The organism is Cellulomonas sp. C5510 (genome assembly GCF_019797765.1).
Lineage (GTDB): Bacteria > Actinomycetota > Actinomycetes > Actinomycetales > Cellulomonadaceae > Cellulomonas.
In genome coordinates this window covers 172,665-230,335 of sequence record NZ_CP081862.1, presented here as the reverse complement: position 1 = coordinate 230,335, position 57,671 = coordinate 172,665, and the positions used below count along the sequence as shown (strand labels likewise).

General features: G+C 75.5%; 49 protein-coding genes, 1 tRNA gene and 1 other RNA gene (2 of these 51 cut by a window edge). 17 read left to right on the top strand and 34 right to left on the bottom strand.

Annotation, left to right across the window (positions count from 1 at the left end):
* Together K5O09_RS01000 and K5O09_RS00995 are read left to right on the top strand one after the other, a co-directional pair.
* Nucleotides 1-685: the 3' portion of a methionine ABC transporter ATP-binding protein gene (locus tag K5O09_RS01000; protein WP_222171051.1), read on the top strand. The gene continues 386 nt to the left of window position 1, outside the view; only the last 685 of its 1,071 coding nucleotides appear in the window; the start codon falls outside the window, past its left edge; the stop codon is at nt 683-685.
* Nucleotides 682-1,347 (top strand): methionine ABC transporter permease, encoded by a 666-nt coding sequence (locus K5O09_RS00995; RefSeq protein WP_222171050.1) that lies wholly within the window; start codon nt 682-684, stop codon nt 1,345-1,347. Before K5O09_RS01000 ends, K5O09_RS00995 begins: the two co-directional genes overlap by 4 nt.
* Before the next feature lie 9 nt (nt 1,348-1,356).
* Here K5O09_RS00995 and K5O09_RS00990 read toward each other — a convergent pair whose 3' ends face one another.
* Nucleotides 1,357-1,995 carry a LysE family transporter gene (locus K5O09_RS00990; RefSeq protein WP_222171049.1) on the bottom strand — a complete coding sequence of 213 codons (639 nt, stop codon included), beginning with the start codon at nt 1,993-1,995 and terminating at the stop codon, nt 1,357-1,359.
* A 70-nt stretch (nt 1,996-2,065) separates the two neighbouring features.
* Between K5O09_RS00990 and K5O09_RS00985 the strand changes: the two genes are divergently transcribed.
* On the top strand, nt 2,066-2,497 hold the full coding sequence (locus K5O09_RS00985; RefSeq protein WP_222171048.1) for an Lrp/AsnC family transcriptional regulator: 432 nt from the start codon (nt 2,066-2,068) through the stop codon (nt 2,495-2,497).
* A 51-nt stretch (nt 2,498-2,548) separates the two neighbouring features.
* Here K5O09_RS00985 and K5O09_RS00980 read toward each other — a convergent pair whose 3' ends face one another.
* The 5 genes from K5O09_RS00980 to K5O09_RS00960 form a co-directional block, all read right to left on the bottom strand.
* Complete coding sequence (locus K5O09_RS00980; protein WP_222171047.1) at nt 2,549-4,198, bottom strand: serine/threonine-protein kinase; 1,650 nt, start codon at nt 4,196-4,198, stop codon at nt 2,549-2,551.
* A 124-nt stretch (nt 4,199-4,322) separates the two neighbouring features.
* Nucleotides 4,323-5,699 carry an FtsX-like permease family protein gene (locus tag K5O09_RS00975; RefSeq protein ID WP_222171046.1) on the bottom strand — a complete coding sequence of 459 codons (1,377 nt, stop codon included), beginning with the start codon at nt 5,697-5,699 and terminating at the stop codon, nt 4,323-4,325.
* Nucleotides 5,696-6,550 (bottom strand): ABC transporter ATP-binding protein, encoded by an 855-nt coding sequence (locus tag K5O09_RS00970; protein WP_222171045.1) that lies wholly within the window; start codon nt 6,548-6,550, stop codon nt 5,696-5,698. Before K5O09_RS00970 ends, K5O09_RS00975 begins: the two co-directional genes overlap by 4 nt.
* Before the next feature lie 149 nt (nt 6,551-6,699).
* Nucleotides 6,700-6,796, bottom strand: an RNA gene (gene ffs / locus K5O09_RS00965) — signal recognition particle sRNA small type.
* Nucleotides 6,797-6,819: 23 nt separating this feature from the next.
* Nucleotides 6,820-7,512, bottom strand: a complete 693-nt coding sequence (locus K5O09_RS00960; RefSeq protein ID WP_255595952.1) for an AAA family ATPase — start codon at nt 7,510-7,512, stop codon at nt 6,820-6,822.
* A 130-nt stretch (nt 7,513-7,642) separates the two neighbouring features.
* Here K5O09_RS00960 and K5O09_RS00955 point away from each other — a divergent pair.
* Nucleotides 7,643-7,727 (top strand) — tRNA-Ser (locus K5O09_RS00955).
* A 272-nt stretch (nt 7,728-7,999) separates the two neighbouring features.
* On the opposite strand, the gene K5O09_RS00950 is transcribed toward K5O09_RS00955, so the two are convergent.
* The 4 genes from K5O09_RS00950 to K5O09_RS00935 all read right to left on the bottom strand — a co-directional run bounded on the left by K5O09_RS00950 (nt 8,000) and on the right by K5O09_RS00935 (nt 11,612).
* Complete coding sequence (locus K5O09_RS00950; protein ID WP_222171043.1) at nt 8,000-8,830, bottom strand: hypothetical protein; 831 nt, start codon at nt 8,828-8,830, stop codon at nt 8,000-8,002.
* Between the two features lie 253 nt (nt 8,831-9,083).
* On the bottom strand, nt 9,084-9,461 hold the full coding sequence (locus tag K5O09_RS00945; RefSeq protein WP_222171042.1) for a VOC family protein: 378 nt from the start codon (nt 9,459-9,461) through the stop codon (nt 9,084-9,086).
* Between the two features lie 93 nt (nt 9,462-9,554).
* Nucleotides 9,555-10,337, bottom strand: a complete 783-nt coding sequence (locus K5O09_RS00940) for a glycosyltransferase family 2 protein (protein WP_255596273.1) — start codon at nt 10,335-10,337, stop codon at nt 9,555-9,557.
* A 447-nt stretch (nt 10,338-10,784) separates the two neighbouring features.
* Nucleotides 10,785-11,612 carry a DUF5926 family protein gene (locus K5O09_RS00935; RefSeq protein WP_222171041.1) on the bottom strand — a complete coding sequence of 276 codons (828 nt, stop codon included), beginning with the start codon at nt 11,610-11,612 and terminating at the stop codon, nt 10,785-10,787.
* Between the two features lie 95 nt (nt 11,613-11,707).
* On the opposite strand from K5O09_RS00935, the gene pgm reads away from it, so the two are divergent.
* The 3 genes from pgm to K5O09_RS00920 all read left to right on the top strand — a co-directional run bounded on the left by pgm (nt 11,708) and on the right by K5O09_RS00920 (nt 14,427).
* Nucleotides 11,708-13,378, top strand: coding sequence for a phosphoglucomutase (alpha-D-glucose-1,6-bisphosphate-dependent) (gene pgm, locus K5O09_RS00930; RefSeq protein WP_222171040.1), 1,671 nt, complete (start codon nt 11,708-11,710; stop codon nt 13,376-13,378).
* 151 nt (nt 13,379-13,529) lie between these two features.
* Nucleotides 13,530-13,694, top strand: a complete 165-nt coding sequence (locus tag K5O09_RS00925; RefSeq protein WP_222171039.1) for a hypothetical protein — start codon at nt 13,530-13,532, stop codon at nt 13,692-13,694.
* Between the two features lie 55 nt (nt 13,695-13,749).
* Complete coding sequence (locus K5O09_RS00920) at nt 13,750-14,427, top strand: HAD family hydrolase (RefSeq protein WP_222171038.1); 678 nt, start codon at nt 13,750-13,752, stop codon at nt 14,425-14,427.
* 10 nt (nt 14,428-14,437) lie between these two features.
* Here the strand turns inward: K5O09_RS00920 and K5O09_RS00915 are convergent, their stop codons facing one another.
* The gene (locus K5O09_RS00915; protein WP_222171037.1) at nt 14,438-14,734 is read right to left on the bottom strand and encodes a GNAT family N-acetyltransferase; all 297 of its coding nucleotides are present in this window, start codon (nt 14,732-14,734) and stop codon (nt 14,438-14,440) included.
* A gap of 73 nt (nt 14,735-14,807) precedes the next feature.
* Between K5O09_RS00915 and K5O09_RS00910 the strand changes: the two genes are divergently transcribed.
* Nucleotides 14,808-16,280, top strand: coding sequence for an MFS transporter (locus K5O09_RS00910; protein ID WP_255595951.1), 1,473 nt, complete (start codon nt 14,808-14,810; stop codon nt 16,278-16,280).
* A gap of 93 nt (nt 16,281-16,373) precedes the next feature.
* On the opposite strand, the gene K5O09_RS00905 is transcribed toward K5O09_RS00910, so the two are convergent.
* A complete protein-coding gene (locus tag K5O09_RS00905; protein WP_222171036.1) occupies nt 16,374-20,072 on the bottom strand; it encodes an SCO7613 C-terminal domain-containing membrane protein in 3,699 nt (1,232 codons plus the stop codon).
* A gap of 578 nt (nt 20,073-20,650) precedes the next feature.
* Between K5O09_RS00905 and K5O09_RS00900 the strand changes: the two genes are divergently transcribed.
* A complete protein-coding gene (locus K5O09_RS00900) occupies nt 20,651-22,423 on the top strand; it encodes a pyruvate dehydrogenase (RefSeq protein WP_222171035.1) in 1,773 nt (590 codons plus the stop codon).
* Nucleotides 22,424-22,477: 54 nt separating this feature from the next.
* Here the strand turns inward: K5O09_RS00900 and K5O09_RS00895 are convergent, their stop codons facing one another.
* The 3 genes from K5O09_RS00895 to K5O09_RS00885 form a co-directional block, all read right to left on the bottom strand.
* Nucleotides 22,478-23,224, bottom strand: coding sequence for a cyclopropane-fatty-acyl-phospholipid synthase family protein (locus K5O09_RS00895; RefSeq protein WP_222171034.1), 747 nt, complete (start codon nt 23,222-23,224; stop codon nt 22,478-22,480).
* 216 nt (nt 23,225-23,440) lie between these two features.
* Complete coding sequence (locus K5O09_RS00890; RefSeq protein WP_222171033.1) at nt 23,441-24,823, bottom strand: GntP family permease; 1,383 nt, start codon at nt 24,821-24,823, stop codon at nt 23,441-23,443.
* A gap of 50 nt (nt 24,824-24,873) precedes the next feature.
* A complete protein-coding gene (locus K5O09_RS00885) occupies nt 24,874-25,350 on the bottom strand; it encodes a gluconokinase (RefSeq protein WP_255596272.1) in 477 nt (158 codons plus the stop codon).
* Between the two features lie 175 nt (nt 25,351-25,525).
* Between K5O09_RS00885 and K5O09_RS00880 the strand changes: the two genes are divergently transcribed.
* Nucleotides 25,526-26,239 carry a FadR/GntR family transcriptional regulator gene (locus K5O09_RS00880; protein ID WP_255595949.1) on the top strand — a complete coding sequence of 238 codons (714 nt, stop codon included), beginning with the start codon at nt 25,526-25,528 and terminating at the stop codon, nt 26,237-26,239.
* Nucleotides 26,240-26,277: 38 nt separating this feature from the next.
* Here K5O09_RS00880 and K5O09_RS00875 read toward each other — a convergent pair whose 3' ends face one another.
* Entirely contained in the window at nt 26,278-26,577 is a 300-nt protein-coding gene (locus tag K5O09_RS00875) for a YtxH domain-containing protein (RefSeq protein WP_222171030.1), read from the bottom strand.
* A 145-nt stretch (nt 26,578-26,722) separates the two neighbouring features.
* Here K5O09_RS00875 and K5O09_RS00870 point away from each other — a divergent pair, with 145 nt between their 5' ends.
* Nucleotides 26,723-28,129 (top strand): APC family permease, encoded by a 1,407-nt coding sequence (locus K5O09_RS00870; protein ID WP_222171029.1) that lies wholly within the window; start codon nt 26,723-26,725, stop codon nt 28,127-28,129.
* Between the two features lie 51 nt (nt 28,130-28,180).
* Here K5O09_RS00870 and K5O09_RS00865 read toward each other — a convergent pair whose 3' ends face one another.
* From K5O09_RS00865 to K5O09_RS00850, 4 genes are read right to left on the bottom strand one after another with little or no spacing between them, the layout of a single operon-like run.
* Entirely contained in the window at nt 28,181-28,606 is a 426-nt protein-coding gene (locus tag K5O09_RS00865; RefSeq protein ID WP_222171028.1) for a hypothetical protein, read from the bottom strand.
* Entirely contained in the window at nt 28,603-29,052 is a 450-nt protein-coding gene (locus tag K5O09_RS00860; protein ID WP_222171027.1) for a hypothetical protein, read from the bottom strand. Before K5O09_RS00860 ends, K5O09_RS00865 begins: the two co-directional genes overlap by 4 nt.
* Nucleotides 29,049-30,422 (bottom strand): restriction endonuclease fold toxin-2 domain-containing protein, encoded by a 1,374-nt coding sequence (locus K5O09_RS00855; RefSeq protein WP_222171026.1) that lies wholly within the window; start codon nt 30,420-30,422, stop codon nt 29,049-29,051. The genes K5O09_RS00860 and K5O09_RS00855 overlap by 4 nt, the downstream gene beginning before the upstream one ends.
* Nucleotides 30,419-30,727, bottom strand: a complete 309-nt coding sequence (locus tag K5O09_RS00850; protein WP_222171025.1) for a hypothetical protein — start codon at nt 30,725-30,727, stop codon at nt 30,419-30,421. Before K5O09_RS00850 ends, K5O09_RS00855 begins: the two co-directional genes overlap by 4 nt.
* A 108-nt stretch (nt 30,728-30,835) precedes the next feature.
* On the opposite strand from K5O09_RS00850, the gene ppk2 reads away from it, so the two are divergent.
* A complete protein-coding gene (gene ppk2, locus K5O09_RS00845) occupies nt 30,836-31,648 on the top strand; it encodes a polyphosphate kinase 2 (protein ID WP_222171024.1) in 813 nt (270 codons plus the stop codon).
* Between the two features lie 178 nt (nt 31,649-31,826).
* Complete coding sequence (locus K5O09_RS00840) at nt 31,827-32,294, top strand: ATP-binding protein (RefSeq protein ID WP_222171023.1); 468 nt, start codon at nt 31,827-31,829, stop codon at nt 32,292-32,294.
* 282 nt (nt 32,295-32,576) lie between these two features.
* Here the strand turns inward: K5O09_RS00840 and K5O09_RS00835 are convergent, their stop codons facing one another.
* The gene (locus tag K5O09_RS00835; protein ID WP_222171022.1) at nt 32,577-38,363 is read right to left on the bottom strand and encodes an SdrD B-like domain-containing protein; all 5,787 of its coding nucleotides are present in this window, start codon (nt 38,361-38,363) and stop codon (nt 32,577-32,579) included.
* 305 nt (nt 38,364-38,668) lie between these two features.
* On the opposite strand from K5O09_RS00835, the gene K5O09_RS00830 reads away from it, so the two are divergent.
* A complete protein-coding gene (locus tag K5O09_RS00830; protein ID WP_222171021.1) occupies nt 38,669-40,567 on the top strand; it encodes a sigma-70 family RNA polymerase sigma factor in 1,899 nt (632 codons plus the stop codon).
* Nucleotides 40,568-40,647: 80 nt separating this feature from the next.
* On the top strand, nt 40,648-42,348 hold the full coding sequence (locus K5O09_RS00825) for a hypothetical protein (protein ID WP_222171020.1): 1,701 nt from the start codon (nt 40,648-40,650) through the stop codon (nt 42,346-42,348).
* Between the two features lie 18 nt (nt 42,349-42,366).
* Here the strand turns inward: K5O09_RS00825 and K5O09_RS00820 are convergent, their stop codons facing one another.
* The 13 genes from K5O09_RS00820 to K5O09_RS00760 form a co-directional block, all read right to left on the bottom strand.
* On the bottom strand, nt 42,367-43,290 hold the full coding sequence (locus tag K5O09_RS00820; protein ID WP_222171019.1) for a pseudouridine synthase: 924 nt from the start codon (nt 43,288-43,290) through the stop codon (nt 42,367-42,369).
* 37 nt (nt 43,291-43,327) lie between these two features.
* Nucleotides 43,328-43,609 carry a DUF3892 domain-containing protein gene (locus K5O09_RS00815; RefSeq protein WP_222171018.1) on the bottom strand — a complete coding sequence of 94 codons (282 nt, stop codon included), beginning with the start codon at nt 43,607-43,609 and terminating at the stop codon, nt 43,328-43,330.
* Between the two features lie 86 nt (nt 43,610-43,695).
* Nucleotides 43,696-44,730, bottom strand: a complete 1,035-nt coding sequence (locus K5O09_RS00810) for a DUF4432 family protein (protein WP_222171017.1) — start codon at nt 44,728-44,730, stop codon at nt 43,696-43,698.
* Nucleotides 44,730-45,761: an ABC transporter permease gene (locus K5O09_RS00805; RefSeq protein WP_222171016.1), complete on the bottom strand. Its 1,032-nt coding sequence runs from the start codon at nt 45,759-45,761 to the stop codon at nt 44,730-44,732. The genes K5O09_RS00810 and K5O09_RS00805 overlap by 1 nt, the downstream gene beginning before the upstream one ends.
* Nucleotides 45,758-46,804 (bottom strand): ABC transporter permease, encoded by a 1,047-nt coding sequence (locus K5O09_RS00800; protein ID WP_222171015.1) that lies wholly within the window; start codon nt 46,802-46,804, stop codon nt 45,758-45,760. The genes K5O09_RS00805 and K5O09_RS00800 overlap by 4 nt, the downstream gene beginning before the upstream one ends.
* Nucleotides 46,797-48,314 (bottom strand): sugar ABC transporter ATP-binding protein, encoded by a 1,518-nt coding sequence (locus K5O09_RS00795; RefSeq protein ID WP_222171014.1) that lies wholly within the window; start codon nt 48,312-48,314, stop codon nt 46,797-46,799. The genes K5O09_RS00800 and K5O09_RS00795 overlap by 8 nt, the downstream gene beginning before the upstream one ends.
* Nucleotides 48,315-48,375: 61 nt before the next feature.
* Nucleotides 48,376-49,407 (bottom strand): substrate-binding domain-containing protein, encoded by a 1,032-nt coding sequence (locus tag K5O09_RS00790; RefSeq protein WP_222171013.1) that lies wholly within the window; start codon nt 49,405-49,407, stop codon nt 48,376-48,378.
* 68 nt (nt 49,408-49,475) lie between these two features.
* A complete protein-coding gene (locus K5O09_RS00785; protein ID WP_222171012.1) occupies nt 49,476-50,225 on the bottom strand; it encodes a hypothetical protein in 750 nt (249 codons plus the stop codon).
* Between the two features lie 117 nt (nt 50,226-50,342).
* The gene (locus K5O09_RS00780) at nt 50,343-51,371 is read right to left on the bottom strand and encodes a LacI family DNA-binding transcriptional regulator (protein WP_222171011.1); all 1,029 of its coding nucleotides are present in this window, start codon (nt 51,369-51,371) and stop codon (nt 50,343-50,345) included.
* Between the two features lie 289 nt (nt 51,372-51,660).
* Nucleotides 51,661-52,758 (bottom strand): glycoside hydrolase family 172 protein, encoded by a 1,098-nt coding sequence (locus K5O09_RS00775; RefSeq protein WP_222171010.1) that lies wholly within the window; start codon nt 52,756-52,758, stop codon nt 51,661-51,663.
* A gap of 38 nt (nt 52,759-52,796) precedes the next feature.
* Nucleotides 52,797-53,717, bottom strand: a complete 921-nt coding sequence (locus tag K5O09_RS00770; protein ID WP_222171009.1) for a carbohydrate ABC transporter permease — start codon at nt 53,715-53,717, stop codon at nt 52,797-52,799.
* On the bottom strand, nt 53,714-54,658 hold the full coding sequence (locus K5O09_RS00765) for a carbohydrate ABC transporter permease (RefSeq protein ID WP_255595947.1): 945 nt from the start codon (nt 54,656-54,658) through the stop codon (nt 53,714-53,716). The genes K5O09_RS00770 and K5O09_RS00765 overlap by 4 nt, the downstream gene beginning before the upstream one ends.
* A gap of 77 nt (nt 54,659-54,735) precedes the next feature.
* Nucleotides 54,736-56,001, bottom strand: coding sequence for an ABC transporter substrate-binding protein (locus K5O09_RS00760; RefSeq protein WP_255595946.1), 1,266 nt, complete (start codon nt 55,999-56,001; stop codon nt 54,736-54,738).
* 190 nt (nt 56,002-56,191) lie between these two features.
* On the opposite strand from K5O09_RS00760, the gene K5O09_RS00755 reads away from it, so the two are divergent.
* Nucleotides 56,192-57,193 carry a LacI family DNA-binding transcriptional regulator gene (locus K5O09_RS00755; protein WP_222171007.1) on the top strand — a complete coding sequence of 334 codons (1,002 nt, stop codon included), beginning with the start codon at nt 56,192-56,194 and terminating at the stop codon, nt 57,191-57,193.
* A gap of 241 nt (nt 57,194-57,434) precedes the next feature.
* A protein-coding gene (locus tag K5O09_RS00750; protein ID WP_255595945.1) for a methyl-accepting chemotaxis protein crosses the window boundary here: on the top strand, nt 57,435-57,671 show its start. The gene runs 831 nt beyond the window's last position; only the first 237 of its 1,068 coding nucleotides appear in the window; it begins with the start codon at nt 57,435-57,437; its stop codon lies beyond the right edge, outside the window.

Here is a 57,671-nt window from a genome sequence, read left to right as displayed (position 1 = left end):
GTTCGTGGGCCTGGCCGACAAGGCGAAGCAGTACCCCGACCAGCTCTCCGGCGGGCAGAAGCAGCGCGTCGGCATCGCCCGCGCGCTCGCGGCCTCACCGGCCCTGCTGCTCGCGGACGAGGCGACGAGCGCGCTGGACCCCGAGACCACCAAGGACGTCCTGGACCTGCTCCGGCGCGCCAACCGCGAGCTCGGCGTGACGATCGTCGTGATCACGCACGAGATGTCCGTCGTGTCCTACCTGTGCAACCGCGTCGCGGTCATGGAGCACGGGCGCGTCGTGGAGTCCGGCGACGTGTACGACGTGTTCGCCCACCCGCAGGCCGCCATCACGCGCCGGTTCATCGGAGCCGCACTGCACGACCGGCCGCGGCCCGACGTCATCGCCCGCCTGCGGGAACGGCACCCCGGCCGGATCGTCACCGTGGCCGTGCGGGAGACGGAGGGCCGGCCGGGCGTCTCGATCACCGAGCGGCTGCGCGCCCACCACGTCGACGGCTCCGTGGTGTTCGGCGGGATCACCGAGGTGGGCTCGCGGCCGCTCGGCTCGCTGACGTTCGCGCTGACCGGCGCGGACCAGGACGTCGACGCCCTGGTCGCCGACCTGCGGGAGCACACCGAGGTGGTCGAGCACGACGCCGACGGGGACCATGCCGGCCCCGAGGCCGAGGGGGTGACGGCATGACCACGCCCAACGGGACCTCGCTGTGGCCCGCGCTGTGGGCGGCGCTCGGCCAGACGATGCAGATGGCGGTCGCCGCGCTGGCGATCGGCGGGCTGTGCGGGCTGGCGCTCGGCATCGCGCTCTACGTCACCCGCCGCGGGAACATCCTGCAGAACCGTGCGGTGTTCACGGTGCTGAACGTGCTGGTCAACATCGTCCGGCCCATCCCGTTCATCATCTTCATCACCGCCGTCCGGCCGCTGACCCAGACGCTCACCGGCGCGTCGTTCGGCGTCGGGGCCGCCATCCCGGCGCTGGCGATCATGGCGACGTTCGCCACCTCCCGGATCGTCGAGCAGAACCTCGTCGCGCTCGACCCGGGCGTCGTGGAGGCGGCACGGGCCATGGGCGCCGGCCCGCTGCGCATCATCGCGACCGTGATCGTGCCCGAGACGCTCGGCCCGCTGATCCTCGGCTTCACGTTCCTGTTCGTGGGCATCGTCGACATGACCGCGGTCGCCGGGGCGATCGGAGCGGGCGGGCTCGGCGACTTCGCGATCGTCTACGGCTACCAGCGGTACAACGACGTCGCGACGTGGACGGCCGTGGCGGTCATCGTCGTGATGGTGCAGCTGGCGCAGATGCTCGGGAACGTCCTGGCGCGGCGGGTGCTGCGGCGCTGACCGCTGCGGTCAGACCGCCCGCACGAGGGCGACGGCGGCGGCGACCAGCACGGCGCCGGCTCCCACCACGCCCGTGAGCCGGCGCCCGCCCGCACCCACCCGCCTCCCCAGGGCGGCGCCCGCCCCGGCGAGCGCCGTCTGCCACGCGGCCGACGCGGCTGCGACCCCGGTGACGAACCACACCCCTGCCGGCCGTCCGGGGAGCGACGCCGCGACGGCCGCGAACGTCACCAGGGTCAGCGGGTTCACGGCCGTGAGCAGGACGAAGCGCAGCGCGACGCGGAGTGCCGCAGCCGGTCGCTGCGGTTCGCCGTCGTCCGCCGGGGCCGCGGGCCGGGCCACCGCCAGGGCCCCGCGCAGCAGCGCGCCGCCGACCACGACGAGCACCAGGGCGGCGACGAGCGCCACGGCGCGCTCCCTCCCTGCCAGCACCCGCGACAGCGCCGCGCCGGCGGTCGCCGCGAGGGCGGCGTACCCGCAGTCGACCGCCGCGACGCCGGCGGCTGCGGCGAGACCGCGACGCAGCCCGTCCAGCGCGGACGTCCGGACGACCAGGACCCCCACCGGGCCGAGCGGGACCGCCACGCCGAGGCCGGCGAGCACACCGGAGGCGAGCGCGGCGACGGGGCCGTCGGGGAGCGGTGTCACGCGGGCGAGCCTGGCGCGAGCCCCCGTCCATGTTCGGCGGATGACGCAGCCGGGCTGCGACAATCGCGGCATGGACCCGATCGACGAGGCGATCCTCCGTGAGCTGACGGCCGATGCGCGGCTGCCCTACCGGGAGCTCGGCGCGCGCGTCGGCCTCTCGGCGAACGCCGCCGCGGCACGCGTCCGGCGGATGCTCGACGACGGGCGCATCGGCGGCTTCACGGTGCGGGCGACCGCCGGCGCCGGACCCGCGCGCGCCGGCCTCGAGGTCTTCGTGGACGTCCGGCTCGCCGCGGACGCCGACTCCGAGACGTTCCGGCGCGCCACCGTCGCCCGGCCGGAGGTGCTCGACGCCGTCCACGTGACCGGCGGGTACGACTACCTCGTGCACGCCGTCGTGCCGGACGCCGCCGGCCTGGACCGCCTGGTGCGCACCATGAAGCGGGACGACGGCGCGGTGCAGACGCTGTCGCGCGTAGCGCTGCGCAACCCCGGCTCCTGACCGGTCCGGGACGTACCTGCCGTGCCGCGGCAGGTACGTCCCCGGCGCGGGTCAGCCCGGACCCCGGCCCCCCGCCCGCGCCTTCGCCCGCTCAGCCGCAGGGCCCGCGGGTCCCGGCCCGCCCGGACCGGTGACGCCCTCCGTGGCCGGCTCCCCGGCACCGGGCCCGTCGGCACCGGTCCCGGCCGGGTCGGTGCCGGGTGCGGCCCCGCCCGGCGCGGTGGCCCCGCCCGGCGCGGTGGCCCCGCCGCCGCCCTCGGCCGGGTCCGCGCCGTCCGCGGGGTCGGCCTGCTCGCTGCCGGCGGCGGCGTCGACCAGCACGGCGTCGCCGGGGGACTCCGCTGCGGGGTCCTCGGGCGCGCCCGCCCCGCCGTCCGCGGGCTCGTCGACGGGCGACACCGTGGGCTCCTCGGAGCGCTCAGCCACCGCGGTGACGGAGGGTTCGGGGTCCGCGAGCGGGGGCCGCTCGCCCAGCGCCCGCGCCCCGAGCAGCGCCGCCGTCACGCCCACTGCGGCGACCGAGACCGCCGCCACGCGCAGACCGGCTCGGCGCGGCGCCGGCGGGCGGCGGCGGGCGCGGGTGCCGCGCGCGCCGGCCAGGTCGACGACGGGCGCGGGCCCGCCGGGCACCGTCCGCGTCCGCTCGCCCTCGTCGTGACCGCCCACCGCGACCAGGGGTGAGGACGACGGCGCCCCGCCCGCCGCCGCCTGCGGCACGACGGTCCCGAGCGCCACGGTGACCGCGCCGGCGTCTCCGTCGACCGGGCCGAGCCCCGTCGCGCCCGGGCGCAGCAGGGCGCGCAGCTCCTCGGCGACGGCGACGGCACCCGGACGCTCCGTGGGTTCCAGCGCGGTCATCGCGGTGAGCAGACCCGCCCAGCGGGGCCCCAGGTGACGGGGGATCGGCGGTGCGTGGTGCAGGCGTGCGACAGCGCTCGCGATCGGCGTGCCGGGGAACGCCCGCTCGCCGGTCAGGCACTCCACGAGCACGAGCCCGAGGGCGTACACGTCGGACGCCGGGGTCAGCGCCCCGCCGGTCGCCTGCTCCGGGCTGAGGTAGGACGGCGTGCCCAGCAGCTCGCCGGTGGTCGTGAGGTGCTCGTCCGAGGGCGCGCGGGCGATCCCGAAGTCCGCGAGCTTCGTCCAGGGCGCCGTGGCACCCGACCGCTCCTCCGCGGGCAGCAGGATGTTGGCGGGCTTCACGTCGCGGTGCACGACGCCCTCGTCGTGGATGTACGCCAGCGCCTCGGCGACGTGCGCGCCGACCACCGCCGTCTCGTCGGCGGGCATCGGCCCGGCCGCCACCCGCGTGGCCAGTGACGGCCCGCGCACGAGCTCCATGACGAGGTAGGCCTGACGCTCGCCCCCCGCCAGGACGGCGGTGCCCGCGTCGAACACGGTGACGAGGCCCGGGTGGCTGAGGCGCGCGAGCAGCTGCATCTCGGCGCGGTGCCGCTCGTCCGCGACCGGCCCGGCGGCCGACGGGTGGAACGCCTTGACGGCGACGTCGCGGCCCAGCACGTCGTCCCGGGCGGCGTACACCTCGGCCATGCCGCCGCGCCCCAGGCGGTCACCGAGGACGTAACGCCCCGACAGCACCGTGCCGCTGCCGAGCGCACGCTCGCGCGGCGGCGCGTCGGCAGCCGGCGCGGTGGCGCAGGGCTCCTCGGCGCGTGCACCCTCCGCACGCCTCTCGCTCACGCGGGACCTCCTCGACGGGAGGGACCAGGATCGCCGCCGATCGGCCCGCGCGCGCGCCGAGCGGGATCGGCGTCCCCCGTCCCGGTGACGCGCACGCCGGGGCCGGGGTGGCGTCAGCGCGGGCTCAGTCCGGTCTGACCTGCGTCTCCGCCAGGACGGCGCGCAGCAGGGGGCGGCTCGACTCGGTCGCCCCGAGCACGAGCAGGCAGCCGACGGTGAGGCACGTCACGAGCAGGAGCAGCCCGCGGGGGTCGCTGACCCCGGCCAGGCCGAGCAGCGGGGAGAACATCACGACCGCGGCGGCGGCGGAACCGACGCCGACGAGCAGCACCGGCACCAGCACCTCGCGCCGCCGCACCGAGTCGAGCAGCCCGACCGGCGTCCCCGCGAGCACCTGCAGCGCGTACTCGCGACGACGGTCCAGCACGCTCGCAGCCTGCGTGATCCCGGCGGAGGCCGCAGCGACCAGGAACGCGATCACGAGCGTCAGCAACCCGCCCCGGAGCAGGTCTCCGGACATGGTCGCGGCATCGGCCACCTCCGCGGCGCTCGCCCCGTCGCCCGCCCCGCCGGACACCATCAGGGGCAGGACCGCGAGCGAGCCTGCGACGAAGCCCGCGAGGCCGAGCCCGCCGACCACCCGCCACACCGCCCGCGGGTCGTCGACGAGACGACGCGCGGCGAGCAGCTGCGCCGGGGTCCGCGCCCACCGCACCCGCAGCCGCCCGACCAGTCCCAGCGTCCACGGACCCACCAGGTTCAGCGCCCCGAACCCCAGGGCGAGCGACCCGAGGCCGAACGCGGCCGCCGCCGCGCCGAGCTGCCCCGACGCCGCCGTGACGACCATGAAGACGCCCATCGCCGCGACGGCGAGCACCGCCCGCACGGCGCGCAGGCGGGGCGGGGTCTGCCTGCGCGCGACACCGAGCGGCGACACCACGACCCGGCGCAGCGACACCACACCGCTGACGACGGCCAGCACGGGCACCGCCACGCCCGCGGCCACGAGCAGCGGCCAGCCGACCCACAGCTCCGCCGCCGAGAACGTCGAGCCCTGGAACGGCACCCGCGTCCACACCGGCAGCAGCGCGACGTAGCCGACCACGCCCGCGACCGAGCCGACGAGCCCCTGCCAGGCCGTCTCGACCACCGTGAGCGCGACGACCTCCCGCGGCGTGACACCGAGCAGGCGCAGGGTCGAGAGCCGGGCGTCCCGCCGGGCGACACCGAGCCGGGCCGCCGACCCGCCGAGCGTCAGCAGCGGCACGACGAGCAGCACCAGGGCCGTCCAGGCGAGCACGACGTAGGACTCCGCGTTCTCGCGCTGGTACTCCCCGACCGGGTGCGCGGCCCGGCCCAGGAAGCCCATCAGCCCGCCGACCACGGACAGCGTGAGGGCCGTCATCACGGCGAACGCCGCGACCGCGAGCGCCGTCGTCACCCGGCCGTCGCGCCCACCCGCGGACCGCAGGCGCGGGGCCAGCGCGAGGACGGCGCTCACCGGGCACCGCCCGGGGTGGCCGGGGCGGTCGGCGCGGCCGGGCCCGGGACCGGGGCTGCGGTCGCGCGCGGCGGCTGCCGCACGTCGGCGACCACCCGCCCGTCCCGCACCTCGACGCGCCGGTCGCACCACGCGGCGACACCGGCGTCGTGCGTGACCAGCACCAGCGACGCCCCCGCGAGGCGCGTCGTCTCCGTCAGCACCCGCATGACGTCCTCACCGGTCGCCTGGTCCAGCGCCCCGGTCGGCTCGTCCGCGAACACGACCTCCGGGCCCGTGATCAGCGCGCGGGCCACGGCCACGCGCTGGGCCTGCCCGCCCGACAGCTCGCCGGGGCGCCTCGCCTCCATGCCACCCAGCCCGAGCGACGCGAGCCAGCGCACGGCCAGCGCCGTCGCCTCCTTGCGGGACGTGCCGAGCAGCATCGGGGCGAGCGCCACGTTCTCGACCGCCGGCAGCTCCGCGAGCAGGTGCCCGAACTGGAACACGAACCCGTAGTGCCGGCGCCGCACCAGGGAACGCCCGCGCTCGTCGAGGTCGTGCAGCGTCCGGCCGGACAACGCCACGCTGCCGGAGTCCGGCACGAGGATGCCCGCCAGGCAGTGCAGCAGCGTCGACTTCCCCGACCCGGACGGACCCATCACGGCGACCGACTCGCCCGGGGCGACGTCGAGGTCCACCCCGGCCAGCGCCGTCGTGGCACCGAAGCGCTTGACGAGCCCCCGGGCGGACAGGCGCGGGGGCGCGATCGGGACGCCGTGGGCGGCGGCCGGGGACGGAGCGGCTGCCGGTGGTGCGGCCGGCGGTGGGGCGGATGCGGTCGGGGCGGGGTGCGCGAGCGGCTCGGTCATGCCCCCAGCGTCGTCGCGGGCACCGGGCCACCGCGTCGTTCCGCGGTCGCGTCCTGCGGTCCGGGCCGGTGCGACCGCGGTCGGAGGTCCGGGGTCACGTCCGCCCGCAGTCGGAGGCCGCGTCATCCGTGCTGCCGACACCCCGGGCATGCGAGGACCCCCCGCACACCCGCCAGAGCTCACCTGCCCTTGCTGCCTTCCGGCCCTGGGGGGGTTCAGCGAGATGACGCCGCACGAGGGGTCTGCCCCCAGCCTAACGCAGCCGGGGATCAGTCCGTGTCGAGCCGTCGCAGGTAGCGTTCCGGCCCGGCGAGGAAGCCCTGCCACGACAGCACCAGGTCCGTCTCCTCCCACGGCGTCTCCCGCAGGCCCCACTCCCCGACCTCCCAGACGCGCGCGCCCGGCAAGGACGCCAGCACCGGTGAGTGCGTCGACAGCACCACCTGCGCACCTCCGGCCACCAGCCGGCGCAGGTGCGCGAGCAGCGCCAGCGAGCCGGTGCACGACAGCGCCGACTCCGGCTCGTCCAGCACGTACAGCCCGCGGCCACGCATGCGGTCCTCCGCGAGCGCCAGGAACGACTCGCCGTGGGACATCTCGTGGAACGCCAGGTCGGCCGGCGACGGGTTGTCCTCCAGGTAGGTGAAGAACCCGTGCATCGTCTCGGCCCGCAGGAAGAACCCCCGCTTCGAGCCGCCCGCGCCGCGCTCCAGCACCAGGTGCCGCCACAGCGTCGACTCCGACGCCCGCGTGACGCCCCGCGCGCCGGTCGACCCGCCCTCCGCGCCCATGCCGAACGCCATCGCCAGCGCCTCGACCAGCGTCGACTTGCCCGCGCCGTTCTCCCCGACCAGCACGGTCGCCGCCCCCAGGTCCCACCCGTCCCGCAGCACCTGCGCCACCGCGGGAACCCGGGCGAACCACGCCCCGGCGTCGACGGGCTCGCGCTCGTCCGCACGCACGCGTCGGACCGGCAGCGCGGGACCTGTCAGGGGCACGAGGACAGCCCACCACACCGGGCCGGCGCCCCGGGGGTGCTGCTCGGGTGCGGTTTCCGAGCACCCCCCGGGCTCGGGTACCCTCTACGGGCCGGGAGGATTCGCCTAGTGGCCTATGGCGCACGCTTGGAAAGCGTGTTGGGTGCAAGCCCTCGGGGGTTCGAATCCCCCATCCTCCGCCGGAAGAGGGGCCCGTTCCCGCAGCGATGCGGGAACGGGCCCTTCGTCGTCGGCGGTGCGGGTGGGCAGAGGGGTGCCGGTAGCAGCTCTGGCAGCAGTTCGCGTGTGGGCACCCGCCAGCGGCGCCGCACGTCAGGGCCCGGAGCCGGAGTGGCCGTGATGATGGGTGCCACCGAGCGGGACTCGGTCCTACTGGTTCGCAACCGGACGTTCCACAGAGGCGCGGAGATCCGGGTGCAAGTCCCGGCGGGCTGCCACATCGGCCCGTAGCTCAAGTAGTAGAGCCCCGCTTGTTCACATGTTGCGCGCGAACGTCGACCGCCGAAGCAATCTGCTCAGCCGAGGCGAGGCTTCCATCGATCGAGAGCAGCGACAGGAGCCTCAGCGGGCGCCCTGAGTCTGCGGCCGCGTGCATCTTGTGGTGCCCATCGAGCAGGAAGTGGGTGAGGCACCAGTGGCCGTAGTAGTCCACGCTCCAGGTGTCCGTCGCCGGCTGACATACGTCGAGCGTGGAGATGGCGACGGCCGTCGGTGTGTCGGAGACGAGAAGGCGCTCGACGTGCGCACGGACTGTCTCGGCGTCGTCCCACACGGGCGGGAGCATCGGCACGACGAACTCGAACAGATGGCAGCCGCGTCCGGCGACCGGGGTCTCGAACGTGCGGTAGTAGGCGGTGCGCGGGTACTCAGGCAAGCCCCAGAACGAGTCGACACCCCACGTGGCGAGCTGCTCCTCGCCGAAGTAGTCGCCCGGCTTGCCCGGCGTGACAAGCCGGGGCGCCACGGAGATGAGCATCGGCACGTACTGGCCCTCGGGCAGGAGCCCGCCGAACGCGTCGACCACGGACGGGTCGACGTCGTCCAGTCCGCTCGTGAGCCGATCCCGCATCTCGTCGAGCGACAGGGACTGGTTGGCCCCCTCCATCCGCTGGAACAAGAACTGGCACGTCCCGCACCAGAAGCTGAGCTCGAACGCGGGATCGTCGTCGAGTGTGAGCATGCGCCGTCCCGCCCACGCACCCTCTGGCTTCGGCTGTTCGTCGATTCGGATGCGCGGCGACGGGCTTCCCAGCTGGATCGCGGCGCCGACGTCGAGGATCACGCCACCACGGTAGTGCCGCTGACCTGGCCCGTCGTCAAGGGTCGTACGCGCTGCTTCTGCGCATCGTGAGGGGGCCGCGGATCCGTTACGTCGCGGGCGGCCCTGGCCCCTACAGTCGCTGCGTGAGCGTGGAGCGGACCCGTTCGTCGCCAGGGACGTCCTGGCTGCGATCGGCGGTGTACCGGCACCTGATGCTCCGCTCTCGTCGTGATCGTCGCGCGCTCCGCAGTCGAAGCCCCTCTGGGCTCGCGCGTCACGACCCGGCGTCGCCGCCGCCGGTCGAGCCCTCGTACAGGCCGACCTGGTTGCCCTCCGTGTCGACGAACGCGGCCCACCAGCTCGTCGCGTCGATCTCGCTGCGCGGCACGACGACCCGCCCACCGAGCTCGGTGACCCGGCGCAGCGTCTCGTCGATGGAGTCGACCTCGACGTAGGACCGCGGCTGGTCGAACCCCTCGCTGCGCGGCGCGAGGCCGCCGCCGCTGACCTTGTTCGGGGCCTGCCACATCGGGTAGCCCTCGAACCCGGGGTACTCCTGGATCTGCCAGCCGAACAGCGCGCCGTAGAAGCCCTTCGCCCGCTCCACGTCGTCGACCGGGATGTCGATGTGCGTGATGTCGCCGTGTGCCATGTCCGCTCCCCGGGCCCGTGACCCCGCGCCGTCGCGGGGTCGGCTGAGTCCAGCGTACGGACGGCCCCTGACACCGCGCCCCGGCGGCCGGCGTCAGCCCTTGGCGCGGCGGGGCGACGCGAACGTGCGCAGGCGACGGGCGGCGACGGCGAGCTGCACGTCGCGGTACTGCGCGGCGCGGTGCATCTGCCCGCGCAGGTCGGTGCCGGACGGCCGGTGCCGCAGGTCGCACGGCACCTCCACCGCGACGAAGCCCTTGCGGAGCAGGTCGATCGTCATGCCGGTCTCCACGCCCCAGCCGCGGGCGAGCGGCGTGGCGGCCTCGAACGCCTCCCGGGTGAGGCAGCGCATGCCGGAGAGCGGCTGAGTCGGCGTCCACCCGGTCATCGACTGGATGGCCCGGCGGGCGGCGCCGACCACGATGCCGCGGCCACCGGCACCGGGCTGCGGCGGCAGCAGCGCGATCGACACGTCGGCGGTGCCCTCGAGCACCGGCGGCACCAGCGGGGCGGTGTTCACGGCGGTGTCGCCCAGGTCGCCGTCGATGAAGAGCAGCAGGCGCGGCGGCCGGTCGGGGGCGTCCCGCATCGCGACCACGGCGGCGCCGGTCTCCATCGCGGACGCCTTGCCGCGGTTGTGCGAGTGCCGGACGACGACCGCGCCGGCCTCACGGGCGACGTGCTGCGTGTTGTCCTCGGAGCCGTCGTCGACGACGAGCACGAGGTCGACGTGCGGGATCGCGCGGGCCGAACGGACCGTCGCGGCGATCCGGCGGGACTCGTCCTTGGCCGGGATGACGACCGCGACGCGCTGGCGGGAGCGCCCGGTGCGGGTGGTGGTCGTCGGCGCGTCGAGCGGGGCGGTCTGCTGCGGCAGGTGACGGCGGGACTTGCGCACCGTCGGCGGGGTGCCGCCCGCGTCGGCGGGAGGCACCTCGGGAGCCGGGCCGGGCTCGGCGTCGGCGGGGGCGTCGGAGGCACCCGCGGGCTCAGGGGCAGGACCGTCGGCGACCGGTCGTCCCTCGGTCCTGTCCTGCGCCTCGCCCGTCACCCGAGACAGCCTAACGATCCGGCCCGGCCTCGACCCGCTCCGGGCCCCGGACACGCGGAGGATGCACACGACGGTCACACGGGGGGCCCGGAGTCGTCACCAGCGGCTGGGCCGGGCCGAGGCGCGCCGGGACGCCCAGCGGCGGGGGTGGGACGCGGACCGCGCGGGGAAGAGAGAGCGCGCGGGAGGCGTCGGCTGCCGGGCCCCCGGGACGGCGGGGGGCCGGGCCGGGACGTGCCCCGACCCGGCCCCCCCGGTACCGCAGGCTCCGCGTCAGCGGAGCGTGACCTGCCGGGCCACGATGCCGGCACGCGCGCGGCGGGCGTTCGCGTCGAGCGGCTCGGTGTCGGCGAGCGCCGCCTCGAACACGGGCGCGAAGGCAGCGAGCGGTGCCTCGACGTCCTCCGCCTCCGAGCCGCGCGCGAGCTCCCACACGGGGACGACGAGGCCGTTGGAGCGGAAGTACCCGATGAACTTCGCACCGTCGAAGCCGGACTCACGGCGGCCGTGCAGCCGGGCGAGGCCGTCCACGACCTGCTGCTCGTCGTGCGGCTGGGCCCAGCGCAGGTACTCGCGCGCGCCCATGCGGACCCAGTACGCGGCCTCGACGCCCGGCACCTTGTGCGTCTCGACCACTCCGGCGTCGGCCTCCTCGACGGCGGCCTTCAGCTCGGGCGTCATCTCGGTGTCCGGCGCGATCCAGTAGCCGAAGCCGTCCTCGACGGTGACCTCGAAGGGCACGGTCAGGTCCAGCACATCCTGGAGGCGCGGGCCGGGGCCGGGCAGGCCGGACTGCTGGACGGCGGTGTCGGGCTCGGCGTCGAGCGCCTCGAGCAGCGCGGCGGCGAGGTCGCGGCTGGCGTCGCCGGAGCTCCCGACGGTCTGGAGCGCGAGCAGGACCACGCCGTCGGCGCGGTGCAGCGCGGACCAGCCGGACGGCAGGACCGTGGTGACCACGATGTCGCGCGCCCCGTGCTCGGCGACGGTCCGGGCGGTGGCGGTCGCGGCGGGCACGAGCTCGCGCAGGGCGACCCAGTCGGGCTCCCCGGGGAGACCCTCGAACGGGCGCAGGACGAACTCGACGTCGGATGCTGAGGCCATGCCCCCAGGCTACCGGCCGGGACGCCCCCGTCAGGTTGTCCACAGGTTCCCGTCCGGCCCGCCGCGCGTCCCGCTTCGGTGGCAGGATCGACGGCATGGACCCCCGCGCCGGAACCCCCGCCCAGCCCTCCGACCTGGTCGACGTCGACGCGATGCTCGCGGCGTACCACGACCGCCGCCCCGACCTCGACGACCCCGCGCAGCGCGTGGTGTTCGGCACGAGCGGCCACCGGGGGTCCAGCCTCGACGGGGCGTTCAACGAGGCGCACATCGTCGCGATCACGGCCGCGATCGTCGAGTACCGCCGCGGGCAGGGGACGGACGGTCCGCTGTTCATCGGGCGGGACACGCACGGCCTGTCGCTGCCGGCCTGGCAGACCGCGCTCGAGGTGCTCGCGGCCGCAGGGGTCGAGGTCCGGGTGGACGCGCGCGACTCCTGGACACCGACCCCGGCGGTCTCCCACGCGATCCTGCTCCACAACGGCGCCGCCACCTCGGAGGGCGTGCGGGCGAGCGGCCCCGGCCTGGCCGACGGCATCGTGGTCACGCCCTCGCACAACCCGCCGCGCGACGGTGGTTTCAAGTACAACCCCCCGCACGGCGGGCCCGCGGGCTCGGAGGCGACGTCCTGGATCGCGGACCGCGCCAACGAGCTCCTCGCCCACGGCGTGGACCGGGTGCCCCGCGTCAGCGTCGACGCCGCGCTCGCGGCCGACACCACCCGCAAGCACGACTTCCTCGGCGCGTACGTCGACGACCTGGTGCACGTGATCGACCTGGACGCCATCCGGTCGGCGGGCGTGCGGATCGGCGCGGACCCGCTCGGCGGGGCCTCGGTCGAGTACTGGGGGGCGATCGCGGAGCGCTACGGCCTGGACCTCACGGTCGTGAACCCGCGCGTCGACCCGCAGTGGTCGTTCATGACGCTCGACTGGGACGGCAAGATCCGGATGGACTGCTCGTCGCCGTCCGCCATGGCCTCGCTCGTGACGGCGATGGGCGGCGACGCGCCGTTCGACATCGCCACCGGCAACGACGCCGACTCCGACCGCCACGGCATCGTCACGCCGGACGCCGGGCTCATGAACCCGAACCACTACCTCGCGGTCGCGATCCGCTACCTGTACTCCGGCGCCCGCCCCGGCTGGCCCGGCGACGCGGCGATCGGCAAGACCCTCGTGTCCTCCTCGCTCATCGACCGGGTGGCGGGCACCCTCGGGCGCCGGCTCCTCGAGGTGCCCGTCGGCTTCAAGTGGTTCGTGCCCGGGCTGCTCGACGGCTCCGTCGGCTTCGGCGGCGAGGAGTCGGCCGGTGCGTCGTTCCTGCGCACCGACGGCTCCGTGTGGACCACCGACAAGGACGGGATCATCCTCGCGCTGCTGGCCTCGGAGATCCTCGCGACGACGGGCCGGTCGCCGTCCCAGCACCACACCGAGCTCGTCGGGGAGTTCGGGCGGTCCTGGTACGCGCGCGTCGACGCCCCGGCCACGCTCGAGCAGAAGGCCACGCTCGGCAGGCTCTCGCCCGAGCAGGTGACCGCGACGACGCTCGCCGGCGAGGACATCACCGCGAAGCTCACCGAGGCCCCCGGGAACGGCGCGGCGATCGGCGGGCTCAAGGTGACCACCGAGAACGCGTGGTTCGCGGCCCGCCCCTCCGGGACCGAGAACGTCTACAAGATCTACGCGGAGTCGTTCGTCAGCCCGGAGCACCTCGCGCAGGTCCAGGAGGCCGCGAAGGACGTCGTCTCGGACGCGCTCGGCTGAGCGCGCGCCACGGCTCCGCCCGGCCTAGCGTGGGCCGCCCCGGCGGTGCCGGTGCCCGCGTCCGCGACGACGCAGGCGGGTCCGACCGGCGACAGTCGCCGTCAGCCCGCCACAGCCGGCACCGGGTCGCGACCGAGCGAAGGAGCACACGATGAGCGAGAGCAGCACCCCGGTCCCCGACGACGCACCGGACGCCGTCACCGACCCCGACGTGGACTCCGTCCGCGACGAGGAGATCAGCGACGACGAGGTCGCGCGGTCGATGCCGGACGCCGGCACCAGCGACGCGGACCCCGGCTCGTTCCTCAACCCCTGACCGCGGGCGGCGGCTCGGCGCGCGGGGACGCGCACCGGGCGGTAGACCGGAGGCCATGACGCAGACCTCCGGACCCGGCGCCGTCCTGTTCGACGTCGACGGCACGCTCGTCGACTCCAACTTCCTGCACGTGCACGCCTGGGTCGAGGCGTTCGCGGCTGTCGGGAGCCCGGTCGACGCGTGGCGCGTGCACCGGCGGATCGGCATGGGCTCCGGCCGGCTGCTGCAGGAGCTGCTCGGCGACGACGTCGACCGGCTCGGTGACCGCGTGAAGCAGGAGCACACGGAGCGCTACGCGGCGCTGGCCGGGCTGCTCCGCCCGTTCGACGGCGCCCGGGAGCTCGTCCGCACGCTCACGGACCGCGGCGTGCGCGTGGTGCTCGCGACGTCCGCGGCACCCGAGGAGGTCGAGCGGCTGCGCGAGGTGCTCGAGGTCGACGACCTCGTGGAGATCACCGCCTCGCAGGACGTCGAGGAGGCGAAGCCCGAGCCGGAGCTGGTCGAGGTGGCCCTCGAGCGTGCCGGCGTCCCCGCCGACCGGGCGGTGTTCGTCGGCGACTCGGTGTGGGACGTGCAGGCGTCCGTCCGCGCGGGCGTGCCGTGCGTGGCCGTCCTCAGCGGGGGGACCTCCGCGGCCGAGCTGCTCGACGCGGGCGCCGTCGCCGTCCACGACGACGTCGCCGAGCTGCTGCGGGAGCTCGACGGGAGCGCGCTGGCGTCCGTCCTGCGCTGAGGCCCCGGGCTCAGCCCCCGGCGCCGACGACCATGTCCGCGTAGTCCGGGTGCTCGGCGACGAACGCCCGCACGAAGGGGCACGCCGGCTCGATCCGGTCGCCCGCCTCACGGACCCGGTCGAGGGCGGCACGGACCAGCGCGGACCCGATCCCGTGCCCCTCCTGCCGGGGGTCGACCTCGGTGTGCGTGAACACCACGACGCCGGGCCGGCTCTCGTACTCCGCGACACCCAGCACCGCGCCGTCGGCGCCCACCGCCTCGAACCGGTGCTGCTCCGGCACGTCCCGCACGTCCACGTCCGCCATGCCGCGAGTATGCGTCACCGGGGCCGCGCCCTCCACGGCACGCCGTGTCACCTGCTGGTGGGAGACTGTGCGCGTGCTGGGGACCTACCGCGACGTGCTGGACCGGCCCGGCGCCCTGGCGTTCTCCGGTGCGGGCGTCATCGCCCGGCTCCCGATGTCCATGGTCGGCATCGGCATCATCCTGATGATCGAGTCCCTGCACGGCTCGTACCGGCTGGCGGGCGCCGTCTCGGCCGCCTACGTGCTCGCCCAGGCGGTGTGCTCCCCGCAGCTCGCCCGCCTCGTCGACCAGCACGGCCAGGCGCGCGTCATGCGCCCCGCGCTGACGGTGTCCGCCGTCGCGCTCGTCGCCCTCGTGCTCTGCGCGACGCTCGACGCGCCGGTGTGGACGCTCTACGCGACGGCTGTCCTCGTCGGTGCCACGATCGGCTCGTTCGGCGCGCTCGTCCGGGCACGGTGGTCGCACGTGCTGTCGGACCCGCGTTCCCTGCACACCGCGTACTCGCTCGAGTCCGCGCTCGACGAGCTCGTGTTCGTGGTCGGCCCGATCCTCGCGACCACGCTGGCGACCGCCGTCGCCCCGTCCGCGGGCCTCGTGGTGCCGGTCGTCGGGATGGTGCTCGGCGGGTACTGGTTCCTCGCCCAGCGCCGGACGGAGCCGCCGCCGCACGGCCGGCGTCCCGTGGGCCCCGACGGGGTGCGCGCGCGTCGGGTGTCCGTCATGCGCTCCGGCGGGATGGTCGTGCTCGCCGTCGTGTTCGTCGCGATGGGGTCGATCTTCGGCGCGACCGACGTGAGCACCGTCGCGTTCGCGGAGGAGGCGGGGCGCCAGGCGCTCGCCGGTGTGGTCCTCGCCGTGTTCGCGTGCGGCTCGATGATCTCCGGCCTGCTCTACGGCGCGCGGCACTGGGTCACGCCGCTGTGGCGCCGGTTCGCCATCGGGATGGTCGCGCTGGCGGTCGGTGTGTCGCTGTTCGTGCTGGTGAGCTCGATGACGATGCTCGCCGTCGTCATGTTCGTCGTCGGGTTCGCGATCGCCCCGACGCTGGTGAACGGCAACGGGCTCGTGCAGCACTTCGTCGCACGGGAGCGGCTCACCGAGGGGCTCACCTGGGTCGGTACGTCGCTGGGCGTCGGCGTCTCGCTGGGTTCGTGGGTGGCGGGGTCGATGATCGACCGCCAGGGGTCGCACGGTGGCTACCTGGTCGTCGTGGGCTCCGCGGCGCTCGCCGTGGTGGCCGTCCTCGCGTCCCTGCGCACCCTGCGGGCCGGCAACCCCGACGCGCGGGTCCCGGCCGGCGGGGGACCGGACGACCCGCCCGCCGGCGACGGCACCCGCCACGCCGGGACGGGACCCGGCGCGGGCGACCCCCACGACGACGGCGCGGGTCCGGGGGCCGGCGCGGCTGGCGACACCGCCGGCCCGGGCGCTCCGGAGCCCGCCGTCCCTCCCGACCGGTCCGCCCCGACGACGCTGCCCGTCCCGATGGACGTCCCCGGGACGGAGCGGCTCGCTCCGGTCGCGGACGACACCACCACCGGCTGACCGCCGCGCGCCGGGCTCTCGTTCCTCGCCCGGCGCCGCGCGGCACCGCCCTGCGCCGCCGCGGTGCGACGCCCCGGCCGCCGGTCGAGCCGGTCAGCGCAGGACGCGGGGCTGCTCGTCCCGGGCGTCCTGGGCCGACCGCCGGCGTTCGGCGAAGATCCCGAGCACGAGCAGCAGCCCGCCGGCGGCGAGCAGCGTCAGCAGCCACGGACCGGCCGAGACCGTCCCGCCGAGCTGTGCCGCGAACACGCTGAGCACCGCGACGGGCAGCGTCGTCGCGCCGACCACCAGGGGCGCCCGCAGGAGCTCGCGCGCACCGAGCAGCATGAACCCGAGGGCGAGCACGACGACGAGGACCGCCCGCCAGGTCATCGGGTCCGTCCAGATCGCGAGCACCGACGGGCCGAGCGTGGCGAGCGCCCCGGGCGTCAGGGTGAGCGCGGACGTCCGGCCTCCCACCGGCCAGCCCGCCGACGAGCGCGGCGCAGGTCCGGCGGGCCGACCACCCAGGTCCCGGAGCGCGGGACGGAGCGCGACGAACCCCATGGCCGTGAGGGTGAGGCCGAGCGGCAGGGCGAACATCTCCACGCGCAGCAGCCGGGTGCTCCAGGCACCGATCGCCCAGGCGAGAGCAGCGAGCCAGAGGAACCACCCCGGCGGCAGGACCACCGCAGCCGGTCGACCCGGGTGGCCCGGCCGGCCCGGGCGCGGACCGGGCCGGACGTCGGCGCGGACGGCGGTCAGCGCGAGGACGAGCAGCAGCAGCTCGACGACCCACCCCGTCCACACCGCCGCCCACGACGAGCGCACCGCCACGAGCGTGCCGACGGTCCCCGCGACGACCGCCGGCGCCAGGGCCCAGCGCAGCCGCAGGCTGGGCTCCGTCGGCAGGCCCGGACGTGTCCGGTCCGTGGTGCGCACCGCGTGCCGGAGGCTGTGCTGCCAGCCGGCGAGGCCGAGCAGCACGGCACCGCCGAGCGACCACAGCAGCGCCGCGCCGAACAGCCGGGCGTCGCCTCCCGCCGGTCCCGCCGGGGTCGACGCCGCGAGGTGCACCGCGCGCACCGGGCCGGCGAGCGCCGCGACCGCCGCGCCGACCAGCGTCGCGTCGGTGAGCACCCGCCACGCGCGCCCCGCGGGTGTCGGCGGGGCCGCCGGTGCCTCCTCGTCGTCGGCGAGCAGCACGCTCCCGACGGCCACGGCGGCGAGCGCCAGCAGCGCCGCCGCGCGCGTCCCGGTGTCCCGTCCGACGAGCGCGAGCAGCAGGGTCGGCGTCACGAGCAGCGCCGTGCCGGACCGGACGAGGGGGCGCCAGCGCTCGGCCGATCGCCGTGCCAGCAGGGACCCGACCAGCACGGCCGCTGCCGCGGGCGGGGCGGTGTACGCCTCCACGAGGCCGACTCCCCACCAGCCGAGCGCCGACCACACGACACCGGACCAGAGCAGCGCCGCGGCCCACCACACCGGGTGCCGGTCGGGCCGCTGCGCGACGACGGTGGCCCCGGCGGCGAGGACCGCGCACAGCACCAGGACCGTGTCCGCCCCGGTGGGTGCCCGCAGCACCGCGAGCAGCAGGGCGACGGCTGCGGTCCCCGCCGCCGCGACCTCGAGCGCCACACGGGCGGGTTCCGCCGGGACGTCGAGCGCGCGGCGGCGGAGACGGGCGGCCACGGGTACCGCTGCGACGGCGGCCCCCGAGGCGAGCACGGCGACGACCGGGAGCAGCACCGGCGACCCCGACCCGGGCAGCAGCACCGCCCCCGCGCAGATCACCAGCACCGACACCGTCGGCACCACGAGGGCCGCCGCCAGCACGCGCAACCATGCGGGCACCGGGCGCGCACGGGTGTCCAGCAGGACGCCCTCGAGCAGGAGCAGCGCACCGGCGGCGCCCGCGGACCACCACGTCCGGTCGACGGTGACCGCGAGGACCGCCAGCACCGCCGGGACGGTCGCCACCACCAGCAGGGCCAGCCAGGTGTCGCGCCCGACGCGAGGCAGCAGTGTCACGGCGGCCGCGGCGAGGAGCGCGACCACTGCGGTGCCGCCGACCACGCCGAAGCCGTCCCAGCCGAGCCACGACAACCCCGACCCGAGCGCGAGCGCGGCGTACGCCGCTCCGACACCCACGAGCACACCGCGGACGGGCGCGGGCACGAGCGTGCGCGCGCGCAGCAGGAGCAGCAGGAGCGCCGCCGCGCCGACCAGCACCGCGGGGCGGGCCACCCAGCTCAGCGTCACGAGGACCGCGAGCTGCACGAAGGCGGCCACGACCAGCGTGGCCCGCCACGGGGCGTCCCGGGGGGCACGGCCGCCCGGTGCCGACGGGAGCGGCACCGTCGGACGCGCGGCGCCGACGGAGGCGAACGGCGGAGGCGACAGGGTGGCGGCGGGCGGCACGGCACCGGGGAGCGGCACCGCGCCGACCGGCGCCGGGGGCGCGGGCGGCGCGGGTCGGTGCGGTGCCCGACGCGCCGTCTCGACCAGGACGACGGCGAGCAGCAGCTCGGCGGGCAGCAGCAGCGGGGACCAGGGCCGCAGCAGCGTGACCGCCGCGGCGACGGCCAGCACGACGGCGGCGGGCAGGCAGGCCCGCCCGATCGCCACCAGGTACGGCTCGCGCGCCACGAGCGGCGCCGGCGGACCGGCAGCGGGCAGCGTCCCGGGGACGGCCCCGGTCAGCGGAACCGCACGCCGCTCGAGCACCGGCGCGAGCCGCTGCGCCGCGATCACCGCGCACGCGCCGGCCAGCACCGCGGCAGCGAGCACCGGGCCGAGCCCGGAGGCGCCCTCCGCGACGCCGCCGGCCGGATCGAAGGCTCCGACCGGCAGCCGGGAGGGCGGCGGGAGCCGGAGCGCATCGAGCAGCGTCAGCCCGCCCCCCACGGCGGCGAGCACGCCGGGCAGCGTGACGACCACCAGCGCCGTCCAGCCGCCGGACACCCGGGCACGGTGCCGCGTGTCGGTGCCGATGTCCCGGCCGGCCGCCGCGGGCAGCAACGTCACGAGCAGCCACGCCGCCGCACCGGCCAGCGGTGCGATCCCGATGCTGAGCGGCCCGAGGTCGAGGGGGGCGGCGGACGCGGCGAGCACGGCGAGCGCCCCGGCCGCCGTGGTCCAGGGCGTCGCCTGGCCGGCTCGCGCCTGCACCGTCGCGACCACAGCGGCGAGCAGCAGCCCGGTCGCGAGTCCGCCGGCGGGCCACCCCTCGGCCGTCGGGAGCTCCGGGGCGACGGCGAGCGCCGCGAGCAGCAGGACGGCCGCGAGCGCGACGAGCACCCCGTCGACGACGACGCCGCGGACCGCGAGCCGCTGCGCGAGCGCCCGCCGGTAGGGCACGCGGACGAGGGTGACGAGGGCGGCGGCGAGCAGACCGGTGTGCCAGGCCCACCCGCCTCCCACCGCGGCGGCGGCGCACAGCGGCACGGCGGGCAGCACCAGCACGGCCACGGTCCAGGACCGGATCCGCGCGGCGACCCCCGCTGCGGGCAGGCCGATGCCCACGGCGAGCAGGAGGAACCCGAGCACGAGCGGCTGCGCGCGTCCTCCGGCGAGCGCGGAGACCACCCAGGCGTCGACGACGGCGAGCGCCGCGGTCAGCCCGCCGACCGCCTCCGCGGACCCGACGACGCCCGCGCGGCGCAGGGCGAGCGCACCACCGGCGGCGCCCGCGGTCGTGAGCAGCAGGACGACCACGCGGGCGGCGGGCGCGTCGCCGAGCAGGAAGAAGGCGAGGACGACGAACGCCGCCGCGACCAGGCCCGCACCCGCGAGCGCGAACAGGCGCGCCACGTCGAAGGGTCGACCGGGCGCCGCCGTCGGCGGCGCGGACCATCCGGGGGAGGCGGCGGCCCGGCGAGGCCCGGCCCGCCCGCGGGGGGCTGCGGCGCGGCGCCCGGCCACCCACCCGGCCCGGCGGTACCCGGCCGGGCGGCGCGAGCCTGCGCGGCCCGGACGGTCTCGATCAGGCGCTGCCTCTCGTCGAGCGCGCGGGCCGCGGCGCGGGACGCGTCGGCGATCCGCGCACCGTCCGGGCCTGCGAGGTCGAGCCCGCAGATCCGGCAGCGGGGCCCGGCGAGCGTCGTCCCGCAGTGGGGGCAGCGGCTGAAGTCGGTGAGCTCGCGCCGGGCGGCGCCTGCCGAGGTCGGTTCCACGTGCTGAGCGTGCCAGCCCGGGGCGCCCCAGGTGCGTCGTCCACAGTTCCTGCGCAGACTTTCACCAGGTCGTCCGGGGTCCGCCGGGTCCTGGTCGCCCCACCCGGGTCCGCGAGCCGTGCGCGTGAGGCACGAGACACGCTCCCCGGTGGCACCGCCCAATTCATGGGATGACTATGGAGGCGGACCAGCACGCGACGACGACAGGAGGACGCGGTGGCACGCAGCAGCACGGTGGCGGACCAGCTCGTGGCGCAGGTGGTGGCAGCGGGTGCCACGCACGTCTACGGGATCGTGGGCGACAGCCTCAACCCGGTGGTGGACGCGATCCGCCGGGCGCAGAAGGACGGCGCCGACATCCAGTGGGTGCACGTCCGGCACGAGGAGGCGGCAGCGTTCGCCGCGGCGGCCGAGGCGGAGATCACCGGGAGGCTCGCCGTCTGCGCGGGGTCGTGCGGCCCGGGCAACCTGCACCTCATCAACGGCCTGTACGACGCGAACCGCAGCCGCGTGCCGGTCCTGGCGATCGCGTCGCACATCCCGAGCGCGCAGATCGGCACCCAGTTCTTCCAGGAGACGCACCCCGACCGGCTGTTCGTGGAGTGCTCGGTGTACTCCGAGATGATCTCGTCCCCGGTCCAGGCGCCGCGGGTGATCCGCAGCGCCATCCACCACGCCTACGGCGCCCCGGGTGTCGCCGTGCTCACGCTGCCGGGCGACGTCGCCGACGAGGAGGCGCCCGCGCCCGGTCCCGACCAGCTGGTGCGCCCCCGGCAGCCGCGCGTCGTCCCCGCGGACGTCGACGTGGCCGCGCTCGCCGACGCGATCGACGGCGCGAAGAAGGTCACGATCCTGGCGGGGGCCGGCGTGCGCGGCGCCCACGACGACGTGCTGGCGCTCGCGGACACGATCGCGGCCCCGGTCGGCCACAGCCTGCGCGGCAAGGAGCACATCCAGTACGACAACCCGTTCGACGTCGGCATGACCGGGCTGCTCGGCTACGGCGCCCTGCAGGCCGCGATGGACGGTGCCGACCTGCTGCTGATGCTGGGCACCGACTTCCCGTACGACCAGTTCCTGCCGTCGGACGTCCGGACGGCGCAGGTCGACATCGACCCGACGCGCCTCGGCCGGCGCACCCGGACCGACCTGGCGGTGGTCGGCGACGTGGGCGAGACGGTCCGGGCGCTGCTGCCGCTGGTCGGGCGCAAGACGTCGCGGCGGTTCCTCGACTCGATGCTCAAGAAGCACGAGCGGGCGATGTCCGGCGTGGTCGGCGCGTACACGAAGGACGTCGAGCACCACACGCCGATCCACCCGGAGTACGCCGCGGTGCTGCTGGACGAGGAGGCCGCGGACGACGCGGTGTTCACCGTCGACACCGGCATGGGCAACGTGTGGGCCGCGCGGTACCTGACCCCGAACGGCCGCCGCCGCGTCATCGGCTCGTTCCTGCACGGCTCGATGGCGAACGCGGTGCCGCACGCGATCGGCGCGGCGTTCGCGGCGCGGGACGGCGGCGCGCGCCAGAAGCACGTGGTGGCGATCGCCGGGGACGGCGGGCTGTCGATGCTGCTGGGCGAGCTCGTGACGCTCGTGCACTACCAGCTGCCCGTCAAGATCGTCCTGTTCGACAACGCCACGCTCGGCATGGTCCGGCTGGAGATGCTGGTCGACGGCCTGCCGTCGTTCGGCACCGACTCCCCCGCGATCGACTACGCCGCCGTGGCGCAGGCGATGGGGATCGCGGCGGTGCGCGTGGAGGACCCGACGCAGATCCGCACGGCCCTGCGCGAGGCGTTCTCCCACGACGGGCCGGCGCTGGTGGACCTGGTGACGGACCCGCGCGCGCTGTCCATCCCGCCGAAGATCACGCGCCAGCAGGTCGGCGGCTTCACGGCGGCGATGAGCAAGGAGATCCTCGGCGGCGGCATGGGCGAGGTCATGGCGATGGCCCGCTCGAACCTGCGCAACGTGCCCCGGCCCTGATCGCCGGCAGGCGGTGCCCCGGGGCGGTGGTCCCGCCCGGGGCACCGCCTGCGGTCACCGCGCGATCAGCGCGAACACGCCCCAGCCGAGGTGCGCCCGCACCCCCGCGGCGTACTGCTGCGGCTCGGTGGCCAGCAGCCGGCGGACCTCGTCGTGCAGGTCGTGGCCGGGGTGGGCGTCCGCCCAGCGGCGCATGGTGAGCCACTGCGACGCCCAGTAGCGGTCCCAGGACCCCTCGGTCGCGCAGACCATCTCGACGACGTCGTAGCCCTGCTCCCCGAACGAGGCGAGCAGCTCCGGCAGCGGCAGGAAGTCCGTCACGGACCCCGCCTGGCAGGCGGCGAGCAGCTCCGAGGTGGCGGGGACGGTGCGCCAGTACGGCTCGCCGACCAGCAGCATCCCGCCGGGCACGACGCTGCGGCGCAGCAGGTCGAGCGTGCCGGGCACGCCGCCGCCGATCCACGTCGCGCCGACGCAGGCCGCCACGTCGACGGGCTCGTCGGCCACGTACCCGGACGCGTCGCCCTCGACGAACCGCACCGCGTCGGCCACGCCGAGCTCGTCGGCGCGCGCCCGCGCGTGGGCGAGGAAGTCCGGGTTCAGGTCGACCCCGAGGCCGGTGACGCGGTGGTCGCGGGCCCAGGTGCACAGCAGCTCGCCGGACCCGCAGGCCAGGTCGAGCACCCGGGTGCCGGGCGGCAGGTCCAGCCCGGCACCCCAGTCCGCCAGCTGCTGCGCGGTCAGGGGGTTGTGGATGCGGAGGCGGGACTCACGGACGGAGAACAGGCGAAGGTCGAACACGGTGATGCTCCTTGCACGGGTGCTGACGGGTCGTCGTCTGGCGGCGGACGGGTCCGGCCACCGGCACCTGCGCGGTCATCTCGCATCGGCTCCTCGCGCGCGCGGCACGCCGCGGCGGCCGCCGGGGCCCCGTGCGGGCCCACCGCGACCGTAGGGCCGGACGGGGGGGGGGGGCGACGGATTTCCCGTCGCCCCCGCCGCCCGCGCGCCCGGTCGTCAGGCGATCGCGAAGATCACCGCGGCCAGGCCGAAGCCCATCACGCCGATGAGGGTCTCCATCACGGTCCACGTCTTGAACGTCGTCTTCACGTCCATGTCGAAGAACCGCCCGACCAGCCAGAACCCGGAGTCGTTCACGTGGCTGAGGACCACGGACCCGGCCGCGACGGCGATGACGATGGTCGCCAGCTCCACCGCGTTGTACCCGCCCGCGGCGACCGCCGGCGCGATCAGGCCCGCGGCGGTGGTCAGGGCGACCGTGGCCGAGCCCTGCGCCACGCGCAGCACCGTGGCGATGAGGAACCCGGCGAGGATCACCGGGACGCCCAGGTCGCCCAGCACGTCCGCGAGCGCGTCGCCGATGCCGGAGGACCGCAGCACCCCGCCGAACATGCCGCCGGCGCCGGTGATGAGGATGACCGAGGCGACGGGGCCGAGGGCGGAGTCGAGCACCTTCTCGAGCACGGTGCCCGAGCGGCCGCGGCGGCGGCCCAGGACGTACGTGGCGACGAGCACAGTGATGAGCAGCGCCACCGGGGTCTGGCCGAGCGTGCGGAACGCCTGCACCCACACGGCGTCGCCGTCCACCGCGCCGGCGGCGCGCAGGGCGTCGAGGCCGGTGTTGGCGAAGATCAGCACGAGCGGCAGCAGGAGCAGCGAGACGACCGTGCCGAACGACGGCGGGTTGGCCGTGGCCTCCTCGTCGGCCTCGCCCAGGATCGACGGGATCGGCAGCGAGATGCGGCGGCCCATGAACACCCCGTACAGGTACGCGGTCACGTACCAGGTGGGGATCGCGATGAGGACGCCGATGGCCAGCACGGTGCCGACGCTCGCGCCGAGCAGCTCGGTGGCCGCGACCGGCCCGGGGTGCGGCGGCACGAACACGTGCATGACCGAGAACGCACCGGCGACCGGCAGCCCGTACAGCAGCAGCGACCCGCCGAGGCGGCGCGCCACGGCGAACACGATCGGCAGCATCACGACGAGGCCGGCGTCGAAGAAGATCGGGAAGCCGAAGATCAGCGACGCGAGGCCGAGCGCGAACGGCGCCCGCTTCTCCCCGAACTTCCCGATGAGGAAGTCGGCGAGCACCTGGGCGCCGCCCGACGTCTCGACGAGCCGCCCGAGCATGGCGCCGAGCGCGACGAGGAGGGCGACCCCGGCGAGGGTGGAGCCGAAGCCGGACGTCATGACGGGCACGACGTCCCCGACGGGGATGCCGGTGGCGAGCGCGGTGAGCAGGCTGACGAGGATCAGCGCGACGAACGCGTGCATCCGCAGCCAGATGATGAGCAGCAGCAGCACGGCGATCGCGCCGGCCGCGATGCCGAGCAACGGCCCGGCGGTCAGGGTCTGGGTCCAGCCCTCAGGCGTCATGGGTGTCTCCGTCGACAGTGGTGGCGGTGGTGGGTGGGCAGAGGTGCGGGTCAGCGACCGAGGCGCCGGAGGATCTCGTCGACCAGCGCGGCGGGCTTGCCGTCGATGCCGACGGCGAACCCGTCCTCGTCGTCGGCCAGCGGCTCGAGGGTCGCGAGCTGGGAGACGAGCATCTCGGGCTTCATGAAGTGCCCGGCGCGCCCCTGGATGCGCTCGGACAGCAGCTCGCGGCTGCCCGTGAGGTGGACGAAGCGCACCGGGCCCGCCTCGCGCAGCCGGTCCCGGTAGGCGCGACGCAGCGCGCTGCACGGGACGACGGCGCTCTCGCCGGCGGCGGCGCGCTCGGCGAGCCAGTCCCGGATGCCGCCGAGCCACGGCCAGCGGTCGTCGTCGGTGAGGGGGGTGCCGGCCGACATCTTCTCGACGTTGGCCGGGGAGTGGAAGTCGTCGCCCTCGGCGAACGCGGCCCCCATGCGGCCGGCGAGGAGTGCTGCGACAGTGGTCTTGCCGGAGCCGGCGACGCCCATGACCACGACCAGGTCGGGGTGGTCGGCGCCCGACGGTGCGGCGGTGCGGTGCGGTGAGGTCTCGGCCCCGGTGACGTCGGTGTCCACCGGCTCAGCATCACTCACAGGTAGCACCTTTGTCCACATGTGGTGCTCCCATAGTGTCGGGCAGCGTCTCCGGCCCTACCCTGGACGCGTGCCCGCCGCCGTCCTCCACAGCACCGTCCTCGACGCGCTGGGGCGCCGCATCACCGCCGGTGAGCTGCGCACCGGGGACGTCCTGACGCTGCAGGAGCTGGGCGCCGAGTTCGGGGTGTCCCGCACCGTCGCGCGCGAGGTCATGCGCATGCTCGAGGGGCTCGGCCTGGTGCGCTCCAGCCGGCGCGTCGGCCTGGTCGTGCTGGGCATCGAGAGCTGGAACGTGCTCGACCCCCGGGTCATCGCGTGGCGGCTCGAGGGACCCGGCCGGCTCGCCCAGCTGCGGACCCTGACCGAGCTGCGGCACGCCGTCGAGCCGCTGGCCGCCGCCGGCGCGGCACGCTACGCCCCCGTCGAGGTCCGCACGGAGCTCATGGACATCGCGCGGCGGATGCGGGCGCTCGGCGAGGCCGGCGAGGCCACGCAGGCGGAGTTCCTCGCGCTCGACATCCGGATGCACCAGCTGCTGCTGCGCGCGAGCGGCAACGAGCTGTTCGGGGCACTGTCCGAGCTCGTCACGGCCGTGCTGTCCGGCCGCACGGCCCTCGGGCTGATGCCCGCCTCGCCCGTGCCGGCCGCGCTCGACGGGCACGAGGCGGTCGCGCGCGCCGTCGCGCTCGGCGACCCGGTGGCGGCGCAGCGCGCGATGGCCGGCATCGTCGACGAGGTGCAGGCGTCCCTGCCGGACGACGCCGGCGCGGCCGCGTCCTGACCGGGGACCGACGGACAGTCCCCGGCCAGGACGGCGGGTCAGGCCCGGTCGGACCCCGCCGCCCCCGGGCTCCACGGCTCGGTGGACGTGCCGTCGTCCGAGCCGCGGGACACCGCGCTCTTCACGGCGTCGACCGCCTTGTCCTTGAGCGCCCCGCCCTGGTCCTTCGCGAACCGCGCCGCCGACGACTCCAGGTCGTCGACCGTCGACTGCACGCGCGGGTCGTGCCACGCGTCGGACGCCCAGCCCTTGATCTTCTCGAACTGCGCGCGGCCGGCGCGGGTGCCGACGACGTAGCCGATGCCGGCGCCGAGGACGAATGCGAGCTTGCCCTTCATGCGTTCTCTCCCTGGTCGCTGGATGTCCTGATGCGATCGAGCCTAGGGGCGCCCGTCGCGGCGCGCCCGGCGAGCGCCGGCCCGGTCCGCCGCGCGCGACAGTGCAGGCGGGGGCACAGTGGCCCCCGACGAGGGGGGAAGGACGATGGCGCAGACCACACGGGTGCCCGAGGCCGACCAGCCGGGGCTGCGGCGCACGATCGGCCGCACGGTGCTGCTGCTGTTCGTGGTCGGGGACATCCTCGGCGCCGGCATCTACGCGCTGACGGGCACGGTCGCGGAGCACGTCGGCGGGGCGATCTGGCTGCCGTTCCTGCTGGCGTTCGCCCTGGCGACGCTCACGGCGACCGCGTACGCGGAGCTCGTCGCGCGCTACCCGAAGGCCGCCGGTGCGGCGCTCTACGCGAACCGCGCCTTCCGGCGGCCGTTCCTGACGTTCCTCGTGGCGTTCGCCGTGATGATGTCGGGGATCACCAGCGCCTCCGCGGCGGCGCGGGCGTTCGGTGGCGACTACCTGAGCGAGCTGCTGCCGTTCGGGGTGCCGACCCTCGTGGCCGCGTGGGTGTTCCTCGGGCTCATCACGGTCGTCAACGTGCTCGGGGTCTCCGAGTCGGTGCGCGTCAACGTGGTGCTCACGCTGGTCGAGGCGAGCGGGCTGCTCGTCATCATCGGCATCGGCGTCTGGGCGCTCGCGCACGGCGACGGCGACCCGTCGCGCGCCCTCGACCTGCACACCGACGGCCCGGCGTGGATGGGCGTGCTCGGCGGCACAGCGCTGGCGTTCTACGCGCTGCTCGGGTTCGAGGACTCGGTGAACCTGGCGGAGGAGGCGCGGCACCCGCGGCGCGACTTCCCGCGGGCGCTGTTCGGCGGGCTCGCGGCGGCCGGGGCCATCTACCTCGCGGTGGCGTTCACGGCGTCGATGCTGGTGGAGACGGACGTGCTGGTCGGCTCCACCGGGCCGCTGCTCGAGGTGGTGCGCGTGGCCGGGCTGGCGTTCCCGCCGTGGCTGTTCGCCCTCATCGCGCTGCTCGCCGTCATGAACACCGCGCTGATCAACATGATGATGGCGTCCCGCCTCGTGTACGGGATGTCCCGTGAGGGGATCGTCCCCGCCGCGTTCGGCCGCGTGCACTCCCGGCGCCGCACCCCCGTGGTCGCGATCGCGTTCACCGTCGTGCTCGCGCTGACGCTCACCGCGACCGGCGACCTCGGCGGCCTGGCCGACACCACCGTCCTGCTGCTGCTGCTCGTGTTCGCGGTGGTCAACGTCGCCGTGCTCGTCCTGCGCCGCCGGCCCGCGGACGACGACGAGACCGGCACGGTGGACGGCGACCGCGAGCGCTCGTTCCGCGCGCCGACGTGGGCGCCCGTCGTCGGGGCGGTCGTGTCGCTGGTGCTGGCGTCGCCGCTGACGGGCCGCGAGGGGGCGGTGTACCTGCGGGCCGCCGTGCTGCTGGGGATCGGCGTGGTGCTGTACGTCGTCAACCGGTGGCTGACGGGCGGGACCGACGCGACCGCGGACGAGGACGTCACCGCCGCGACGGGCTGACCCCGGTCCGTCCGCGACGCGGGCCGCCCGGGAGGGCGGGCGGCTCCGCGGTCACGCGAACCCGAGCAGCGCGGCGACCTCGGGCTCCCGCTCGACCCAGCCGGGTGCGTCGTGGGACACCATCCGGGTCTCGAACTCCGCCGCCGTGATCCCGGGCGTCAGGGTCACGTGCATGGTGAGCGCCGCGTCGACCGCGACCAGCAGCCGGCCGTCGTCCGGCACGACCGACCGCAGCCACGCCGCGACCTCGCCCCACCCGGGCCACAGGGCGTCGCACGAGAAGGAACGCCGGTCGCGGAAGTAGCTGATCCGGTAGATCCCGGCGGGGCCCACCACCTGGACGTCGACCGCGGAGGCGCGTGGCGGTCGGAGCTGCCGTACCAGCGCGCCCGGCCACCGTCGACGTGCCACCTCGGCGAACCGGTCGGCGGTGAGCGGAATCGTCCCCTCGCACACGACGAGCAGGTTGTTGCTCACGGCGACCGGCCGTCACGGCCGAACAGCGCGGCGACCTCGGGGTCGCGCTCCTCCCACCCGGGCGTCCCGTGGTCCACGACCGCGGAGGCGACGTCCGCGGGGCGCATGCCCGGGAGCAGGTCCACGTGCAGCGTCATCGCGGCGTCGAAGGCGATCAGCCGACGCCCGTCGTCCGGCACGAGGGCGCGGGCCCACGCGGCCACCTCCGGCCACCGGTCGGGCAGCGCGTCGGTGCTGATAGCGGTGCGGGTCCGCAGGTAGTCGATCTGGAACCCCGACCCGCCCGGCGGGTCGACCTGCACCTCGACCTCCACGTGGAACGGCGGGCGACGGCGGACCACGGTCGCCGCGCACCCCCACCGGGCGACGGCGGCCAGCGCCAGCGCCTCGAACGACACCGGCAGCGGCGCCGCGGTCGTCCCCCGGATGTACAGACGGTTGCTCACGGGCGCACCACCACCTCCACGTCCAGGCCCTCCCCGACCAGCGACCGGGCGCGCGCGAGCAGGTGCTCGGCCGCCTCCGGGGTCGACGTCACGATCCGCAGCCGCTCGACCGGGTTGTCGCCTCCCCGGATCACGGCGGCGTACCGCTCCACCTCGTCGTCGAACCCCGCGAGCAGGTCGTCGCGGAGGAAGTCCGGGACGCTCCCCTCCCACATCGAGGCGCCCGGCCGCTCGACGAGCTTCGCCTCGACCGCCACGACCGCGTCCGGATCGATGTGCACACCGTCCGCCCAGATCCTCGTGTCGCCGCTCCGGAGGCGGAACTCCTCCGGTCCGGCCCAGGTCCGCTGGTAGTCGGCCCACCCCTCGACGCGGGTGACCGCACGGACGTCACCGGCGGCCCGCAGCGCGTCCAGCCAGCGCTCCCCGGCGGCGACGCGGTCCACGCCGTCGGCGATGTCCTGGAGGTACCGCGCCATCCGCGCGGCACCAGCGACGCCGGCGGCCGACCCGCCCGTGACCAGGCTCGTCGCGAGGTCCGGCGCGTGGCCGCCCCACCACCGGCCGGGGTGGTGGGCGAGCCCGTCGGTGTCGAGCAGCGCCTGGCCGGTGCCGACCGGGTCCTGGCCGGCCGCGTGGTAGAGGTCGATCGTGGAGGTGCCGAGCTCCGCCCAGGACGACGCCCAGCCGGGACCGTCGACGACCGCGCGCAGCGACCCGTACCGCCACAGCGCGCCGGCGGTGGAGGTCAGCCAGTCGGCGACGCCGCGCAGGAAGTCGCCGGGGTGGAGGCCGCCGTCGGGGACGCCTGCGGAGAGCCCGTCGAGCACGCCGGCCGCGGCGGCCTCCGACGCGACGACCTCCGCACGGGCGGAGGCGAGCACCTGCTCGGCGAGCGCCCGGTGCGACGTCCCGGGGTCGACGTCGGCGACGCGGGGCCGCCAGCGGGACGCGCCCGTGGCGAACCACGGGGACGACGGCGCGCCGAGCACCGGGGCGGCCACGTCGGCCCGCCGGCGCCACGCCGCGCTCAGGTCCTCGCCCTGCGCCCACAGGGCGACGGCGACCTCGGCGCGGGCGTGCGCCCACCGGACCACCGCGGCGTGCTGCCGCAGGACGCCGCCCGCGACGTCGGTGGCGCCGGCGACCGTGTCGAGCACCTCGACCAGGCGGGTGCGGTGCGTGGCCCAGGCCTCGGACGCGGCGCCGTGCCAGCGGTCGCACGCGGCGCCGGCGGTGTCCGCCGACGCGCCCGCGAGCACGCGCCGCCGTCCGTCGACCTCCGCCGCCGAGCCGTCGAGCGCCTCGGGGTCGGTCGGGACGAGCGCCCGCGGGTCGGCGGACGTCGCGAGCGTCGCGGCGCCGATCACGGGCGGGCCGGCAGGCCGGCGAGGTGGTCGCGGGCCATCGCGTCGGCCTCGTCGTAGGCGGACGCGGCGCCCTTGATCTGCTCGCCCGCGTGGTCGACCTCGGCCGCGAGCGCCGTCAGCAGGTAGCGGTAGCGCGCGTCGAACCGGACCCCGGCGGAGGTCAGCGGTCCCGCGGACCACGCCTCGGGCCCGGGCAGCACCGGGGCGGCGCCCACCCCGGCCACCCGGTCGGCGACGCGCAGCACGTCGTTCCCGGTACGCCGCAGCTCCGTCGTGTCGACCTCGAACAGGCTGTCGTCAGCCACGCTCGTCCACCTCTCTCGGGGATGCGCGGCTGCTACTCAAAAGTAGCACGCCCCTGCCTGCGCTCCCCGCACCTCCCGCCACGCGCGGGGGCGGCGTAGCGTCCGGGCATGACGCCGAAGGTGCCCAAGGCCGTGTACGAGGCGGAGCTGTTCCGGCTCCAGTCGGAGCTCGTGACGCTCCAGGAGTGGGTGCGCGCCACCGGCGCCCGCGTGGTGGTCGTGTTCGAGGGCCGCGACGCCGCCGGCAAGGGCGGCACCATCAAGCGCATCACCGAGTACCTCAGCCCCCGCGTCGCGCGCATCGCCGCACTGCCCGCGCCCACGGAGCGGGAGCGCGGCCAGTGGTACTTCCAGCGCTACATCGCGCACCTGCCGGCGCGCGGCGAGATCGTCCTGTTCGACCGGTCCTGGTACAACCGCGCCGGCGTCGAGACGGTGATGGGGTTCTGCACCCCGCAGGAGCGTGCGCGGTTCCTGCAGCAGACGCCCGGGTTCGAGCAGATGCTCATCGACGACGGCATCCTGCTGCGCAAGTACTGGTTCTCGGTGTCGGACGCCGAGCAGCTGCGGCGCTTCCGGTCCCGGCGCAACGACCCGGTGCGCCGGTGGAAGCTCAGCCCGATGGACCTGGAGTCGATCGCGCGCTGGGAGGAGTACTCCCGGGCCAAGGACGCGATGTTCGCGCACACCGACCTGCCGACCAGCCCCTGGTACGTCGTGGAGTCGGACCTGAAGCGCAACGCGCGGCTCAACATGATCGCGCACCTGCTGTCGACCATCCCGTACCGCGAGGTGCCGCACGACCCGGTGGTGCTGCCCGAGCGGCCGGCGGCCTCCGAGGAGTACGTCCGCCCGCCGCGGGAGCTGTCGACGTACGTCCCCGACCACAGCGCGACGCTGGTCGGCGACCCGGAGGCGTGACCCGCGCGGGGTTCGTCCCGCGCCCGCCGTTCGGGGAGTACCTCCCGAGCCCTGCCTCGACCTTCCTCACCTGGACCCTGCGGCCCGCCGACGACCGGGGGTGACGCCCGCGCGGTGGCGGCAGCCGGGCGCGGGACCTACCGTCGAGGCGGCATCCTTCGAGCACACAGGAGACGACGTGGCGCAGCACGGCGACGGTCCCCGCGGGCCGGTGGACGCGGGGCTCGAGGCGTCGCGCCCCCCGGACCACTTCGCGCCGGTCCGGTCGTGGTCGCTCGACTCGGCCACGGACCTGTCCCGGGTGCGTCGCGAGCTGCTGTCCGAGGTCACCACCCGGAACGCCGCACCGCAGCGCTCGCTGGGCCGTGTGCCCGAGAACATGGTGCTCGTCGCCTCCGAGCTGGCCACGAACGCGCTCGAGCACGGCCTGCCGCCCACCGTCCTGTCGCTGCTGACCGACGGCGCGGACTACCTGCTGGACGTGTGCGACGCGGACCTGCACTCGGTGCCGGTGCTCGCGGGCGAGCGTCCGGTGGGCGCCGGCGGTTTCGGGCTGCTGATCGCGCGCCGGCTGTCGCAGTCCGTCGGGTGGTACACCACCGACTCCTCCAAGCACGTGTGGGCGGTCTTCCCCGCCCAGGGCTGAGACCGGGCAGCGCGCGCCCGGGTCAGCGCCCGTTCGCGCGCGCGTCCACCGCCGGCGCCCGAGACGGCCGGGGACCCGCTGTGGGACCCGAACCGCCACGCCCGCGCCCAGGTGCTCCCGTTCGACGCCGACGGCCGGCCCGCGTGGGGGGTGCCGGTGCCGGACACCCGGCCCGTCCCCGCGTCGGCCGTCATGCTGCGCCCCGACGGCACGCCTCCCGCCGACGCCTGACACCCGGACCGGGGCGGCCCGCCGACCTGCGACGGACCGACCCCGGCGCGGTCACTCCCGGCGCAGGCGGCGGGACACCACCAGCAGCGCGCCGAGCAGCAGCGCGCCCAGCCCGCCCAGCAGCAGCCACCCGGCGTCCGACCCGGTGCGGGCCAGCTCGCTCGCAGGCGCGGCGCTCACCGCGGAGTCGCTCGCGGGCGGCAGGCCCGTGCCGTGCGGGTCGTCCGGCTGGACGACCACCGTGTTGCCCACCGTGGTGCCGGGCGTGGTCACGTCCGTCACCACCAGGACGGTGGCGGTCTCACCCGCCGCGAGCGGGCCGTCGTGACGGCAGGTCACGACCTGGCCCTCGACGGTGCACGTGAAGCCGTCGCCCGTCGCGGAGACGTACCGCAGACCGGCCTCGAGCTCGTCGCTCACCGTGAACCCGTCCCGCACGTCCCGGGTGCCGGCGGACAGCACCGTCACCTCCCAGGTGATGCGGCCAGCCGACCGGTCGGCGACCGCCTTGCGGACCGCGAGCTGCCTCTCGTCCGCGGGCACGAACCCGAAGTCGAGCGTCAGGTCCTCCTGGCCGCCGGTCAGGGCGGACGAGTCCGCCGTCCACGTCGAGGAGTCGCGCGCCCGGTCGGACCCGGCCCCCTCGAGCGTCGGCGCGTACCGCCGCAGCGCGTCCGCGGACGCCACCCGGTCGACCGTCACCCGGTACCGCCCGGGCAGCAGGTCCTCGAACACGTACCGCCCGTCCGCGTCGGTGGTCACCGGCCGCACGGGCCGGCCGAACGCGTCCAGCACGTCGGCCCCGTCCGGGCCGGTCAGCCGCAGCACCACCCCCGGGATGCCGGGCTCGCCCGGGTCCTGCACGCCGTCGCCGTCGGTGTCGACCCAGACGAGGTCCCCGACCCGGACGGTGCGCTCGACGAGGCCCGCGTCCACGGTCGGGTCGACGTAGTCGGCCGTGAGCCCGTCGGCGGGGACCACCGGCCGCACACGCGGTGCGTCCGCGCCGAGCCGGACCACCTGCGTCCAGCCGTCGGCGCCCGCGTCCGAGTCGTCGGCCGCGTCCCCCACGAGCGACCGCGTGAAGGCGTACCGCGCGGCGGTGGCGTCGTCCAGCACGAACCGCACCCGGTACTCCCCGGCCGGCAGCAGGTCGACGTGCCAGCGGCCGTCCGGGCCGGTGACGGTCGTCGCGACCGGGTCGTCCGACCCGACCGGGACCACCTGGACGGCCACGCCCGGGACCCCGGGCTCGTCCGCGCCCTGCCGGCCGTCGCGGTCCCGGTCCACCCACACGAGGTCGCCGAGCGCGTAGGTGCGGTCGACGGCGACGCCGGCCCGGTTGGGCTCGAGCGTCTCGTGCACCAGGCCGGTCGCGGCGATGCTCGCCGTGCTGACCACCATCGTGTTCCACGCGGGCGCGTCCACGTCGGCGGCGGCCCGGTCGTAGCCGGTCGCGGACCGGGTGCGGAACGTCACCGTGACGGTCTCGCCGGGCTGGAGCGGCTGCGCGGCCAGGTCGACGTCCACCCGCAGCCCGCGCACCGCACCGAGGTCGTCGACCTCGTCGGCGGGCGTCCAGACGTCGGCGGCGCACCCGTCGCCGGCGGGGTCGGCGGAACGAGGGTCACCCGTGAACCGGCACGTGCGCCCGTCGAGCAGGTACGACACCGCGGTGGTCCCGGCGGCGGGGACGCCGTCCACCTGGAGGTCACCCAGGTACTCCGTCGCCCAGACGCTGCCGCGGGACGACCCGCTCTGCGAGCGCGACGTCCCCGTGTCACCGGCGTGCGGCAGCACGTCCACCAGCGAGATCGCGGCCGTGGGCAGGTTGCCGGTGTTGGTCACCCGCATCCGCCACGTCTCCGTCCCGCCGGGCGCCGTCCGCACCAGGCAGGGGTTGCGGTAGAACCCGCCGTCGTCCACGCACTCGCCGCCGACGGTGCTCACGACGCCCGTGGGCTGCCCGCCGGGGGCGACGTCCTCCGCCACGTCCTTGACGCGCAGGTAGGTGGCCATCGCGACGACCTCGACGGTGGCGGTCGCCTCCCGCCGCAGGTCGTCCGCCGCGGTGAGCACGAACCCGTTGGTGAGCGTCGTGCCCGCGGCGACGCCCGGCCGGACGGCGAGCGGCACGGTCACGAGCACGCGCTCCCCCGGCAGCAGGCGGGTGCCGGGCGGGAACGTGACGCGCAGCTCCGTGCCGTCGACCGTCACCGTCGGCGTGGCGGACGCGGCGGCCGCGGTCGCGGGCGTGACCTGCACGCTCGTGGAGCCGTACGCCCGCTCGTCGTGCACAAGCAGGGCCCCGTCGGCGTCGGCCGGCAGCACGTCCGTCAGCACCGGGTCGACCAGCGGGGCGGTGCCCGTGCTGGTGGCGGTCAGCGTGAACGGGATGACCGCGCCCGGGCCGGTGGTCGTGGTGACCGGCGACTTGGTGACGGTCGCGTCCGGGGTGCCGTCGGTGACGGTGTACGGCGCGGTGACCGGGTCCAGCACCACCGGCGACGGCGTGTGCTCGCTCCGGACGGAGCCCGTGAGCACGTTCGTCACCGTGCCCGCCGGGACCTCCGCGCCGGTGCTGCGCAGGGTGCTGCGGGGCGCGAGCGTCACGAGCGCGGTCGGCCCCTCGAACCCACCCACGACGCGGTTGGCGAACCACCGGCCCTCGGGGGCGGTGAACGTGACGCGGATGCCGGTCACCGCCGACGGGTCCACGCCGTCCGGCAGGTCACCCGCGCCCGCGGGGAGCGCCGGGGAGGCCGCGGCGGACCCTGCGGCCAGCTCCGACGTGACCGCGGGCGTCCACGCGCCGTCCACCCGGTACTCGACCGCGGCGGTGTAGCCCGGCCCGTCGGCGGCGGTCACCCCGGACAGCGCCTCCAGCCCCACCAGGTCCACCGCGTCCCAGAACTCCGGCGTGGTGTCCTCGAGCACGTACTGCCACGGGCGGCTGACCGCGGCGTCGCTGGTGCGCCGGGCGCTCAGCGCGAGGCGGACCGTGCGGTCCTCGGCGGCGTACCGGGACACCGTCCCGGGGTTCACCGACTTGGCGAGCGCGCCGTCGAGCGGCTGCAGCGCCTCCGGGTACAGCACGGTGTCGGCGCGCGCGGCGTCGTCCGGCGTGCCCGCGCCGAGGTCGCCGCGCAGCGTGTTGACGACTGTCGTGGAGGCCGGACCGTCCGCGGTGCCGAGCACCGGGGCGCCGGACCGCGTGACCGCCCGCAGCTCGGTGTCCGCGACGACGGTGAGCACCGCGCCGTCCGGCAGCGTGCCGTCCGCGCGCGCCTCCACCTGCGCCACGTCCGCGAGGTCGGCGCGGGTCAGCGCCGCGACCGCGGCGGTCGACGTGAGCGTGCGCAGCGCGGTGCCGTCGACGGCACGCAGCACCACGGTGAGGTCCTGCGTGCCGGTGGGGGCGGTGACCGTCAGCCGCGTCACGTCCACCAGGTCGAACGCGTTGGCGGGGCTCTGCGGGTCCGGGTCGACCAGGCGCAGCGTCCCGACGGGGATGCCGGTGACGTTCTGCACCCGCATGGTGAGGCGGTTGGCCGGCCGGTCGCCGTCCTCGGCGGTCGCGTTGCCGACGGGGACGAGCGCCGCGGCGTCGCGCCACTGCTTGCTCGCGTCGACGCGGCGGATGTCCAGGGGTGTCTCGCCCGGACCGGGCGTGGTGCTCGCGACGTCGCCCGAGGAGCCGGTCAGCCCCTCGCCGACGCCGGTGCCCTCGCCCGTCGTCGAGGCGCTGTTGGTCAGGACGGTCCCCGCGGCCTGCTCCTCGGTCAGCGCCATCACCAGCGTGACGACGGGGCGGAAGCTGCCGGTGGTCGGCAGGGACGCGCCGGCCGCCAGCGGGGTGTACACGACCCGCACGCCGTCGGCGCCCGCGGGCACCGCCAGGTCGAGCAGCGCGGCGGCGTCGGACGTCGGACCGGCCAGCGAGGTCCAGGCGCCGCCGACGCGCACGAGGACCTCGGCCTGCGAGCCGCCCGGGACCGCGACGGACCCGAGGCGGTCGAGCGCGGCGACGCCCCACAGCGTGGACCCGGCGGTGCCGTCCGCGACGTCCTCGACCACGAGGCGCCCGACAGGCACCGTCGTGTCGGCGGAGATGCCGCCGGTCAGCCGGGCGACGAGCTCCTGGCCCACGGCACCCGTGACCTGCTCGCCGCCGACCGCCTGCGTCAGCGTCTTCGCGGTCGTGGTGACGACGCGGCGCGGCACGACCGTGAGCGTCGCCGTCGCGGTGCGCTCCGCCGCGACCGTGCCGTCGGAGGCCGTGCCGCCCACGGCCACCTGGTTCGGGAAGCCGCGGGTGGTGTCCCAGCCGGCATCCGTGGCGACGAGCAGCGGCAGCACCGCCCGCGCCCCGGGCGGCATGGTGCCGCGGTACTCGACCTGCACGCCGGTGACCGTGGCGCCGGCCGGCACCTGCGGCCAGCCGACCGTGCCGGCCGAGCCGCCCGCCGGGGCGGCGACCGTCGTGGTGAGCGGCAGGCCGGGGCCCGTGCCCGTGAACGTCACCTCGGCCTCGACGGCGCCCTCCGGCCAGTCGGTGCCGGCGCCGGCCCCGGTGCCGTCGGCGCCCAGGCCGAGCAGCTCGAGCCTGCCGTCGGCCGCGGTCCCGAACGGGTCGGTGCCGGTCGCGGGCTCGCGCACGGTCAGCGTCGCCAGCGTCGTGTTCGAGGAGTTGGCGGCGCTGAGCGCGACGACGGCGTCGGCACCGGCGACGACCTGCGCCTGCGCGCGGCCCTCGACGGTCTTGCCGGCCGTGACCTCGACGGTCACCGGGTTGAGCTGCACCTGCGCGGAGGCGGTGCCGGAGGCGTCGCCGGACGCGGTCGCGACCGTGCCCGCGGCCGTGTTGGGGACCTGCGTCACGGCGTCGCGGTCCGCGGTGCCGTTCTGGCCGACCCGCAGCGTGACCGCCCCCGACGCCCCGGGCGGGAGGGAGCCGGACGCCTCGCCGTCACCGGTGAAGCGCAGGACGACGCCCGTGACGGCGGCGAGGTCCACCGCGCCGGTGTCGACCGGGGTCCCGGGTGCGAACGGCCCGACCGTCGTGCTGCCCTCTGCGGTCACCAGCTCGACCGTCAGGCCTGTGGCACCGTCCGGGGCGGTCCAGTCGCCGAAGCCGCGCAGGTCGAGGGGCGTCCCCGGCCCGAACGCCGCCGGGGTCCCGGCCGCGGGGTCGGTCAGCGTGAGGGCCGTCGCCGCGATCGGCGACCGGTTCTCGACGCCGAGGACGAGCGCGAGGTCGGCCTCGTCGCCGGCCACCTGGTCGGACGGCGTCCAACGCTTGGTCACGCCCACCGCGGGGTCCACCGGCACGACGATCGTCACGGTCGCGTCGTCGGACGCCGGGTCCGCGTTGGTGGCCACCACGTCGGCGGTGTTCACCACGGCAGCGCCGTCCCACGACAGGTCCGTGCCGACGGGCAGCGTGGTCTGCACGAGCACCGACAGGCTCTGACCCGCGGCGACGCCCCGCGCGCCGGGCCGGCCCGCGTCGGTCTCACGGAACGCGACGCGCACCTGGTTGCCGTCGACGGCCACGTCGGCGGAACCCGTGCGCTGGCCCTGGACGGAGACCCCACCCGGCTCGACGACGAAGGGCGCGGGCACCGCGTCCGTCAGCACGGCGTCGACGCACATCGTGACGATGGACTCGCAGGTGACGTCGATCGTCCAGGTCACCCGGTCGCCCGGGTGCGCCTCGGTGGGGACGACCGACTTCACGACGCTCAGCGCCGCCCGCGGATCGTCGGCCGCCGCCCGCGCGCCCGTCGCCACGGCCGCCGCCGGAGCCCCGGCCCCGGCGGCGACGAGCGCGAGCACGGCCGTCAGCCCCAGCGCCCACGCACGGGACCACCCGCGCGACCACCGCCCTGCACGCCCCGCACGTCCTGCATCCCGCCTGTACTCCACGTCAGTCCCTCGTCCGCTCGCAGCTGGTCCGGGCCGGCAAGGCCCTCCTGCTGTGCAGGACTGCGGCGCGCGTCCGTCATGACGCGAGTTCTGCTGTCCAGTTCGCCGGGTTCGTCCCTTCGGGTGAATCGGACAAACCGGATTCCTGAAACGTCCGGGACCTCTGGTTGGGTGGCGGGACCGCCTGAGCCCACCGGCGGTTCCCCCAGGAGGCGATGGACGTCGTGCTGCCCGCGACGGAGAGTTCCGACACCGAGCTCGCGCAGCGTGTGCGCGACGGCGACGCCGAGGCGTACGGCGAGCTCTGGCGACGGCACGCCGACGCGGGTCGCGCAGCCGCGCGCCGCATCACCGACCGGTTCGACCCCGACGACGTGGTGGCCGAGGCGTTCGCGCGGATCCTCGAGGCGCTCGGCGCCGGCCGCGGCCCCGACGGGGCGTTCCGGCCCTACCTGTACGCGACCATCCGCAACGTCGCCATGTCCTGGGCCGCCCGCGCGGGCGCGACGACCAGCCTCGACGGGGTCGACGGGCCGGTGGACGAACCGCCCGTCGCCCAGCGCCTCGCCGACGAGGCCCTGCTCGCCCGCGCCTACGCGTCGCTGCCCCCGGAGTGGGCCGAGGTGCTCTGGTACACCGAGCTCGAGGAGCTGACGCCGGCCGAGGTCGCACCGCTGATCGGCCTGCAGCCGAACGCCGCGGCAGCCCTGGCCTACCGCGCCCGGGAGGGGCTGCGGCGCGCCTGGCTGCAGGCCCACGTGACCCGGCTGCCCGAGCGCGCCGACTGCCGCTGGGTGGCCGAGCGCGTCGGCGACCACCACCGCGGGGCGCTGTCCCCGCGCGCCCGCCGGCGGTTCGACCAGCACCTCGAGACCTGCGACGACTGCCCGGTGCTGGTGGCCGAGGTCGGCACGGAGGCGGAGATCCTGCTCCGGGCGCGGCTGCGGGCGCTGCTCTGGCCGCTGCCGGCCACCGCCGTCGCCGTCCCCGGCGCGCCGTTCGCGGGCGGCACCACCGGCACCCCCGCGCGCGCCCCGCGCCGGCCCCGCCTGTCACGACGGACGCTCACCGCCGCGGCCACGGCCGCCGCTGCGGTGCTCGCGCTCGCGGCCGGGGCCCTCGGTCTGGCGCGCCTCGGGGTCACCGGTGACGGGTCCGGGCCGCGGGCGGCGGACGTCACGGCGCCCCAGCCGCCCGCCAGCGACCCGCTGCCGCCGGGCCCGGTCACCGCGGTGGAGGACGCCGTGGGGGACGACGTGGAGCCGCTCCCGCCGGGGGACGGCACCACACCGCCCCGCAGCCCCGCCCCGGAGGACGACGGCACGCGGGCCGCAGCGGCGGCGGCCCCCCCGACCGTCCCGGCGGCGCCGCCCGCGCCTGCGGCGCCGGTGGGACCCGGCACGCCGGTCGGGCCCGAGACCCCCGTCGACCCGGAGACCCCCGTCGACCCCGAGGTCCCCGTCGACCCCGAGGTGCCCGTCGACCCCGAGGTGCCCGTCGACCCCGAGGTCCCCGTCGACCCCGAGGTCCCTGTCGACCCCGAGGGCCCCGCCGCCCCGACCGTCGTCGACGTGCTCGCCGAGGCCCCGTACCTCCCCGCGCTCTCGGGCACCGCGGACCCCGGCGCGGCGGTCGAGCTGCGGACGGCCGACGGCACCGTCCTGGGCACGACCACGGCCGACGAGGCCGGGTCGTGGCGGGCGGCGGTGCAGGCGGACGTGGACGCCGGTACCGCGATCACGCTGCTCGTCGTGCAGCGGGTGGCCGGCATCGAGTCCCCGGTCGCCGGCCCGTTCGGCCCCTACACGGCGGAGGTGCCGGAGCTGCTGTCACCGGCCGACGGGGCGGTCGTCGTTCCGGTCGCGCTGGACGGGGACGGCGTGGCGGACGACCTCGAGGTCCGGTTCGACGGCACCTCCGGGCTGCGCGTCGAGGCCTCCGTCGACGGCGTGCGTACCGGCCGGACGCACCTGCTGGCGGACGCCCCGCTCGTGCGGACCGTGCACGGGCTGGCTCCGGGGGCCCACACGTTCGCCGTCCGCTACACCGACCCCGACCGCGGACTGGTCGGGGCCTGGTCCCGGGTCGCGTTCACGGTCCCCGTGACCGGGTGAAACGCCCTGTGGCCTGCGGTTCCCCGAGGGCGGGGCGCGGTACCGTCCTCGCACAGCCGCCCGTGACCGAGGAGCCCCGCGTGCCCGTCGCCCGTCGTCGTCGACCCCCGACCCCCGTGCGTGCCGCGCTCACCGCCGCGCTCGTGCTGGCCGCCGGGCTGCTCACCGCCGGGCCCGCCGCGGCGGTCCCGTACGCCGTGACCGGCGCGCCGACGCTGCCCGGCAACGCGTGGCTGGGGCAGCCGCTGACCGTGTCGCTCGCGGGCGTGACCGTCAACCCGGCGCCGGTCACCACGGCGGTCGACTGGTACTGGTCCGACGGCACGCAGCTCGCGGACGACCGCACCGACCTGGAGTACGTGCCGACGGAGGCCGACCTCGGCAAGTCGCTGTACGCCGCGGTGTGGTTCGGCGACGGGACCAGCGAGACGCACGTCGTCGGCACGAACATGACCGGCGCGGTCGCGACCCCCGGCTTCGACGCCACGCCGTCGTACGCCGTCACCGGCACGGGCCTGGTCGGGCAGCCCCTGACGCTCACCCCGACCGGCGCGTGGTCGCCGGCGGCGGAGACGCTGACGTACGTGTGGCACCGCTACCCCGTCGACGCCGTCGTCGCGTCGGGCACCGGCAGCACGTTCGCCACGTACACCCCCGACGCCGACGACGTCGGCTCGACGCTCTACGTCGTCGTCACCGCGACGGCGACGGGACGGGTGACGAACACGCAGACCTCCACCGCGAGCACCACGGTGCACCTCGGGTCGTTCGACGGCGTCGGCCGGCCGACGGTGTCCGGCACGGGGCTCGTCGGCGACCCGTTCACCGCGTCCTTCGACACCACGGGCGTGACGCCGGCACCGGACTCCGTGGGCTACCAGTGGTACCGCACCGACGGCACCGCCGTGCCCGGCGCGACCTCGGCGACGTTCACGCCCGGCGTCGACCTCCTCGGCGAGCCGCTGTACGTGCAGGCCGTGCTCCGCGCCGCCGGCCACCACGACTACCGGACGCTCGGCTCGGACTACACGCGCACGGTGTCGCTGCGCTCCTTCACCCCGGGCGCCGCACCGCAGCTCGTGGGCCGGCACGTGCTCACCGGCTCGCTCACCGCCACGCTGGACACGGCCGCCTGGTCCCCGCAGCCCGAGTCGCTGACGTACCAGTGGTTCACGTCCGACGGCACGCCGGTGGCCGGCGCCACCGGGGCGACGCTGCTGCCCACGCGCGACCTCGTCGGCGAGAGCGTCTACGTCGTCGTCACCGCGCACGCGACCGGGTACCAGCCGTACGTGATCGCCTCCGCCCCGTCCGGCCGCATCGCCGCCCCGACCATCGCGGCCTCCTCCGGCAGCGCCTCCGTCGGCGACTCCGTGACGGTCGAGGTCTGGGGGCTGCTGCCGGACACGGAGTACACGCTCGAGCTGCACTCCACGCCGGTGTACCTGGCGACCGCTCGCACGTCCGGGGAGGGCGTCCTGCGCGCGACCGTCGACCTGCCCGCGGGGACACCCGCCGGCGACCACCGCATCGTCGTGCTGCTGGACGGTGTCGCCGTCGCGTCGGTGCCGGTCGCCGTCGTGGCCCCGGAGTCCCCGGCCGCCACGGCACCGACCGTGACCCGCCCGGCCGCGCTGGCCACGACCGGCGCCGACGACGCGGGCGGCCTGCTCGCCCTGGCGGTGCTGGCCCTCGTGGCCGGGGTCGCGGCCGTCACCGGGCGCCAGGTGGCGGCGCGGCGCACGCCGGCGGTCGCGCGCGTCACCCCGACCCGCCGGTAGCGCGGCGCCGGCCCGCCGTCAGCCCTCCGCGGCGAGCGGCAGCCGGCGCACGCACGCGAACCGGCGCGCCGTCCCGTCGACCGGGTCGGTGAACGCCACCTCCGCCGCGAGCAGCTGGAGCGGCCGGGAGAAGTCGTCGACCGGAACGTCCAGCACCTCGGGGTACAGGGGGTCGCCCACGATCGGGATGCCGAGCCCGAGCAGGTGCATCCGGAGCTGGTGCGTGCGTCCGGTGCGCGGCGTCAGCCGGTACACGCCCCGCCCGTCCACCTCGGACTCGAGCTCGACCAGCGTCTCGGCGTTCGGCGGCGCCCCGGGCACGACCTCCGCCTGCCACCGGCCGCGCTCCTTGCGCAGGTGGTCGCGCACCACGACGGGCAGGGCGAGGTCCGGCCGCACGGGCGCCAGCGCGCGGTAGGTCTTGGCGACGGCACGGTGCTCGAACAGCGTCTGATACGCGCCGCGCCACCGCCGCTCGGTGCTGAGCAGCAGCAGGCCGGACGTGACGCGGTCCAGCCGGTGCAACGGCGACAGCTCCGGCAGCCCGAGCTCCTCGCGCAGCCGGACCACCACGCTCTGGCGCACGTGCCGACCCCGGGGGATCGACGACAGGAACGGCGGCTTGTCGACCACCACCAGGCGCTCGTCCCGGTGGACGACGTGGACCGCGCCCGGCACCGGCGGCTCGTCGCGCAGCTCGCGGTGGAACCACACGAAGCGGTGCGGCGCGTACGGGTCGTCCGCGCGCACCGGCCGGCCGTCCTCGCCCACGAACGCCCCCGCGGCCAGCATCCCGGGCACGTCGACGTGCTCGGGCAGGCGGTCGCCGAGCCAGGCGCCCATCGTCGGCCACGGGTCCACCCGGTCCCGCGCGCGGTCCGGCGTGCGGACCCACGCGGCGCCCAGGCCGTGGCGCGGGGGCAGGGGCGAGCGCGGCGGCACCCGGTGATGGTACGAGCCCGCCGGCCGCGCGGGGTGCTCAGAACTCCTGGAGCTCCAGCAGGTTGTCCGTCCACGCGCCGTCCGCCCACGTCCGCAGGTGCGCGGCCCCGAAGGCCGGGTGCACGGTCGTGACGCGCACCGAGGAGGGGCCCTGCCCGACGTAGGCGTGGCCGCCCTCGGTGTCGATCCACTTCACGACCGCGGCGCGGGGGCTCACGCCGTGGTCGTTGTCCTCCAGGCTGGTCCACTGCACATCGGTGATGTGCTCGTGGTCCCGGACCCCGTCGGACAGGCGGATGTGGGTGATGCGGATGCTCATGGCGCGTTCTCCTCGACCACCGGCTGGGGCGCGACGCTGCGCCCTGGCCCAGCGTCCCGCCGCCCGCACGGCACCCGGAAGGGACTTCAGTCCGTGGCCGACGGTCCCCGGACGAGCCGCACGGTCGTGCAGTACGTCCGGCTCTCCCCCGGCCGGAGCACCAGCAGCTCCCCGTCCGCCTCCGCCTGCGCCCGCCCGCCGTCGCGGGAGGTCGAGGGTTCCACCCCGAGCACGTTCACCCCCGCGCTCGGGTCCCGCCACAGCACGAGCAGCGGCCACGCGTCCGTGTCCTGCTCGACCTCGACGACCTGACCGGTCGGGGCCGTGACCGTGACGGTCGCGGTCGGGCCGGGGTGCGGGCGGCAGTAGAGCACGCGCTCGGGCGCGGCACCGGGCGCGACGTCGAGCCGCCACGGGAACGGTCGGGCGGCCACGCCGGGCCGGTCACGTTCCGCGAACGGGTCCGCGGTCGCCGTCACGACCGTGCCCGGCCCCACGACCGGGTAACCCAGGTTGAGGTGGTGCCGGAACATGTGCCCCGCGTCCACGAAGGCGTCGTTCGTGACGACGTCCTCGACCCGGAGCTCCGGCGTCGCGGTGCTGAGCACGATCCGGCGCCGGAGCCGGAGCGTCGGCTGCCCCAGGGCGGCCTCGACGACGTCCCCGGTGATCTCCACCGCCGGCCCGTCCGCGCCGTCGACCAACGCCCACCTCACGTTCTCCGCGGGGACGTGGCCGATGCGGCCGTGCAGGCCGTGGTGGACACCGCCGACCGTACCGGCGGCGCCGGTGGAGGCGAGCCCGCACGTGGTGAGCAGCCCACCGCCGAACGTGCGCGTCCAGCCCGCACCGAGCGGCTCGTGGCGTCCGGAGACCACGGGGCCGCGCGCCGACCGCCAGGCCAGGGGGATCCCGAGGGCATCCGCCCATCCGAGGTCCAGCGCCCGGTCGAGCAGCACCTCGACCGAGATGCCGCCCGGGTTCCGGACGACGAGCACCGGGGCGCCCCGGCCGGGACCCTCGTCGCGGACGAGCCGATCGACCTGCACGAGCTGGTCCGGCGCTCCCACGAGGCGCCGGACGTCGTCCGCCGCACGGACGGAGTCCGCGCCGAACCCCATCAGCCCGCGCCCCGCACCTCGGCGGCGGACGCCCGTCGGGCACCGACCGCGATCGCCGCCACGAGCACCGTCCCCGTGAGGACGTACTGCCAGTAGGAGGCGACCCCGAGCAGGTTCAGGGCATTGGCGAGCACCGCGAACAGCAGCGCTCCGGTCACGGTCCCGGTCGTCGTGGCGCGCCCGCCACGCAGCGCGGTGCCGCCGACGACCACGGCGGCGATCACGTCCATCTCGAAGCCCATGGCCATGTTGCCCTCGGCCGACGAGAGCCGGCCGGTCATGAACACCCCGGCCAGCGCGAAGCACGCCCCGGCCAGCGCGAACACCGCCACCTTCGTCCGGTTGACCGGCAGCCCAGCCAGCACGGCTGCACGCTCGTTGGAGCCGAAGGCCCGCAGCGTCCGGCCGACGTACGTCCGCTGCAGCACGAGGAACGTGACGACGGCCAGTCCCACGAACACGAGGAAGGGCACCGGCAACCAGCCGACCGTCCCCGTCGTGGCCGCCCGGTAGTTCGCCGACGTGACCGGGACGACCTTCCCGGAGGTCCAGATGAACGCCGCTCCGAGGAACAGGTACAGCGTGCCGAGCGTCGCGATGAACGGCGGGATGCGCACGTACGTCACGAGCAGCCCGTTGACCGTCCCGAGAACCGCCCCGATGACGAGCGCGAGCAGCACGGCCGCGCCGATCGTGGTGTGCGGCAGCACGGTCGCCACGGCGATGGACGCCACGGCGATCACCCCGCCGACCGACAGGTCCAGCAGACCGGCGGCGATGAGCAGCGTCATCCCGCACGCGGCGAGGCCGACGAAGGAGGCCTGGAACAGGATGTTCGACAGGTTCCCGGTCCCCCAGAACGACGGTCGGGCGGCACCCACGGCGATGCAGAGCACCACCAGGACGCCCACGAGGTACTGCCGTGCGGCGAGCTGGCGCAGCATCTGGCCGAAGGGCGGCCGGTCCTCCGTCCGGCGGTCGGCGGCGGGGCGCTCCGCCGAGGACGGCGCTGCGGTCTCGGTGCTGGTCACGAGTGGCTCCCTTCCAGCATGCGACGGACGGCGGCACGCTGCGCCCCGTCGATGCTCAGCGCGAAGACCAGGAGGGCTCCGAGCGCGACGTACTGGTAGAAGGACGGGACGTTGAGCAGGTTGAGGCCGGAGTTGATCATCGACAGCAGCAGCGCGGCGACGAACGTGCCGACGATGCGGGGACGACCGCCCGCCATGCTGGTCCCGCCGAGGACGACGATCGCGATCGCCTGCAGCTCGAGCCCGGACGAGACCGAGCCGTTGACGACCCCGAGCTGGCTCGCCAGCAGCACACCGCCGACGCCGGCCGACGCCCCCGCGGCGACGTAGGCGAGCAGCAGCACCCGCGGGACGCCGATCCCCGAGTCGATCGCCGCCTCGGGGCTGCCCCCGACCGCGACCACGTGCTTGCCGAAGCGCATCCGGTCGAGCACGAACCAGGAGCCCGCGCCCAGCACGAGCGCGAGGAGGAACGGGACCGGGACACCGAGCACCGACGCCGTGGCGACGGACTTGAAACCCCCGGACGCGATCATGATCGGCGCTCCGCCGGTGAACAGGAGCACCAGACCCCGGAACACGCTCATCGTGGACAGCGTGGCGATGAAGCCGGGCACCCGGAGCCGGGTGACCAGCATCCCGTTGACGAGGCCGAGCGCCGCACCCACGGCGACGCCGACGACTGCTCCGACGAGCGGCCCGGCCCCGTTCACGGCCCATGCGGCGACGCACGCCGCCAGGGCCTGGGCGGACCCGACCGACAGGTCGATGCCGCGGACCGCGATGACGAGCGTCATCCCGTACCCGACGATGGCGAGGATGGCGGCGTTCACCAGCACGTTGGTGACGTTCGAGCCGGAGAGGAAGTTCGGGACCACGGCGACGCCGGCGACCAGGACCAGGGCGAACGGGATGAGGACCCCGGCGTTCTGCAGCACGCTGCGGCGCCGCTCGGCGCGACGGGCCCGCTCGGCGGACCGGACGCGCTCGTCGGCGACCAGGTCCTGCGCCGTGGGTGCTGCGGTGGTGACGAGGTCAGGCATGAGTGGCCTCCTGGGCGGTCTGTCCGACGGACGCCCCGACGATGTTGTCCTCCGTCACGTCCCCTCCGGTGAGTTCGGCGATCTGCCGCCCGGCGAAGTAGACGGCGCAGCGGTCCGCGATCGCTGCGAGCTCGGGTGCGTCGGAGCTCGACACGACGACGGCCACGCCCCCGTCGGCGAGCTGCTTGATCAGCTGGTAGATGTCGACCTTCGCGCCGACGTCGACACCGCGGGTCGGTTCGTTGAGCAGGAGCACCGAGCACCCGGAGAGCAGGGCACGGCCCAGCAGGACCTTCTGCTGGTTGCCCCCGGACAGGTTGCCGATGAGCTGGCGACCGTGGGGGACCCGGATCCTCATGTCCTCCCGCAGACGGGCGAACGCCGCGCGCTCGTCCGCCGGGACGGGCAGCAACCGGCGGAGCAGCGGGAGCCCCGACCGGTCCCGGGAGACCATGGCGTTCTCGGTGACGTCGAGGTGCGGCAGGATCCCCTCCCCCTTGCGGTCCTCGCTGAGCATGAACACGCCGCTCGCCATCGCCTCGCGCGGCGTGCGCAGCCGGGCCCGACGGCCGTCGACGTGGACCGTCCCTCCGACCGCGGGCAGATCGCCGAACAGGGCGCGGGTGAGCTCCGTGCGGCCGGAGCCGACGAGACCGGCCAGCCCGACGATCTCGCCCGCGCGGACGGTCAGGTCGAACGGCTCGGCGACACCCGGGACACGCAGCCCGGTGACCTCCAGCCGGGGCCGTCCGGCCGAGGCGGCGGTGCCGGAGCGCTCGAACGTCTGCGGGGCCCGGCCGAGCATGTGCTCCACGAGCCGCGGCTCGTCGAGCTCCGCCGTCGGCGCGTGCGCGACCAGGGCGCCGTCGCGCAGCACCGCGACGTCGTCGCAGATCGCGAAGATCTCGTCGAGGTGGTGGGACACGTAGACGACGGCCTTGCCCCGCGACGCGATGCGGCGCACGATCTCGTGCAGGCGCACGATCTCCGCACCGTTCAGGGCCGCGGTCGGCTCGTCCATGATGAGGACGTCGAACTCACGCGACAGGGCTCGCGCGATCTCCACCATCTGGCGGTCGCCGACGGTCAAGGACGCCACCGGACGGTCCGGGTCGAGGTCGAGACCGAGGTCGTCGAGCAGGGCCGCGGTGCGGCGGCGGGTGCCGGCCCTGTCGACCACACCACCCGTGCCGATCTCGTGGCCGAGGAACACGTTGTCTGCGACGGAGAGCTGCGGCACCTGCCGGAACTCCTGGCTGACGACGCTGATCCCGGCAGCCTGCGAGTCAGCCGACCCGCGGAACGTGCGTGCCGTCCCGTGCACCAGCACCGATCCGCTGACCGGCTGCTCGATGCCGCCGAGCAGCCGGATCAGCGTGCTCTTGCCGGCACCGTTCTCCCCGACGAGACCCAGGACCTGCCCGGCCTCCAGGTCGAGCGACACGCCCTTGAGCGCTCGTACGCCCGGGTACTCCTGAACCACGTCCACGACCTGCACCACGGCAGCCATCGACGCCCCTCCTGACGTTGCGGGCGGGGGCGGGGCCGCGACGCCCCGCCCCCGCCGGTGGTCACTTCTGCGCGTCGCGCGACTCGCGGAACGCCGCGAGCGTGTCCGCGGTGACGATCTCCACGGGGAAGTAGACGGTACGAGCCTCCGCGTCGTCGAAGCCGGGGTCCTCGCCGTCCAGGAGGGCGAGGACGGTCTCCACCGCCTTGATGCCCTGGCCGTACGGGTCCTGCGCCACGGTCGCGCTCATCAGGCCCTGGTCGATGAGGTCCAGGGCGCCGTCCGCACCGTCGAAGCCGATGAGGTAGAACCCGTCCTGCACGGACTTGCCCGCCGTCTCCATGGCCCGCTGGGCGCCGATCGCGGAGTCGTCGTTCGCGGCGTAGATGACCTCGAGATCCGGGTTCGCCGACAGCATGTCCTGCGCAGCGGCGAACCCGCCGTCGACCGTGTCCTGGCCGTCCAGGCTCGCGACGATCTCGAAGTCGTCGTTCCCCGCGAGGGTGTCGGTGAACCCGGCGACGCGCTCTTCGCCGACCACAGACCCGGCGTGGAGCTCGATCACACCGACCTTGTGCGGACCGGGCTGGTCGCCGAGCTCGTCGATCACGTACTGGGCGGCGATCTCGCCGCCGTTGTAGTTGTTGGACAGGATGTAGCCGTCGTAGTCGCCGGCGGTGCCGATGTCCGCGATCACGACCGGGATCTTGGCGTCGTGCGCCGCGTCGATCGTGGACGGCAGGGCGGACGGCTGCACCGGCGTGACGATCAGGCCGGAGATCCCCTGGTTGATCAGGTCGAGAGACCCGGAGACCTGCTGCTGCTGGTCGGACTTCTGGTCGACGACGACCACGTCGACGCCCGCGGCCTCGGCGCCGGCCTCGACGCCGGCGGAGTACGACTGCCAGTAGGGGTTCTGGAGGTCGTAGACGGAGTAGCCGAGAGTCAGCGGGTCCTTGGCCTCGAACTCGGTGGCGCCGCCGGCGGTCGAGCCGGATCCGCCGGCGGCGGGCTCGTCGGCGCCGCTGGCGCAGGCCGACAGCAGGAGGGTCGCGGTGGCGGTCAGCGCGATCGCACGCGAGAGGTGTCGCACAGGGTGTCTCCTTTGACTGTGCCGGCCGTGCCGGCGGGGGCGGTGCGGGATGGGTCGGGCTTCGCCGTTCAGGCGATGGAGGTCGCGAGTCGGCCGGAGTTGGCCGCGTCCGCGACGAACGTGTTGTCGTGCAGGCCGCGCCACTGCGGCAGGGGGACGGCCTTGTCGTGCGCGTGCTCGGTCGGCTCGTGGCTGTAGGTCGAGACCTCGCGCACCACCAGCGGCACCGGCGAGTCGGCCGGGCAGCGGAAGGCGTGCAGGTGCTTGCGGTGCATGACGAACTTCGGGTCACCGGCACGCAGGCGGACGTAGCTCGTCAGACCGGCGTAGGAGTCCTCGCGACCCGCCGGGAGGGCGACGCCCTCCGGCCACGGGGACCCGTCGGGCATCGGGCTGAACGACAGCGGCTCCTCGTCACCCACGGCCACCGGCTCGGGGCCGTAGAAGACCTCCATGTCACCGAGGACGACCTCGTACGACTCGGTCTTGCGCTGGTGGAAGTGCGGCGGGCAGAACTTGCCCGGGTGCACGATCATCAGCTTGTCGCACAGGCCGGAGTACTCCGCGTACGGGGCCCCGGACACGGGGAGCCCGTCCACCGCCGGCTCGTTGAGGGACTCGAAGATCACCATGACCTCGTACGGCTCGCGGGACCACAGGCCGTTCTCGAACGCCTCGTACTGGTCGTCCCCGAAGACGATCCCCGCACTGTCGTTCACCATCTCCGCGCTGATCGGGTACCGCAGGGCTCGGGCGAGGCTCGCCGCCTCGCTGAGCCACTCGTCGTACTCACGGCGGGACACGGCCGTCCGGGTCACGGTTTCCTCCATTGGATCGCGCGCCGCCACCCGACCGGGTGGGCGCTCATGAACCGGTTCATCATGAACCGGTTCACACTCTGCACGGTGCCGGGCGCCGGTGTCAATCCCGGCAGGTCACGGTTCGGTGACGGCACCCGCGCCGACGCGACGACCCCCGTCGGCTGGACCGCTCGAGGCGCGCACCACGAGGTTCGCCTCGAACTCGACGTGCTCCCCCGGGGTCCTCTCCCCGGCGCGCAGCAGGAGGCCCGCTGCTGCCAGGCCCATGGCGTAGGACGGCTGCCGCACGGTGGTGAGCGGAGGGTTCAGCGCGGGCGCGAAGTCGGCGTCGTCGTACCCGACGAGGGCGACGTCCCCCGGCACGCGGATGCCACGCTCCTGCATGGCGAGCAGCGCACCGAGCGCGAGCATGTCGTTCACGCACATCACCGCGGTGACGAGCCCCTCGTCGAGCAGCGGGGCGACGGCCGCGGCCCCCTCGGCCACGGTCAGGTCACGCACCTCGACGTCGACGAGCACGTCCTCCGGCTCCAGGCCGACGTCACGCAGCGCCTGGGCCGCTCCCTCCCGGCGCTCCGCGCACCACGACACGGAGGCCGGTCCGTTGACCAGCGCGATACGGCGGTGGCCGCCGGCGATGAGGTGCGCCATCGCCAGCCTCGCACCTCGCACGTTGTCGAGGCTCACCCAGGCCCCGCCCGAGCCCTGCCCCTGACGCTCCAGGGTGACGACGCCGAACCGCCGCCGCTCGAACGCCGCCCAGTCCGACGCGCGGTCGACGATCGGGGCGATCACCAGCCCGTCGACGCCCTGGCTCTCCAGACCGAGGAGCACGTGCCGCTGCCGGTCCGGGTCCTGGTGCGTCGACGCCACGACCATGGTCAGGCCTGCTGCTTCCACGCCCTCCTCGACGCCGCGCAGCACCGCCGCCCAGAACGGGTTGCCCACGTCCGGCACGACGACGCCGATGAGCTCCGACCGCCGGCTGCGCAGCTGTCCCGCAGCGCGGGAGGGCACGAAGTCGAGCTCGCGCATGGTCTGCTCGACCCGCTCGCGGATGTCGGCGCCCACGCGGTCCGGGTTGTTCAGCACGTTCGAGACCGTGCCCAGGGACACCCCCGCGCGCGCCGCGACGTCCCGCACCCCGACGGAACGTCCGGTGCGGTCTCGTCCTGCGCCCTTCGGCACACGTACCCCTGTTCGTCCGGGCGACCGTCGTCGTCGCCACTCGTGCCCCCGTGACCAGCGGGTCGACCCAGCAGGTCCGGCACGGATGTTACATCGCGAGCCGGCACGGTCCCCGACAGGCGGCCCGTCGCACGGCCACGGGGGACGTCCGGACGCCCCGGGCACACGCGTGCCCGGGGCCCGTCACGGGGGACCCCGGGCACGCGCCGCGCCGCGTCCGGCGCGGGTCGGTGACCGCCGTGCCTCAGCGCGGCTCGCGCAGCGGTGCCGGCGGCAGCGGCTCGCGGGCGCCGCCCGGCGTGTCCTGGTACCAGTACGCCGTCGTGCAGACGTCGTCCGCCCGCTCGAACAGGCGGCCGCCGCGGTCGCCGATCTGCTGCAGCGTGACGCGCAGCCCGGTCGCGAACCGGATCGGGTCGGGCAGGTGCCAGCGGTACATGCCGTGGCTCGGCGGCATCGTCGTGTCGTACGGCGAGTGCGCCGTGCCGTCCTCGACGATCCGCTGGTGGTAGCCGAGGTACGCCGAGCTGAAGGTCTGCGCGCGCGGCACGGGGACCGCGCCGAGGTGGTCCTGGAACGCCCACGCGCCGCCGACGTAGTCCTCGACGCCGGTGCCGCAGATGGTCGGCAGGTCGGTGTCGTCGTCGACGAAGAACTTCATCTCGCCCTCGCCCCACCAGAACCGCTCCAGGGCGGTGACGCCGATGTAGGTGCCGACGTACGCGCCGCGGCCGGTCACCCCGTCGAGCACGACGTGGTCGGTGCCCCGCGGCGCGGCGGGGTCGGAGCGGCGCCACGCGGCGTGCAGGTAGCCGACGTCGTCGCCCAGGTCGTCGTCCAGCGAGTACGACACCTCGTAGAACACGTAGGGGATGTCCCCGGCGTGCTGGTTGACGAGCTCGATGCGCGCCCGCCGCCGGAAGGGCATCGGGAGGTAGCAGTTGAACCCGCCGTTCGGCGCGACGACCACGGCCTCGGACGTCATGACGGACGCGGTGGCGAACCCGCTGCAGAAGAAGTCCCCGAACGGCACCTCGACCGCCGGCTCCTCCGCGTCGTCCCACGTCATGCGGAGCACGAGGTCCCGCAGCACGTACGGCCCGGCCTCCGTGTCGCGCGGCAGCGTGAACCACAGGTGGCGGATGACGCCGGGCCCCTCGATGTCCGCGATGGTCAGCGCCTCGCCGGCCGGCACCGGCACGCACGGCCGGCCCTTGCGCCCCGGGCCGAGCGCCGACGCGGCCGACCCGCCGGCACCGGCGGCGCCCGTGGGGTTCTCGGCGCTCAGCGAGCGGGTCCGGGTCCCGTCGAGGACGGCGTAGGCGGGCGTGGCGAGCGGCACGGTGGAGCTCCTGGGGATCGGGGTCGGGACGGGCGCGGTCACTTCACGGCCCCGGCGGTCACGCCGCGGGTGAGGGTCCGCTGGAACAGGAAGAAGAAGACGAGGGTCGGCAGCAGCGACAGCAGCGACGCCGCCGCGAGCTGGGTGACGTCGAGGGTGTTCTGGCCCTTGAGGGCGGCCAGCGCGATCGGGATGGTCTGCGCCTTCGGCGTGATGAGCATGATCATCGGGATGAAGAACTCGTTCCACGTCCAGACGAAGAAGAACACCAGCAGCACCGACATCGTGGGCCGCATGATCGGCGTGACGATGCGGGTCAGCAGCACCCAGCGGTTGGCGCCGTCGACGCGGGCGGCCTCGAGCATCTCGTGCGGGAACGTGCCGAGCACCGAGCTCAGCAGGTACGTGCCGAAGGCCGCCTGGAGCACCACGAAGATGATGACCACCGACCACACCGAGTTCTGCAGCCCGACCGCCTGCGCGCCCGAGAACAGCGGGTAGATCAGGGCCTCCTGCGGCAGGATCGTCGCGAGCAGCAGGACGAACACCACCCACGTCCGGCCGCGCACCCGCCCGATGCCCAGGGCGTACGCGCTCAGCATGGCGAGGACGACCCCGCCGACCGCCACCACGCCCGCGATGAGCACCGAGTTCGCGAGCAGCTGCGGGTAGTCGACGCTCGACAGGTACCGCTCGAACGCCGACAGCGTCCACTCCGCCGGCAGCGCCAGGGGGCCGCGGCGCGAGTAGTCCGCGCCGCTCTTGAACGCGTTCGTGACCAGCAGGTAGAACGGCAGCAGCATCCCGACGCCGACGACCACGGCGAGCAGCAGCACCAGCCAGCGCTGCCCGAGCAGGGCGACGGACAGCCGGCGGTCGCGGGACCGGCGGCGGCGCCCGTTCCGGCGCTGGGCGGGGTCGGGCCGGCGCACCGGGGCGGCGGCGGTGGTCGTCGTCATCGGTCGGCCTCCACGGATCGCGCCTGCCAGAAGATGAGGCCCCCCGCGACGAGGCCGATCACCACGGCCAGCACCGTCGCGGACGCGGCGCCGTAGCCGACGCGGGACAGCTCGAAGAAGTTCCGGTAGGAGAAGAACGACGGCACGTAGGTCGAGCTCTCCGGGCCGCCCTTGGTGAGGATGAGCACGGGGGCGAACAGCTTCATCGCGCCGATCGTGGCGGTGAGCACCACCACGTAGATGTCCGTGCGGATGTGCGGCACGGTGATCGCGCGGAACCGGCGCCACCAGCCGGCGCCGTCGAGCTCCGCCGCCTCGTACAGCTCGGGGTCGACGCGCTGCAGCGCCGACATCAGCACGACCACCGGGTAGCCGATCTGCAGCCAGACCAGCATGAGCATGATCGACCACAGCGCGATGCCGGGGTCCCCGAGCCAGTCCGGGAGCGTCGTGACGCCCAGCGAGCGCAGCACCGAGTTGAGCGCGCCGTCGCGGGTCTCGAGGATCCAGCTCCACAGCACGCCGGCCACGGCGATGGGCAGGATCTGCGGCAGGTAGTAGGCGGCCCGCAGCACGGACGCCGCCCGAGCCCCGAAGCTGCGGCCGATGTGGTCGAACAGCAGCGCCGCGAGCACCAGGCCGATCACGGTGGGCACGACGGCGACGGCGCCGATGAGGTACAGGGTGTTGCCGAACGAGCGCCAGAACACGTCGTCCTGCAGCAGCTCGCGGTAGTTCTCGAGCCCGACCCAGGTGCGGGGCGCCGCGCCACCCTTCCAGCTGAAGAAGCTGTACCAGACGTTCACCGCGAACGGGACGAGGACGATCAGGCCGAACCCGACGCCCATCGGCAGCAGGTAGGCCCAGTAGCTGACGGGTCGCCGCGGCCGGTGCGCCGGTGCGGGGCGGGGCCGCGCGCGCGGCGGGGTGGTGGCTGTCATGCGTGTCTCCCGGAGTGGGGGGCCCGGGCCGGCGGGGGTGCCGGCCCGGGCCGTGCGCCTGGGGTGGCGCGGGCGGGTCAGGAGTCCTTGCCGGAGTCGTAGAAGTCCTGGAGCCCGGCCAGGAAGCCCGCGGCGTCCGTCGACCCGTTCGTCATGCCCTGCAGGCCGCTCATCTGGAAGTCGAGCAGGCCGGGCACCGGGTAGTCCGGGTAGAACGACAGGGCGTCCTCGGCCTTGATGGCGTCGAACTGCTCGTTCATGTCCCGCATGCGGGGGTCCTCGATCGCGGCGGTGTCACCGGCGACGGGGATGCCGCCCTGCGCGGCGATCTCGTTCTGCACCTCGGGGGACAGGGTCGTGGCGATCCAGTCGTACGCGAGGTCCTTGTGCGTCGAGCTCGCCGGGACGCCCCACAGGTGGCCGGACGCGCCGGCGTTGAGAGCCGCCTCCGGGAACGTGAACGTGCCCCACTCGAAGTCGGCCTCCTCGGCGACCCGGGAGAACGACCAGGTGCCGTTGGCCATGAAGGGGAACTCGCCGGCGATGAACGCCCGCTCCATCTCGTCGGCCTTGATGCCCGCGAGCTGGGTGCCCAGGTAGCCCTTGTCGATCCACTCCTGGAGCCGCTCGGTGCCGGACGCGAACGCGCCGGACGTCACGTCGGGCTCGCCCTGCAGGAAGATGAAGTCGTCGATCTCCTGCCGGTCGGCGTCGCCCGAGATGAGCTGCCACCAGGTCTGGAGCACGGCGTGCTCGCCGGCGTTGCTCGAGACGGGCGTGACACCGTCCTCGAGGAACGCGTCGAACATGCCCTCGAGCTCGGCCATGGTCTGCGGCGGGGCGTCGAACCCGTGCTCCGCCAGCAGGTCCGCGTTGTAGTAGAAGGTGAAGAACGACGCGATGTTCGGCACGCCGTACCAGTCGCCGGAGCCGGCGTGGCCGTTCTCGTCGTACTTCGCGAGCGCCGCGACGGACCCCGTGATGGTGTCGTCCCAGCCGTTCTCCTCGACCACGTCGGTGAGCGGGTCCAGCAGACCCTGGGCGGCGAGCTGCCCACCGTCGGCGTTGCCGGTGTTGAACTGCATCACGTCGGGCACGTCGTCCCCGGTGAGCAGGATCTTCGCGTTGGAGCGGATCGAGTCGAAGCTCGTGGAGGCGAACTCGACGTCGACGTCGGGGTGCGCCTCCCGGAACATCTCGAGCGCGAGCTGCCACCCCTTGTACTGCGCGGTGGACGTCGTCTCGTACTGCAGGATCGTGAAGGTCGAGTCGTCGCCGCCCGATCCCCCGCCGCAGGCGGCGAGCGCGCCGCCCGCCAGGACCGCCACGGCTGCGCCGGCCACCCGGAGCCTCGTTCGTGTCACAGCTTCCTCCCACGTCGTCGCTGACTGTGTGCCGTGCCACCGCCCGCCGTGACCCGGGTTGCAGCGGTGGTAACGCTACCTCGCCATCTTCAAGGCGTCTAGCAGCAGCATCGCCCACGGCACGTTGCGGTTTGGTAACGTGACCTCCGACCAGCGAGGGAGCGCACCGGTGACGACGATCAAGGACGTGGCACGCCTGGCCGGCGTGAGCCCCATGACGGCGTCGCGTGTCGTGAACGGCACCGGCAACGTCGGAGCCGAGGCGGCCGCGCGGGTCCAGCAGGCGGTCGCCGCGCTCGGCTACACCCGCAACCACGCGGCCTCGACCCTCCGGCGCCGCGGCGGCCCCACGTGGACCGTCGGCCTGGTCATCGAGAACGTCGCCAACCCGTTCCAGGCCCAGCTCCACCGCGAGATCGAGGACGCCGTGCGGGAGCGCGGGTCGCTCGTGCTCGCCGCCAGCACCGACGAGGACCCGCAGCGGATGGCCGACCTGGTGCAGGAGCTCCGGTCCCGGCAGGTCGACGGCCTGGTCGTCGCCCCGCCGCCCGGCGACCAGTCGTACCTCGCGGTCGCACGCCGCCAGGGCATCCCCGTCGTGCTCGTCGACCGGCCCGCGGACGGGATCGCCGCCCCCGCCGTGCTGTCCGACGGCCGCGGGGGCACGCACCAGGCCGTGTCCCACCTCGTGGGCCACGGGCACCGGCGCATCGCGTACGTCACCGACCTGCGGTCCGCCACCATGCGCGAGCGGCACGCCGGGTTCCTCGACGGGCTGCGGGAGCACGGCCTCGAGGCCGACCCCGCGATCGTGCGCACCGACGTCGAGACCCCGGAGGCTGCTGCCGCCGCCGTGCTCGAGCTGCTCGCCCTGCCCGACCCCCCGACCGCGGTCGTCACCGGCCGCGACGGCACCACGGTCGGCGCCGTCCGCGCCCTGCACCGCGCCGGCGTCCAGCACCGCGTCGCCCTGGTCGGGTTCGACGACGTCGAGCTCGCCGACCTCGTCGAACCAGGGCTGACCGTCGTCGCGCAGGACCCCGTGGCGGTCGGGCGCAGCGCCGCACGCCTGCTGCTGGACCAGCTCGCCCGGCCGGACGCCGTGCTCGAGGGCGTGCGGCTGCGCACGACCCTGATCCCCCGCGGCTCGGGCGAGATCCCCGCGCCCTGACGCGCGCCGCAGCGGCCCGTCCGGACCGCGCCCGGCCCCGGAGGTCCTTCCCCGGCCGGCCGGCGCCGGGCCCGCCGTTCACCCGCCCGCCGGGCCCGTCCACCCGGACGCGGGCGCCGACCACCCGGGTGCAGCAGGACGGAGGTCCCGTTCCGCCGCCCGACCGGCGCGAACCCGTCAGCGCACCCCGGCTGCGGTCGATGCAGCAGGAACCCCGCTCGCAGAGGAGAAGGTCATGCGCGTGTCCCGTCGTCAGGCCGCCGCCGACGGCGTCGCCCCCCTCGTCGCCCGGATCGGCGCGCAGGCCGTGCTCGACGCCCTGCCGGCGCCGCTGATCGTCGCCGACGCCGGTGGCACGATCGTGCAGCGCAACCGCGCCGGTGACGCGCTCGCGCAGCGGATCGTCGCGCAGCACGGCAAGCACGTCATGGAGGCGCTGCGCGTCCGGCTCGCCGAGACCATCCGCGACTGCCGGCAG

What these genes read in the sequence shown, in the direction of transcription:
- K5O09_RS00925 (WP_222171039.1), top strand. Translation starts at nt 13,530, where the DNA reads ATGAGCGAGAGCAGCACCCCGGTCCCCGACGACGCACCGGACGCCGTC.
- K5O09_RS00995 (WP_222171050.1), top strand. Translation starts at nt 682, where the DNA reads ATGACCACGCCCAACGGGACCTCGCTGTGGCCCGCGCTGTGGGCGGCG.
- K5O09_RS00875 (WP_222171030.1), bottom strand. Translation starts at nt 26,577, where the DNA reads ATGAAGGGCAAGCTCGCATTCGTCCTCGGCGCCGGCATCGGCTACGTC.
- K5O09_RS00985 (WP_222171048.1), top strand. Translation starts at nt 2,066, where the DNA reads ATGGACCCGATCGACGAGGCGATCCTCCGTGAGCTGACGGCCGATGCG.
- K5O09_RS00770 (WP_222171009.1), bottom strand. Translation starts at nt 53,717, where the DNA reads ATGACGACGACCACCGCCGCCGCCCCGGTGCGCCGGCCCGACCCCGCC.
- K5O09_RS00920 (WP_222171038.1), top strand. Translation starts at nt 13,750, where the DNA reads ATGACGCAGACCTCCGGACCCGGCGCCGTCCTGTTCGACGTCGACGGC.
- K5O09_RS00915 (WP_222171037.1), bottom strand. Translation starts at nt 14,734, where the DNA reads ATGGCGGACGTGGACGTGCGGGACGTGCCGGAGCAGCACCGGTTCGAG.
- K5O09_RS00885 (WP_255596272.1), bottom strand. Translation starts at nt 25,350, where the DNA reads ATGGGCGTCGCCGGCTCCGGCAAGACCACTGTCGCAGCACTCCTCGCC.
- K5O09_RS00935 (WP_222171041.1), bottom strand. Translation starts at nt 11,612, where the DNA reads ATGGCCTCAGCATCCGACGTCGAGTTCGTCCTGCGCCCGTTCGAGGGT.
- pgm (WP_222171040.1), top strand. Translation starts at nt 11,708, where the DNA reads ATGGACCCCCGCGCCGGAACCCCCGCCCAGCCCTCCGACCTGGTCGAC.
- K5O09_RS00815 (WP_222171018.1), bottom strand. Translation starts at nt 43,609, where the DNA reads ATGAGCATCCGCATCACCCACATCCGCCTGTCCGACGGGGTCCGGGAC.
- K5O09_RS00970 (WP_222171045.1), bottom strand. Translation starts at nt 6,550, where the DNA reads ATGACCGAGCCGCTCGCGCACCCCGCCCCGACCGCATCCGCCCCACCG.
- ppk2 (WP_222171024.1), top strand. Translation starts at nt 30,836, where the DNA reads ATGACGCCGAAGGTGCCCAAGGCCGTGTACGAGGCGGAGCTGTTCCGG.
- K5O09_RS00795 (WP_222171014.1), bottom strand. Translation starts at nt 48,314, where the DNA reads ATGGCTGCCGTGGTGCAGGTCGTGGACGTGGTTCAGGAGTACCCGGGC.
- K5O09_RS00945 (WP_222171042.1), bottom strand. Translation starts at nt 9,461, where the DNA reads ATGGCACACGGCGACATCACGCACATCGACATCCCGGTCGACGACGTG.
- K5O09_RS00890 (WP_222171033.1), bottom strand. Translation starts at nt 24,823, where the DNA reads ATGACGCCTGAGGGCTGGACCCAGACCCTGACCGCCGGGCCGTTGCTC.
- K5O09_RS00810 (WP_222171017.1), bottom strand. Translation starts at nt 44,730, where the DNA reads ATGGGGTTCGGCGCGGACTCCGTCCGTGCGGCGGACGACGTCCGGCGC.
- K5O09_RS00800 (WP_222171015.1), bottom strand. Translation starts at nt 46,804, where the DNA reads ATGCCTGACCTCGTCACCACCGCAGCACCCACGGCGCAGGACCTGGTC.
- K5O09_RS00870 (WP_222171029.1), top strand. Translation starts at nt 26,723, where the DNA reads ATGGCGCAGACCACACGGGTGCCCGAGGCCGACCAGCCGGGGCTGCGG.
- K5O09_RS00830 (WP_222171021.1), top strand. Translation starts at nt 38,669, where the DNA reads ATGGACGTCGTGCTGCCCGCGACGGAGAGTTCCGACACCGAGCTCGCG.
- K5O09_RS00765 (WP_255595947.1), bottom strand. Translation starts at nt 54,658, where the DNA reads ATGACAGCCACCACCCCGCCGCGCGCGCGGCCCCGCCCCGCACCGGCG.